The sequence below is a fragment of the Paenibacillus sp. D9 genome (assembly GCF_001188365.1).
GTDB lineage: Bacteria > Bacillota > Bacilli > Paenibacillales > Paenibacillaceae > Paenibacillus_O > Paenibacillus_O humicus.
The window spans coordinates 1495419-1553089 of the sequence record NZ_JZEJ01000001.1 but is presented as its reverse complement, the minus strand read 5'-3'; the positions used below and the strand labels follow the sequence as shown (position 1 = coordinate 1553089).

The 57671-nt window shown below is 53.1% G+C and carries 53 protein-coding genes and 3 tRNA genes (1 of these 56 only partly in view); 48 read left to right on the top strand and 8 right to left on the bottom strand.

Annotation, left to right across the window (positions count from 1 at the left end):
- The 17 genes from VE23_RS07260 to VE23_RS07180 all read left to right on the top strand — a co-directional run.
- On the top strand, positions 1-258 hold the end of the coding sequence (locus VE23_RS07260) for an RluA family pseudouridine synthase (RefSeq protein ID WP_021879789.1). The gene continues 720 nt to the left of window position 1, outside the view; only the last 258 of its 978 coding nucleotides appear in the window; its start codon lies beyond the left edge, outside the window; the stop codon is at positions 256-258.
- A 197-nt stretch (positions 259-455) separates the two neighbouring features.
- Positions 456-1691, top strand: coding sequence for an LL-diaminopimelate aminotransferase (locus VE23_RS07255; protein ID WP_049867664.1), 1236 nt, complete (start codon positions 456-458; stop codon positions 1689-1691).
- Positions 1692-2117: 426 nt separating this feature from the next.
- The gene (pyrR, locus tag VE23_RS07250; RefSeq protein ID WP_049869659.1) at positions 2118-2672 is read left to right on the top strand and encodes a bifunctional pyr operon transcriptional regulator/uracil phosphoribosyltransferase PyrR; all 555 of its coding nucleotides are present in this window, start codon (positions 2118-2120) and stop codon (positions 2670-2672) included.
- Positions 2673-2678: 6 nt separating this feature from the next.
- Positions 2679-3581, top strand: a complete 903-nt coding sequence (locus tag VE23_RS07245; RefSeq protein WP_049867663.1) for an aspartate carbamoyltransferase catalytic subunit — start codon at positions 2679-2681, stop codon at positions 3579-3581.
- Between the two features lie 31 nt (positions 3582-3612).
- A complete protein-coding gene (locus VE23_RS07240; RefSeq protein ID WP_049867662.1) occupies positions 3613-4911 on the top strand; it encodes a dihydroorotase in 1299 nt (432 codons plus the stop codon).
- 12 nt (positions 4912-4923) lie between these two features.
- Positions 4924-6069, top strand: coding sequence for a carbamoyl phosphate synthase small subunit (locus VE23_RS07235; protein ID WP_048748552.1), 1146 nt, complete (start codon positions 4924-4926; stop codon positions 6067-6069).
- The gene (gene carB, locus VE23_RS07230; RefSeq protein ID WP_049867661.1) at positions 6056-9268 is read left to right on the top strand and encodes a carbamoyl-phosphate synthase large subunit; all 3213 of its coding nucleotides are present in this window, start codon (positions 6056-6058) and stop codon (positions 9266-9268) included. The genes VE23_RS07235 and carB overlap by 14 nt, the downstream gene beginning before the upstream one ends.
- A gap of 121 nt (positions 9269-9389) precedes the next feature.
- On the top strand, positions 9390-10136 hold the full coding sequence (pyrF, locus tag VE23_RS07225) for an orotidine-5'-phosphate decarboxylase (RefSeq protein WP_049867660.1): 747 nt from the start codon (positions 9390-9392) through the stop codon (positions 10134-10136).
- Entirely contained in the window at positions 10133-10780 is a 648-nt protein-coding gene (gene pyrE / locus VE23_RS07220; protein WP_048749759.1) for an orotate phosphoribosyltransferase, read from the top strand. The genes pyrF and pyrE overlap by 4 nt, the downstream gene beginning before the upstream one ends.
- Positions 10781-10961: 181 nt before the next feature.
- The gene (locus VE23_RS07215; protein WP_049867659.1) at positions 10962-11777 is read left to right on the top strand and encodes a hypothetical protein; all 816 of its coding nucleotides are present in this window, start codon (positions 10962-10964) and stop codon (positions 11775-11777) included.
- Complete coding sequence (locus VE23_RS07210) at positions 11774-12379, top strand: hypothetical protein (protein WP_049867658.1); 606 nt, start codon at positions 11774-11776, stop codon at positions 12377-12379. Before VE23_RS07215 ends, VE23_RS07210 begins: the two co-directional genes overlap by 4 nt.
- The gene (locus tag VE23_RS07205) at positions 12376-12837 is read left to right on the top strand and encodes a GNAT family N-acetyltransferase (protein ID WP_049869658.1); all 462 of its coding nucleotides are present in this window, start codon (positions 12376-12378) and stop codon (positions 12835-12837) included. Before VE23_RS07210 ends, VE23_RS07205 begins: the two co-directional genes overlap by 4 nt.
- Positions 12838-12960: 123 nt before the next feature.
- On the top strand, positions 12961-14304 hold the full coding sequence (locus VE23_RS07200; protein ID WP_049867657.1) for a stalk domain-containing protein: 1344 nt from the start codon (positions 12961-12963) through the stop codon (positions 14302-14304).
- Between the two features lie 72 nt (positions 14305-14376).
- Entirely contained in the window at positions 14377-14874 is a 498-nt protein-coding gene (locus tag VE23_RS07195) for a tetratricopeptide repeat protein (RefSeq protein WP_048749762.1), read from the top strand.
- Between the two features lie 283 nt (positions 14875-15157).
- Entirely contained in the window at positions 15158-16207 is a 1050-nt protein-coding gene (locus tag VE23_RS07190; RefSeq protein WP_049867656.1) for an ABC transporter ATP-binding protein, read from the top strand.
- Positions 16204-17106 carry an ABC transporter permease gene (locus VE23_RS07185; protein ID WP_084781343.1) on the top strand — a complete coding sequence of 301 codons (903 nt, stop codon included), beginning with the start codon at positions 16204-16206 and terminating at the stop codon, positions 17104-17106. Before VE23_RS07190 ends, VE23_RS07185 begins: the two co-directional genes overlap by 4 nt.
- A 10-nt stretch (positions 17107-17116) precedes the next feature.
- Complete coding sequence (locus VE23_RS07180) at positions 17117-17905, top strand: ABC transporter permease (protein WP_232313346.1); 789 nt, start codon at positions 17117-17119, stop codon at positions 17903-17905.
- Positions 17906-18127: 222 nt separating this feature from the next.
- On the opposite strand, the gene VE23_RS07175 is transcribed toward VE23_RS07180, so the two are convergent.
- Positions 18128-19123 carry a glycosyltransferase gene (locus VE23_RS07175; RefSeq protein ID WP_049867655.1) on the bottom strand — a complete coding sequence of 332 codons (996 nt, stop codon included), beginning with the start codon at positions 19121-19123 and terminating at the stop codon, positions 18128-18130.
- Positions 19124-19226: 103 nt separating this feature from the next.
- Here VE23_RS07175 and VE23_RS07170 point away from each other — a divergent pair, with 103 nt between their 5' ends.
- The 15 genes from VE23_RS07170 to VE23_RS07100 all read left to right on the top strand — a co-directional run bounded on the left by VE23_RS07170 (position 19227) and on the right by VE23_RS07100 (position 34678).
- Complete coding sequence (locus tag VE23_RS07170; protein ID WP_049867654.1) at positions 19227-21518, top strand: preprotein translocase subunit SecA; 2292 nt, start codon at positions 19227-19229, stop codon at positions 21516-21518.
- 297 nt (positions 21519-21815) lie between these two features.
- Positions 21816-22820 carry a Gfo/Idh/MocA family protein gene (locus VE23_RS07165; RefSeq protein WP_048749767.1) on the top strand — a complete coding sequence of 335 codons (1005 nt, stop codon included), beginning with the start codon at positions 21816-21818 and terminating at the stop codon, positions 22818-22820.
- Positions 22821-23135: 315 nt separating this feature from the next.
- Complete coding sequence (locus tag VE23_RS07160; protein WP_084781341.1) at positions 23136-23912, top strand: ABC transporter ATP-binding protein; 777 nt, start codon at positions 23136-23138, stop codon at positions 23910-23912.
- Positions 23878-24966: an efflux RND transporter periplasmic adaptor subunit gene (locus tag VE23_RS07155; RefSeq protein ID WP_048749769.1), complete on the top strand. Its 1089-nt coding sequence runs from the start codon at positions 23878-23880 to the stop codon at positions 24964-24966. The genes VE23_RS07160 and VE23_RS07155 overlap by 35 nt, the downstream gene beginning before the upstream one ends.
- Positions 24967-24970: 4 nt before the next feature.
- Positions 24971-27874, top strand: a complete 2904-nt coding sequence (locus tag VE23_RS07150; RefSeq protein ID WP_049869656.1) for an ABC transporter permease — start codon at positions 24971-24973, stop codon at positions 27872-27874.
- 7 nt (positions 27875-27881) lie between these two features.
- Positions 27882-28766, top strand: a complete 885-nt coding sequence (locus tag VE23_RS07145; RefSeq protein WP_048744881.1) for an ABC transporter ATP-binding protein — start codon at positions 27882-27884, stop codon at positions 28764-28766.
- Positions 28763-30346 carry an extracellular solute-binding protein gene (locus VE23_RS07140; protein ID WP_232316824.1) on the top strand — a complete coding sequence of 528 codons (1584 nt, stop codon included), beginning with the start codon at positions 28763-28765 and terminating at the stop codon, positions 30344-30346. Before VE23_RS07145 ends, VE23_RS07140 begins: the two co-directional genes overlap by 4 nt.
- 150 nt (positions 30347-30496) lie before the next feature.
- Positions 30497-30661, top strand: coding sequence for a hypothetical protein (locus VE23_RS26960; RefSeq protein WP_164762992.1), 165 nt, complete (start codon positions 30497-30499; stop codon positions 30659-30661).
- A 75-nt stretch (positions 30662-30736) separates the two neighbouring features.
- A tRNA-Met gene (locus VE23_RS07135) sits at positions 30737-30810 on the top strand.
- Positions 30811-30853: 43 nt separating this feature from the next.
- A tRNA-Ile gene (locus VE23_RS07130) sits at positions 30854-30930 on the top strand.
- Positions 30931-31105: 175 nt separating this feature from the next.
- Positions 31106-31591, top strand: a complete 486-nt coding sequence (locus VE23_RS07125; protein WP_048744883.1) for a MarR family transcriptional regulator — start codon at positions 31106-31108, stop codon at positions 31589-31591.
- A 128-nt stretch (positions 31592-31719) separates the two neighbouring features.
- Positions 31720-32955, top strand: a complete 1236-nt coding sequence (locus VE23_RS07120) for an MFS transporter (RefSeq protein ID WP_049867652.1) — start codon at positions 31720-31722, stop codon at positions 32953-32955.
- Positions 32956-33065: 110 nt separating this feature from the next.
- Positions 33066-33151 (top strand) — tRNA-Leu (locus VE23_RS07115).
- A 174-nt stretch (positions 33152-33325) separates the two neighbouring features.
- Positions 33326-34270, top strand: a complete 945-nt coding sequence (locus tag VE23_RS07110) for a tyrosine-type recombinase/integrase (RefSeq protein WP_049869655.1) — start codon at positions 33326-33328, stop codon at positions 34268-34270.
- A gap of 222 nt (positions 34271-34492) precedes the next feature.
- Positions 34493-34678: a hypothetical protein gene (locus VE23_RS07100; protein ID WP_049867650.1), complete on the top strand. Its 186-nt coding sequence runs from the start codon at positions 34493-34495 to the stop codon at positions 34676-34678.
- A 1204-nt stretch (positions 34679-35882) separates the two neighbouring features.
- On the opposite strand, the gene VE23_RS07095 is transcribed toward VE23_RS07100, so the two are convergent.
- Positions 35883-36509: an excalibur calcium-binding domain-containing protein gene (locus VE23_RS07095; protein ID WP_049867649.1), complete on the bottom strand. Its 627-nt coding sequence runs from the start codon at positions 36507-36509 to the stop codon at positions 35883-35885.
- A 130-nt stretch (positions 36510-36639) separates the two neighbouring features.
- Between VE23_RS07095 and VE23_RS07090 the strand changes: the two genes are divergently transcribed.
- Positions 36640-37041 carry a hypothetical protein gene (locus tag VE23_RS07090; RefSeq protein ID WP_049867648.1) on the top strand — a complete coding sequence of 134 codons (402 nt, stop codon included), beginning with the start codon at positions 36640-36642 and terminating at the stop codon, positions 37039-37041.
- A 47-nt stretch (positions 37042-37088) separates the two neighbouring features.
- On the opposite strand, the gene VE23_RS07085 is transcribed toward VE23_RS07090, so the two are convergent.
- Positions 37089-37286 carry a hypothetical protein gene (locus VE23_RS07085; protein WP_049867647.1) on the bottom strand — a complete coding sequence of 66 codons (198 nt, stop codon included), beginning with the start codon at positions 37284-37286 and terminating at the stop codon, positions 37089-37091.
- A gap of 188 nt (positions 37287-37474) precedes the next feature.
- Between VE23_RS07085 and VE23_RS26410 the strand changes: the two genes are divergently transcribed.
- From VE23_RS26410 to VE23_RS07035, 11 genes are all read left to right on the top strand, one after another.
- Positions 37475-37735 (top strand): hypothetical protein, encoded by a 261-nt coding sequence (locus VE23_RS26410; protein ID WP_157053922.1) that lies wholly within the window; start codon positions 37475-37477, stop codon positions 37733-37735.
- A gap of 432 nt (positions 37736-38167) precedes the next feature.
- Entirely contained in the window at positions 38168-38356 is a 189-nt protein-coding gene (locus tag VE23_RS07080) for a hypothetical protein (RefSeq protein ID WP_049867646.1), read from the top strand.
- 2 nt (positions 38357-38358) lie between these two features.
- Complete coding sequence (locus VE23_RS07075; protein ID WP_049867645.1) at positions 38359-39654, top strand: DEAD/DEAH box helicase family protein; 1296 nt, start codon at positions 38359-38361, stop codon at positions 39652-39654.
- Positions 39655-40106: 452 nt separating this feature from the next.
- Entirely contained in the window at positions 40107-40757 is a 651-nt protein-coding gene (locus VE23_RS26405; RefSeq protein ID WP_157053921.1) for a hypothetical protein, read from the top strand.
- Between the two features lie 13 nt (positions 40758-40770).
- Positions 40771-41253 carry a hypothetical protein gene (locus tag VE23_RS07065; protein ID WP_049867643.1) on the top strand — a complete coding sequence of 161 codons (483 nt, stop codon included), beginning with the start codon at positions 40771-40773 and terminating at the stop codon, positions 41251-41253.
- 737 nt (positions 41254-41990) lie between these two features.
- Positions 41991-43151 carry a hypothetical protein gene (locus VE23_RS07060; protein ID WP_157053920.1) on the top strand — a complete coding sequence of 387 codons (1161 nt, stop codon included), beginning with the start codon at positions 41991-41993 and terminating at the stop codon, positions 43149-43151.
- Positions 43152-43165: 14 nt separating this feature from the next.
- A complete protein-coding gene (locus VE23_RS07055; RefSeq protein ID WP_049867641.1) occupies positions 43166-44725 on the top strand; it encodes an HNH endonuclease in 1560 nt (519 codons plus the stop codon).
- A 1064-nt stretch (positions 44726-45789) separates the two neighbouring features.
- The gene (locus tag VE23_RS07050) at positions 45790-46281 is read left to right on the top strand and encodes a hypothetical protein (protein ID WP_049867640.1); all 492 of its coding nucleotides are present in this window, start codon (positions 45790-45792) and stop codon (positions 46279-46281) included.
- A 15-nt stretch (positions 46282-46296) separates the two neighbouring features.
- Positions 46297-47694, top strand: coding sequence for a hypothetical protein (locus VE23_RS07045; protein ID WP_049867639.1), 1398 nt, complete (start codon positions 46297-46299; stop codon positions 47692-47694).
- On the top strand, positions 47678-48790 hold the full coding sequence (locus VE23_RS07040) for a hypothetical protein (protein WP_157053919.1): 1113 nt from the start codon (positions 47678-47680) through the stop codon (positions 48788-48790). Before VE23_RS07045 ends, VE23_RS07040 begins: the two co-directional genes overlap by 17 nt.
- Positions 48791-49572: 782 nt before the next feature.
- On the top strand, positions 49573-49830 hold the full coding sequence (locus VE23_RS07035) for a YuzF family protein (RefSeq protein WP_374725866.1): 258 nt from the start codon (positions 49573-49575) through the stop codon (positions 49828-49830).
- 253 nt (positions 49831-50083) lie between these two features.
- Here VE23_RS07035 and VE23_RS07030 read toward each other — a convergent pair whose 3' ends face one another.
- A complete protein-coding gene (locus VE23_RS07030; protein ID WP_198156144.1) occupies positions 50084-51055 on the bottom strand; it encodes a DMT family transporter in 972 nt (323 codons plus the stop codon).
- A gap of 119 nt (positions 51056-51174) precedes the next feature.
- Here VE23_RS07030 and pdxR point away from each other — a divergent pair, with 119 nt between their 5' ends.
- On the top strand, positions 51175-52611 hold the full coding sequence (gene pdxR, locus VE23_RS07025) for a MocR-like pyridoxine biosynthesis transcription factor PdxR (protein WP_049867637.1): 1437 nt from the start codon (positions 51175-51177) through the stop codon (positions 52609-52611).
- 70 nt (positions 52612-52681) lie between these two features.
- Here the strand turns inward: pdxR and VE23_RS07020 are convergent, their stop codons facing one another.
- Both VE23_RS07020 and VE23_RS07015 read right to left on the bottom strand, forming a co-directional pair.
- Entirely contained in the window at positions 52682-52939 is a 258-nt protein-coding gene (locus tag VE23_RS07020) for a hypothetical protein (protein ID WP_021877158.1), read from the bottom strand.
- 181 nt (positions 52940-53120) lie between these two features.
- Entirely contained in the window at positions 53121-53390 is a 270-nt protein-coding gene (locus VE23_RS07015) for a hypothetical protein (RefSeq protein ID WP_048743809.1), read from the bottom strand.
- A gap of 111 nt (positions 53391-53501) precedes the next feature.
- Between VE23_RS07015 and VE23_RS07010 the strand changes: the two genes are divergently transcribed.
- Entirely contained in the window at positions 53502-54287 is a 786-nt protein-coding gene (locus tag VE23_RS07010) for a uracil-DNA glycosylase (protein WP_069202436.1), read from the top strand.
- Positions 54277-55092 carry an SPL family radical SAM protein gene (locus VE23_RS07005; protein ID WP_049867636.1) on the top strand — a complete coding sequence of 272 codons (816 nt, stop codon included), beginning with the start codon at positions 54277-54279 and terminating at the stop codon, positions 55090-55092. Before VE23_RS07010 ends, VE23_RS07005 begins: the two co-directional genes overlap by 11 nt.
- On the opposite strand, the gene VE23_RS07000 is transcribed toward VE23_RS07005, so the two are convergent.
- Both VE23_RS07000 and VE23_RS06995 read right to left on the bottom strand, forming a co-directional pair.
- On the bottom strand, positions 55055-55981 hold the full coding sequence (locus VE23_RS07000; protein WP_198156143.1) for an S-layer homology domain-containing protein: 927 nt from the start codon (positions 55979-55981) through the stop codon (positions 55055-55057). The two genes, VE23_RS07005 and VE23_RS07000, sit on opposite strands and share 38 nt — an antisense overlap.
- Positions 55982-56221: 240 nt before the next feature.
- Positions 56222-56560: a L,D-transpeptidase gene (locus VE23_RS06995; protein WP_048743816.1), complete on the bottom strand. Its 339-nt coding sequence runs from the start codon at positions 56558-56560 to the stop codon at positions 56222-56224.
- Positions 56561-56809: 249 nt separating this feature from the next.
- On the opposite strand from VE23_RS06995, the gene VE23_RS06990 reads away from it, so the two are divergent.
- The coding region (locus tag VE23_RS06990) for a stalk domain-containing protein (RefSeq protein ID WP_442950535.1) at positions 56810-57671 on the top strand (862 nt) is incomplete at its 3' end.

The following is a 57671-nucleotide window of genomic DNA, read 5'->3' as shown; positions in this document are numbered from 1 at the left end:
CTCGGCGACTATACGCTGCTGGAGCTTCAGCTGGAGACCGGCCGCACGCATCAAATCCGCGTCCATCTCAAATATATCGGGCATCCGCTGGCGGGAGACCCGGTATACGGACGCGCCAAGACAGTCGCTCTGGCCGGCCAGGCGCTCCATGCCGCTGTGCTCGGATTCACGCATCCCCGTACGGGAGAGCGGCTGCAGTTCGAAGCGCCGATTCCCGACGATATGCAGCATGTGCTGCACAGCCTGAGAAACCGTTGATTTTTCCCTGCCGGGATGAAGTCAATTGCGCAGCAATCTGTGCCGGGCGAGAGGCAATTAATGCAAACATTTCTCGAAATGCTCTATTAAAACCACTTCCACGCTGAGCTATGCTGGATTGTAGCCGGCAGCCGGACGAGCGGCATCGCGACCTTCGACCGGGGCCTATCATACAGGACGAAAGGTGATTCCATTCCATGACTCAAATCAACTCCAACTTCCTCAATCTGCAGGGCAGCTACCTGTTCTCGGAAATTGCCAAGCGCCGCACAAAGTTCATCCAGGACAATCCGCAGGCGGAGATCATCAGCCTCGGCATCGGCGACGTGACCCGCGGGCTCCCGGAGGCCGTCACCAAGGCGATGCACGCTGCCGTCGACGAGCTGGCTGTTCCGGGCACCTTCCGCGGCTACGGCCCTGAGCAGGGCTATGATTTCCTCGTGAACGCCATCATCGAGAACGACTACAAGGCGCGCGGCGTGGATATCAAGTCCAATGAAGTATTCGTCAGCGACGGCTCCAAATGCGATGTCGGCAACATCCAGGAAATCTTCAGCACGGACAGCATCGTAGCCGTTCAGGATCCTGTGTACCCTGTGTACGTCGACACGAACGTCATGGCGGGCCGCTCCGGCCTGTTCGACAGCGGAATCGGCCGCTACGAGAACATCGTCTACCTGGACTGCACGGCGGAGAACGACTTCAAGCCTTCCCTGCCGGACCGCAAGGTGGACCTGATCTATCTGTGCTACCCGAACAACCCGACCGGCATGACGCTGACGAAGGACGAGCTCAAGGTATGGGTCGACTATGCGCGCGAGAACAACTGCCTCATCCTGTTCGACTCGGCGTACGAGGCTTTCATTACCGAAGCAGACGTTCCGCACAGCATCTATGAAGTCGAGGGCGCGCGCGAAGTCGCCATCGAGTTCCGCAGCTTCTCCAAAACGGCCGGCTTCACGGGAATCCGCTGCGCCTACACCGTCGTGCCGCGCGAGCTCAAGGGCTTTGACAAGGACGGCAGCGAAGTCGTCGTCAACGACCTGTGGAACCGCCGCCACACGACCAAATTCAACGGCGTCTCCTACGTGACCCAGCGCGGCGCGGAAGCGATCTACTCCGCTGAAGGCAAGGATCAGATCTCCGGCCTCGTCGATTATTACATGACGAATGCCCGCATCATCCGCGACGGTCTGGCCTCGCTCGGCCTTGAAGTGTTCGGCGGCGTCAACGCTCCGTACATCTGGCTGAAAACGCCTAAGGGCATGGATTCCTGGGCGTTCTTCGACAAGCTGCTGTCGGAAGCGAACATCGTCGGCACGCCGGGCGTCGGCTTCGGCCAGAGCGGTCAAGGCTACTTCCGCCTGACAGCGTTCGGCAGCCGCGAGAACACGGAAAAAGCGGTTGAGCGCATCCGCAATCTCAGCCTATAATATCCCAAAGACCGGAAACCCCCGTTGTATTTATACACAACGGGGTATTTTTATGCAAAAATATCGTTTTTAGCGGTTGACTTCCTCGCTGGCGCATGGGATAATCAGTACCGATAACGGCAGTACCTTTAACTCAGTCCAGAGAGGCTGGCAAGGTAGCGTGAACAGCAGCCGCTGTCAGGAAGAAGATCACATCGGCATCCGGCGCGAGCGGCCGGGACGAAGCGAGGTGCGTGGCCCTGCATGGCCATGCCCCTGGCTTGTCCTGCCGCGCGGCCGATCATGCCCTCTTCTCCCTGCGCGGCTTCTAAAACTCTCTCCTTGCTGATGTACCCGGCAAGGAGAGTTTTTTTTGTCCCGCTGACAGAGGATAAGCCTAACGAATCGGACCGGTCCCAACCGGCCGGAAGGAGCAGCAGCCCCATGATCCTGAACGAGAAACGAGCCATCATGGACGACACGGCCATCCGCCGTGGACTCACCCGGATTTCCCACGAAATCGTCGAAAAGAACAAGGGCATCGAGAACTGCGTGCTGATCGGCATCCGCACCCGCGGCGTCTACCTGGCGCGCAGGATCGCCGAACAGATCCGCGAAATCGAAGGCACGCCGGTCGCTTGCGGCGAGCTCGACATTACGGGATACCGGGATGACCGGCGCGTCGAAGGAGAGACGATCCGCTTCGCGACGACAGACGGAGCCGGCAACGCGCTTCTGATCCACGACAAGCGTGTCATCCTGTTCGATGACGTCCTGTACACCGGACGCACGATCCGCGCGGCGATGGACGCCTTGATGGATCAGGGCCGGCCGCAGTCGATCCAGCTTGCCGTGCTCGTGGACCGCGGACACCGGGAGCTGCCGATCCGTCCCGATTATGTAGGCAAGAACGTGCCAACCTCCAAGGAAGAGAACATCCGCGTAGCGCTGACTGAAGTGGACGGGGAAGACATCGTGACAATCATTCATCAAGGAGGATGAGCGGATATGACGGCAATACAGCTGATGCAGAGAAGCCTGCTCGGGCTGAAGGGGATGGGCCGGGAAGAGATCGAGTCCATCCTGTCGAGGGCGGCCTACTGGGAGCAGCAGAGCGTGAAGGTCGGCGATGCGCTGGCAGGGCGCTTCGTGGCGAATATGTTCTTCGAGAACAGCACCCGCACGCGATTCAGCTTTGAAGTGGCAGAGAAGCGCCTCGGCGCCGAGGTGCTGAACTTCTCCGCTGCGGTATCGAGCGTGCAGAAGGGCGAATCCATCTACGACACCGTAAGGACGCTGGAGTCGATGGGCATCGATGCGGGCGTCATCCGGCTGAAGCCGGCCGGCGTGCTGCAGGAGCTCGCGGAGCGGATCAAGGTGCCTCTCATCAATGCCGGCGACGGCAACAACGAGCATCCCACGCAAGCGCTGCTGGACATGTACACGATGCGCCAGCAGTTCGGCAGCCTGAGCGGACTGAGCGTTTCGATCATCGGGGACATCAAGCACAGCCGCGTCGCCAGATCGAACCTGATCGGCCTGCGGGAGATGGGCGCCAAGGTCAGCTTCTGCGCCCCCGGCAACATGAGGGCCGGCGAGCTGGACGCACCCTACATCGGCATCGAGGAAGCGATCCGGGCGGATGTCGTCATGATGCTGCGCGTGCAGCTGGAGCGGCATGAGGACGGGATGATCAAGTCGGCAGAGGAGTACCGGCAGCAGTACGGCCTGACGGTCGAGCGGGCGGCGCGGATCGCGCCTCACGCCATCATCATGCATCCGGCTCCGGTCAACCGGGACGTGGAGATCGACGGCGATCTGGTCGAGCATCCGCAGTCGAGGATTTTCCCCCAGATGCAGAACGGGGTTCCGGTGCGGATGGCGGTCATTGAACGGGCACTCAGAGGTTAACGGGACTCACGAGAGGAGATTGAACACATACATGGCATCCATCAAATGGGTAGTGAACGGCCTGATCTGGAACGACGCGGCCGGGGAGCTGGAGAAGAAGCATATCCGCATCGAGAACGGCGTCATCGCGGAGATCGTCGGAGGAGAAGCTCCGGCAGCCGCCTCGGACGAGGTGCTGGACGCTTCGGGCAAGCTGGTGTCGGCAGGCTTCATCGACATGCACGTCCATCTGCGCGACCCGGGCTTCACGCATAAGGAAGATATCGCCACGGGCACGCGCTCCGCGGCGGCGGGCGGCTTCACGACGATCGCCTGCATGCCGAACACGCGGCCTGCCATCGACACGCCGGAGACGGTCCGCTACGTGCTGGACAAGGCGCGCACGGAAGGCAACGGGGTCAAGGTGCTGCCTTACGCGGCGATCTCCAAAAACCAGCTGGGACGAGAGCTGACCGACTTCGCGGCGCTCAAGGAAGCCGGCGCGATCGGCTTCACGGACGACGGCGTCGGCGTGCAGCGCGCCGCGATGATGAAGGACGCGATGGCGCTGGCGGAGTCGATCGGCATGCCGATCATCGCGCATTGCGAGGATGACAGCCTCGTCGAAGGGCTGTACGTATCCGAGGGCAAATTCGCCCGCGACAACGGCATCAAGGGCATTCCGAACGAATCGGAAGCGATCCATGTCGGCCGCGACGTGCTGCTCGCCGAGGCGACCGGCGTCCACTACCATGTGTGTCATGTCAGCACGGAGCAGTCGGTCCGGCTGATCCGTCTGGCGAAGTCGGTCGGTGTCAAGGTGACGGCGGAAGTATGCCCGCATCATCTGGTGCTGAGCGACGAGGACATTCCGGGCATGGATTCCAACTGGAAGATGAACCCGCCGCTGCGGACGCCGCGCGACGTGGAGGCTGTGCTGCAAGGGCTGGAGGACGGCACGATCGACATGATCGTCACCGATCACGCTCCTCATGCCGAGGAGGAGAAAGCCCGCGGCATGCAGCTCGCGCCGTTCGGCATCGTCGGCTTCGAGACGGCCTTCCCGCTGCTGTACACGACCTTCGTCCGCACCGGCAAATGGACGCTCGGCTTCCTGCTCCGCCGCATGACCGAGATTCCGGCCTCCGTGTTCGGCCTCGACAGCGGCCGCCTGGAAGCGGGAGCGCCGGCCGACATCGCCGTTCTCGATCTGGAGAGCGAGCTTGCCGTCGAGCCCGAGAAATTCCATTCCAAATCCCATAACACGCCGTTCGGCGGCTGGAAGCTTCACGGTTGGCCTGTCGCCACCGTCGTGGGCGGCAGCGTCGTCTGGTCCAACCATACAGCTTAAGGAGTGATACGGATGCAAGCTAGACTGATACTTGAGGACGGAACCGTATTTGCGGGCCAGTCGTTCGGCGCCGAGACATCCAAACCCGGCGAGGTTGTTTTCAATACAGGCATCACAGGCTACCAGGAGGTTCTCTCCGATCCGTCCTATTGCGGCCAAATCGTCACGATGACGTACCCGCTCATCGGCAACTACGGCATCACCCGCGACGACTTCGAGACGGTCGCTCCGTTCATCCACGGCTTTGCGGTTCGCCGCCACGAGCCGGTGCCGAGCAACTGGCGCGCCCAGGTATCCCTCGACCGGCTGCTCAAGGAGCACGGCATCCCGGCGATCAGCGAGATCGACACCCGGATGCTCACCCGCAAGCTGCGCCACTTCGGCACGATGAAGGGCATGATCACGACGGGCAATGAGCGCGTCGAGGCGATCGTCGAGCAGCTGACCGGCGCATCCCTGATGACCGATCAGGTCGCCCGCACGTCGACGAAGCAGGTGTTCACGAGCCCCGGCTTCGGCGAGCGCATCGTGCTCATGGACTTTGGCGCCAAGAGCGGCATCCTGCGCGAGCTGACCAAGCGCGGCTGCGACGTCGTCGTCGTGCCGCATGACACGTCCGCGGAGACGATCCGCCGCCTGAATCCGGACGGCATCCAGCTGTCCAACGGCCCTGGGGATCCGCAGGACGTTCCTTACGCGGTGGAGACGGTGAAGCAGCTGCTCGGCGAGTACCCGATCTTCGGCATTTGCCTCGGCCATCAGCTGTTCGCCCTCGCCTGCGGCGCGGATACCGAGAAGCTGAAATTCGGCCATCGCGGCGGCAACCATCCCGTCAAGGAATTGGCCACCGGCCGCTGCTACATTACGAGCCAGAACCACGGCTACACCGTGCCCGAGGCGTCGATCGCCGGCACGCAGCTGACCGTGACCCATATCAACAACAACGACAAGACGATTGAAGGCCTGAAGCATAACGAATATCCGGCTTTCTCGGTCCAATACCATCCCGAGGCGGCTCCAGGGCCGTTCGATTCCAGCTATCTGTTCGACGAGTTCCTGGAGATGATCCGCACCCACCGCCGCAACAACCCGTCCAGACCGCGCCAAGCCCAGCTGTCGGATGCGTCCAAAGGAGAGCTGCTGTATGCCCAGAAATAATCTGCTCAAAAAAATCCTCGTCATCGGCTCCGGCCCGATCGTCATCGGCCAGGCCGCCGAGTTCGACTACGCCGGAACCCAGGCCTGCCAGGCGCTGAAGGAAGAAGGCTACGAGGTCGTGCTGATCAACAGCAACCCGGCCACGATCATGACCGACACGAACATGGCCGACAAGGTGTACATCGAGCCGATCACGCTGGACTTCGTGTCCCAGATCATCCGCCAGGAGCGTCCCGACGGACTGCTGCCGACGCTCGGCGGCCAGACCGGCCTCAACATGGCGGTCGAGCTCGCCCGCGCCGGCGTGCTGGAGCGCGAGAACGTCAAGCTGCTCGGCACGCAGCTGTCGGCCATCGAGAAGGCCGAGGACCGCGACCTGTTCCGCGACCTGATGCGCGAGCTGGAGCAGCCGGTGCCGGAGAGCGTCATCGTCACGACGGTCGAGGAGGCGGTCGACTTCGCGAACTCGATCGGCTATCCGATCATCGTGCGTCCGGCCTACACGCTCGGCGGCACGGGCGGCGGCATCTGCGCCACCGAAGAGGAGCTGCTCGAGACGGTATCGTCCGGCATCCGCTACAGCCCGATCGGCCAGTGCCTGATCGAGAAATCGATCGCCGGCATGAAGGAAGTCGAGTACGAGGTCATGCGCGACGCCAACGACAACTGCATCGTCGTCTGCAACATGGAGAACTTCGATCCGGTCGGCGTGCATACGGGCGATTCCATCGTCGTAGCGCCGAGCCAGACGCTGTCGGACCGCGAGTACCAGATGCTGCGCTCCGCGTCGCTCAAGATCATCCGCGCCCTGAACATCGAGGGCGGCTGCAACGTGCAGTTCGCGCTGGATCCGTTCAGCTTCCAATACTACGTCATCGAGGTCAACCCGCGCGTCAGCCGCTCCTCGGCGCTCGCCTCCAAGGCGACCGGCTATCCGATCGCCAAGATGGCGGCGAAGATCGCCGTCGGCTATACGCTGGACGAGATCGTCAACCCGGTAACGGGACAAACCTACGCCTGCTTCGAGCCGACGCTCGACTACATCGTGTCCAAAATTCCGCGCTGGCCGTTCGACAAGTTCACCGGCGCCAACCGGAAGCTCGGCACGCAGATGAAAGCGACCGGCGAAGTCATGGCGATCGGCCGCACGTTCGAGGAATCGATGCACAAGGCGATCCGCTCGCTTGAGATCGGCGCTCATCGCTTCCACCTGAAGGACGCGGCCGGCTTGTCCGACGAAGTGCTCCGCACCCGCCTGGCCAAACCCGACGACGAGCGCATGTTCCTCATCGCCGAAGCGTTCCGCCGCGGCTGGACGCTCTCCGACATCCAGGACATCACGAAGGTCGACTGGTGGTTCCTCGACAAGATCGAAGGCATCGTCGCCTTCGAGGACGAGCTTCGCCGCGCGCCCGGCCTGACCAAGGAGCTGCTGTACCAGGCGAAGCGCAAGGGCTTCTCCGACCGCTCGATCGCCGAGATCCGCCGCGAGGGCAGCCAGGCGACGATGACGACGGAAGCGGAAATCCGCTCCTTCCGCCACGAGCAGCAGCTGCGCCCGGTATACAAGATGGTCGATACCTGCGCCGCCGAGTTCGAAGCGACGACCCCGTACTACTACTCCACGTACGAGGTGGAGAACGAAGTGCTGGAGACGGACAAGGAGAAGGTGCTCGTGCTCGGCTCCGGCCCGATCCGCATCGGCCAGGGCATCGAGTTCGACTACTCCACCGTGCATGCGGTGTGGGCGATTCAAAAGGCCGGCTATGAAGCCGTCATCATCAACAACAACCCGGAGACGGTATCGACCGACTTCAGCACTTCGGACCGGCTGTATTTCGAGCCGCTGTTCTTCGAGGACGTCATGAACGTCATCGAGCAGGAGAAGCCGATCGGCGTCATCGTCCAGTTCGGCGGCCAGACGGCGATCAACCTGGCGGCTCCGCTGGCTGCGGCCGGCGTCCGGATTCTCGGCTCCAGCCTGGAGAGCATCGATACCGCGGAGGACCGCAAGAAGTTCGAAGCGCTACTCCGCAGCCTGGACATCGCACAGCCGGAAGGCAGCACGGTGACCAACCTCGAGGAGGCTGTCGTAACGGCTGGCCGCCTCGGCTATCCGGTGCTGGTCCGTCCTTCCTACGTGCTCGGCGGACGCGCGATGGAAATCGTCTACTCCGACGAGGAGCTGGTCGGCTATATGGCGGAAGCGGTGAAGATCAATCCGGAGCATCCGGTGCTGATCGACCGCTACATGCTCGGCAAGGAAGCCGAGGTCGACGCGATCTGCGACGGCGAGACGGTCGTCATTCCCGGCATCATGGAGCATGTGGAGCGCGCAGGCGTCCACTCCGGCGACTCCATCGCGGTCTATCCGCCGCAGTCGCTGTCCGCGGAGATCAAGCAGCAGATCGTCGACATTACGATCTCGATCGCCAAGGCGCTCAAAGTCGTCGGGCTGGTCAACATCCAGTTCGTCATCCATAACGACAAAGCCTATGTCATCGAAGTCAATCCGCGTTCCTCGCGCACGGTTCCGTTCCTCAGCAAGGTGACCAACCTGCCGATGGCGAATCTCGCGACGCGCGCCATTCTCGGCACGAAGCTGGCCGAGCTCGGCCATGTCGACGGCCTCTGGCCGGAGGACAGCTTCGTCTCCGTCAAGGTGCCGGTATTCAGCTTCGCCAAGCTGCGCCGCGTCGACCCGACGCTGACGCCGGAGATGAAGTCGACCGGCGAGGTCATGGGCCGCGACGAGCAGTATGCGAAGGCTCTGTACAAAGGCCTCATCGGCGCCGGCATGAAGATTCCGCTGCAAGGATCGATCATCGCCACCGTCGCCGACAAGGACAAGGAAGAAGCGATCGAGCTGCTGAAGGGCTTCTACGCCATCGGCTACAAGATCATCGCGACCGGCGGCACGGCCGAGTCTCTGGAGAAAGCGGGCATCATCGTCGAGCATGTGAACAAGCTGAGCGAGGGATCTCCGAACATCCTCGACCTCATCCGCAGCGGCAAGGCGCAGTTCGTCTTCAATACGCTCACCAAAGGCAAGACGCCGGAGCGCGACGGCTTCCGCATCCGCCGCGAGGCGGTCGAGAACGGCGTCGTCTGCATGACGTCGCTCGATACGGTCCGCGCGCTGCTGAAGATGCTGGAGACGATCAACTTCAGCTCCAATCCGATGCCGGTGCTGCAATAATTCCATGATGCACGGCCAGCCTCGCGGCTTGTCGCCGGAACGCCTCCTGCGGAGGATCCGGCGCCGATTCGCGGAGCATGGCCGTTCTCTATGCCCATAAATTACGTTGAGGAGGAGTACCATGAGCGTACAGACGTTGAGCCGCGAGCAGGCGGCGGGCAAGGTAATGGTCGCGCTGGATTATCCGGACGCGGCTTCGGCCGAGAAGCTGCTGGCGGCGCTTGAAGGCATTCCTTGTTATATGAAAGTAGGCATGCAGCTGTTCTATGCGGCGGGTCCGGGCTTCGTCCGCAGCCTGAAGCAGCGCGGGTATAAAGTGTTCCTGGACGTAAAAATGCATGACATTCCGAACACGGTCAAAGGCGGAGCGAACAGCGTCACCCGCCTCGGGGTCGACATGTTCAACGTCCATGCGGCCGGCGGCCGCGACATGATGGAGGCGGCGATGGACGGAGTGGACGAGGCGCTGGATGCCGACTCCACGCTGGCCCGCCCGACGGTCATCGCCGTGACGCAGCTGACCAGCACGAGCCTGGAGATGCTCAACGACGAGATCGGCATCCTCGGAACGATGGAGGAGGCGGTCAAGCGCTACGCGCTGCTGGCCATCGCTTCCGGCCTCGACGGAGTCGTCGCCTCGCCGCATGAAGTAACGCTGGTCAAGGACTTTTGCGGGCCGACATTCCAGACGGTGACGCCGGGCATCCGTCCGGCCGGCGCCGATATCGGCGACCAGAGCCGCGTCATGACTCCGTCTGAAGCGCTTCAAGCCGGAACCGATTATATGGTCATCGGACGTCCGATCACGAAGGCCGCAGATCCGCGCGCCGCCATCGAATCCATTATCGAGGAGCTGATCAAGCCATGAGCACGATCCAACTGGAAAGCCTTCCGCGGGAAATCGCCGCCAAGCTGCTGGAGATCGGAGCGGTCGCGCTTCGTCCCGAGGAGCCGTTCACCTGGACATCGGGACTGAAATCCCCGATCTACTGCGACAACCGCCTGACGATGTCCTATCCGGAGATTCGCGAGCTGATCGCCGAGGGCTTCGCCGCTGTCATCCGTCAGAACTACCCCGATGCGGACGCGATCGCAGGCACCGCAACGGCCGGCATCCCGCATGCGGCCTGGGTAGCGCAGAAGCTGAACCTGCCGATGTCCTACATCCGCGACAAGGCCAAGGGGCATGGCAAGCAGAATCTGATCGAAGGCCGGATCGCCGAGGGCCAGAAGGTCGTCGTCATCGAGGACCTGATCTCGACCGGCGGCAGCTCGCTCAAGGCCGCGCAAGCGGTTCGCGAAGCCGGAGCGGAAGTGCTGGCTGTCCTGGCCATCTTCACGTACCAGTTCAAGCAGGCATCCGATGCCTTCGCCGAGGCTTCCGTGCCGCTGGCGACGCTGAGCAGCTATTCGGCGCTCATCGACGTTGCCGCCGAACGCGGCGTCGTGGAGAGCGGGCAGATCGATTCGCTCAAGGCTTGGCGCGAGGACCCGCAAGGGTACGGGAAGTAAGAGCACATTTTGACGCCAACCAATCTGGCCGGCTCCGCGAACAAGCGGGGCCGGCTTTTTTATCCGTCGAGTTAAGCCTAAAGGGCTGGCCCCATCCAACTAAAGTCGGCATAAAAAATCCGAATAAGGAAGACATTCCCAGACGTCTCTGCTAAACTGCTGAAGGGGGTGGCAGAGCGAAATGAATACCAGAAACCGGCTTCTAGCCGGAATCATCGCGGTCCTGATCGCCGGAAGCTGGATCGGCAACGTCCTTTATTATCGGAGCGGCCAGCTGCGGGAGCCGCTGTTCATGAATCATGAAATCATGACGGCCACGCAGGGAAGCATAATCGATCTCTACTATTTGGAGAACAAGAGTACAGGCAAAAAAGTGACGGCCATCCAAATCGAAGCGCTGCCGTCGCTCCGGTTTGAATTGACCGAGTGGCAGAGCTTTTCCCATCAGAAATTCATGCATGCCTTCGGCTATGCCGAAAGCGATCTGCAACCCGGCAAGTATACAGAGGCGACCGTCTATTACAATGAAGGGCCTCCGAAGAAAGTGCCGATCGGCATCATCGAAGTAGAGGATGGGGAGGGAGACGGGAACGGGGCGCTGAATTTCTACTCTTCGGGCGGAGGCAGCGACGGCTCCGGATTCATAAGCGGACGCTTGAGAAGGGATAGCGTGGTTGAGGAGGTCTCGACCAGCATCGGCGACAACTACAAGCCGCTGCTGACCTATGAGCTGAAAGCGACGATGCCGGGCGCAGGCGAGCTCGTTCCGATCCAGCTGCCGGAGCGGGTCCCGCAAGGCGCATCGCTGCGAGTGGACTATCAGTGGCATGAGCAGGACCCGGCCGCCGGAATCCCGACCGTGTTCAGGCCGTGGATGACGATCCGGTCGCAAGCTTCGGACGGAACGGAGCGGATCGATAAGAACCTGATCCAGTTCAATCTGTATCTGACCGAAGCCCAGGTACGCGCCCTCGTTAAAAGGGAGGCGAATCCATGATCGACGCCAGATTGATGGCTCCGCTGCGCCGTCTCGGCTGGGGACTTACGCTCATCTTTATCGATATCCGGTTCGGAACCATTGATATTCTGCCTGACTTCATCGGCTGCCTGATGGCGGCTTCCGCGCTCGGGACTCTCGCTTCGAGCCATAAATCGTTCGGCAAAGCAAGGGCGGCAGCCTATATTCAGGCTCTCTTGTCGCTGCCGGATCTGGTCCTGAAATCGGATACGCTGACTGGCTTCGCTTCGGTACCGCTCGGCATGCATCTGTACGGCCAAGGCTTGACGCTGCTGCACACGCTTATGGCGTATTGGCTGTTCCAGGGCTTTCTGGCGCTGGCCAAGGAAGCCGGAGCTGTCGAGCTTGCGGGAACCATTGCCGGACGAGGCAAGCTTTATCTGGCTTGCAGCGCTCTGCAGCTCTTGGCATACCCGTATCTGCTGAACTTCAACGATAAGGGCTGGATTCTTTCATTCGGCGCTTTTGTCGTCTTTTTGCTCCTGCTGGAACTGCTGCTGCTGCGGATTCCGTTCCGGCTGGCCAAGCTGCCGCCTAGGGAAGAGGTAGAGAAAGGGAGGACCATCGATTGGAAAGCATGAGATCAATAAGACGCTTGATGCGGGGAGAGCCGCTTCCTCTGGAGCTGCTGCTGCTAGCCGATCCCGCACGGGATCTCGTCGAGGATTATGCCGAGCGCGGGGAATGCTGGGTGCTGGAAGATGAAGAAGCGCATGCCGCCATCGGGGTGTACGTCCTGATCCGTACCCGTCCGGCAACGGCGGAGCTCGTGAACGTGGCCGTCTCCGAGTCCCATCAGGGACGCGGCATCGGCAAGAAGCTCGTGCTTCATGCCGTCGAACGCGCTCGTGAGATCGGCATGGCGACGATCGAGGTGGGCACGGGCAGCACGGGCATTGGCCAGATCGCGCTGTACCAGAAATGCGGGTTCCGGATAACCGGGGTGGACCGCGATTTTTTCATCCGGCATTATGAGGAGGAAATCATCGAGAACGGAATGATTCTGCGCGACATGCTCCGGTTTTCGATGGATTTGTAGACCTTATTCGTGTCGAATAATGATTGTTTATATTTCAATAGACATTTCTCCTATCAGCGTCGATAATAGACGGGGAGTTTCTAGAGATAGAGGTACAATCGACCTAAGTTGGGGGATATGAACATGACAAACAAATTCAAACGAACGGCCGGGATATTGCTGGCATCCGCGGCGTTTGCGACCGGGGCAGCAGGCTTAGCGCCGGCAGCCTCGGCAGCGAAAGCTCCCATCAGCGTAACCTTGGACGGAGCTTTGCAGAAATACGATCAGTCGCCGATCCTGCTGGAAGGCTCCACGATGGTGCCTTTGAGAGGCATTTTCGAGGGGCTGGGAGCGAAGCTGTCGGTTTCGGGCAAAAAAATTACGGCGGTCAAGGGCCGCAAAACCGTCGTTCTGACAATCGGCGAAAAGACGGCGGTTATCAACGGCCAAAAAGTCACGCTGGCCCAGCGCTCCGTCGTGCTGAAGGGGCGGACGCTCGTTCCTCTGCGCTTCGTCGGCGAAGCGCTTGGAGCGCATGTCAGCTGGAACGCCTCCAAGTCGCTCGTGACGATCACGAGCCAGACGCCGGAGGAGCTTCAGCTCGAGCTGGACGGATACGCCAACGGCTACGTCTTCAAGCAGGATATCGCCGGTCTCAAGGGACTGATGGCGGACGGCTGGAAGATCGCGCAGAGCAAGGCGCCGCTGCTGAACAGCGTCGGATTCCGCAACGAGGAGATGATCCGCTTTTTCCTCGATCAGGGAGCATCGCTCCAGACCGCCGATCTGGACGAGAACGGCCAGAACGTGACGGTGTTCGATGTCGTTTCCTATCCGTACAAATTCACTGCAACGGGTTATGCGGAGACGACGGAAGAGGCCGATCTGGCGACCGTGAAGCTTCTGCTCAGCTATAAGCCGGATATTCCGGCCATTGAAAAAGCTTACGGCTCCGTTCTGTGGCATGCCATCCTTTCCGGCAGAGCCTCTATCGTGACGGAGCTTCTGAAGGCCGGCGCCGGCGTCAAGGCATACGATGCCGGAGACTATTTCCCGCCGCTCATCGCGGCTACGACGGCGGTGGACAAGGACGGCAAGCGCATGCCTTCGATGGTGGAGCTGCTCCTCAAGAGCGGCGCGGATGCCAACGATTGCAACTGCGATGCTTCCCAGGACTACACCCCGCTCGAAAATGCCAGCCGTACGATGTACGACGAGGATGAATACGGGGAGTCCGTAGCTTATGACCCCGATCCGGCCGTCGTGAAGCTGCTGCTGCAGTACGGAGCGGATCCGAAGCGCGACAATTCCCTCTACGAGGCTGTCGGCGCGGGCAGCCTGGAGATCGCCAAGCTGCTGCTTGCAGCCGGCGCCGATCCGAACAAAGTCTATCCAAGCGCGGAGGAAACGCCGCTGGAATATGCCAAGGCCATCGAGGATGCGGACATGATCGCTCTGCTCGAGGGAGCCGCCAAGCAAGCGTAAAGCGGCAGCTTTTCGAATTGCCCTTCAAAATGAAAAATGAACTCATCCTTGGATAGTCAGGAGGCTGCGGGCATGGAACTCAACCCTGCCGACAGACTGCAGGAAGCCGTATCCTTGCGAGCAGAGGGCGACGCCGAGAAGGCGCGCCTCCTGCTTGCGAAGCTGGCGGATGCGCATCCGGAGGACGCGCAGATATGGTATCAGCTCGCCTGGACCCATGATTCGCTCGGGCTGGAGAGGGAGGCGGTGCCGCTGTACGAGAAGGCGCTGTCGCTCGGCTTGCCCGAAAAGGATGACATTGGCGCGAGACTCGGCCTCGGCAGCACGCTGAGGACGCTTGGCTCATACGGGGACTCCGAGAAGCTGCTTCGCGAGGCTTTGGCCAAGTACCCGCAGCGGCGGGAATTCAACGTGTTCTTGGCCATGACCCTGCATAATCTAGGCCGCCATGCCGAGGCGATGGAGCTGCTCCTCGTGCAGCTGGCCGAGACGAGCTCCGACGAGGGGATCTCCTCGTACGGACGGGCTTTGAGCTTTTATTCCGACAAGTTGGATCGGGTTTGGAGTTGAAAAAAAGGCTTTACGTTCCGTTTTTTGCCATGTAATATGTACCATCAAACGGAAGGGTTTCTAGGGATCCGGGAAGCGGGCCGCCATGCGCCGCCCTCTCTTCGTCCGAACCGAGCGAAACCGCCGCGGCGCGATAGGCCGTGTACACCGTAGGGATAAAAGACCTTCGGAAAGTTCCGCCTGCTTGGTCAGGCCGGCTTTTCGAAGGTCTTTTTTTTGCTATCCATACCCGGACTGAAGGCCTGATTCCAGCGGAAATCATAGACAGAAGGGGGCGTCGGACATGAAGGTGCTTGAGACTAAAGGGCTGAAAAAAACGTTCATGGTCAAGCGCAAGCAGCCTGGACTCGGGGGAAGCTTCCGCTCGCTGTGGAAGCCGGAGTGGGGAGAGAAGGAAGCGGTGAAAGGAATCGATCTTGCGGTAGAGGAAGGAGAGACGATCGCGTTCCTCGGTCCGAACGGCGCAGGCAAATCCACGACGATCAAGATGCTCACCGGCATTCTGCATCCGACCTCGGGGGAGGCGAAGGTGCTTGGCTATACGCCCTGGCAGGAGCGCGGACGGCTGGCTTATCTCATCGGCACCGTATTCGGGCAGAAATCACAGCTGTGGTACCACCTGCCGCCGAGCGATACGTTTGAGCTGATGAGCCGCATCTACGAGCTGGACCGGGACGTCTACCTGAGACGGAAGGCTTCGCTCATCGAACGCTTCGATCTCGGTCCGTACCTGAACGTGCCGGTTCGGAAGCTGTCGCTCGGAGAGAGGATGCGCTGCGAGATCGCGGCCTCCTTCCTGCATGGACCGCGGCTGCTGTTCCTCGACGAGCCGACGATCGGGCTCGACGTCATCATCAAGGAGCGGATCCGCGAGCTCATCGCGGAGCTGAATCGGGAGGAAGGGACGACGGTCTTCCTGACCTCGCATGATGCGGGGGACATCGAGAAGCTGTGCCGCCGAGCGGTCGTCATCCATCACGGCGGCATCATGGTCGACGGGCCGGTGGAGGGGCTGAAGCGGGACATTCTGAGGTACAAGACCGTGACGGTCAGGCTGGCGGGGGAGGGGCGAGGCTCCGGAGCCGCGGTCCAAGGCTTGGCCGGGACGGAGCTGCTGGAGGCGGAGGAAGGCGTCCTGAAGCTTTCGGTCGATCTGACGAGCACCGACATCGAAACGGTGCTGTCCCGGCTCATGGGAAGCATCCGCATCGCGGATGTAACGATCGAGGACCCGCCGATGGAAGAGGTCATCAAGACGCTATTCTCCAGAAGCCGCGATCATGATTCGGCGGCCGGTGGTTCATTTGGCGGGGAAGGAGGGGGGCTGCCATGAAAACGGAAGTCCAGAATCTCGAAGGAACAGTACGAGGATACGATCCGCTCGGCGATCGCGGATGGGGACGGAGGAGGTACTCATCGCCAAAGGAAGCGGCGGTGCTGAAAGGGCGCAAATACGCCGCCGTCGGCACCATCACCTTCAAGCAGCAGACGGCGTACATGGCGGATTTTCTCATCCGCTCCGTCTTTCTCCTGCTGATCCTGTTCATCTTCATGCAGCTGTGGAGCGCCGCCTACAGCGGGCAGGGGGGAGCGGAGGCGAGCATCGGAGGCTTCGTCCTGAGGGACATCATCTGGTATCTCGTCCTGACGGAGGCGTTCACGATGGCCTGTCCCCAGCAATGCACGAGAATCGAGGAGGAGGTCAAAAGCGGAGGCGTCGCCGTCCGCCTGCTGACGCCGATATCCTATGTCGGTTATCAATATTTCTCCTATATGGGCGAGGCGCTGCTCCGCTTCGGCGTCAATCTCGCCGCAGGCATGCTGATCGGCTGGCTGATGGTCGGACCGCCGGATTTCGGCTTCGGCTGGGCGGGCATGGCGGCGCTCGGCCTCGGCTCCTTCACGATCGCTTACCTGCTCAACATGTCCATCGCGCTGTGCGCTTTCTGGGTCGAGGAGACCCGCGGCCTGGAGTTCGTCCTGCAGAAGCTGCAGTTCACGGTCGGCGGCATGCTCATTCCGCTCGATCTCATGCCGCACTGGCTGCAGCAGATCTGCGCATGGCTGCCGTTCCAGGCAGTGCTGTACTTCCCGGCGAAGACGGCCGTGGGCGGAACGGGCGCCTTGGGGGCATTTCTCGGCATCCAGATGATCTGGATCGTACTGCTCGGCGCGCTGGTCGCCTGGATCTACTCGAGGGGAGTGAGAAGGCTGAATGTCAACGGAGGCTAGAAAAGGAAGCTTGCGAAAGGGAACGCTGCCGTTCCTGCTTACCTGCTGGAAGCTCAATCTGGCGGGGGCGATGGAATTCCGGCTCAGCTTTTTCATGACGGCCGGCATGATGTTCCTGAACAATGTCATCTGGATCGTGTTCTGGGGCATTTTCTTCAGCCGCTTTCCGTCGGTCAACGGCTGGGAGCTGAGCGATGTCATGATGATGTGGGCCGTCGGCACGGGCGGCTTCGGCTGGGCGAGCATGCTGTTCGGCAATTTCAACCGCATCGCCTTCATCACCTCAAGGGGAGAGCTTGATGTGTATTTGACCCAGCCGAAGCCGGTGCTGCTCAATGTGCTGGCAAGCCGCATGTCCCTTACGGCCATCGGCGATTTTTTGTTCGGCTGGGCGATTTACGCGTACGCAGGCGATCATTCTCTCGGGGGCCTGCTGCGTTACCTGCTTGCTTTGCTGCTGGCCGGCCTGATCTTTCTGTTCTTCAATGTCGCGGCGGGCTCGCTCGCGTTCTTCATCGGCAACGCGGAGGGAATCGCGTTCCAGCTGTTCAACGGCCATCTGGCCTTTACGACGTATCCGACGGATATTTTCAAAGGGGCGGTGCGGCTCATCCTGTTCACGGTCATCCCGGCGGGTTTCATCAGCTACATGCCGATCGGGCTGCTGCGGGGCTGGCAGGGAGATTATCTGCTGCTCGCGACCGGTGCCGCGGCGCTGCTCGCCGCCGGCTCCATCGGCTTCTTCTACTGGGGGCTGAGGAGGTACAGTTCGGGCAATATGATGACGATGCGAAGCTGACGGGCTGGAGGCGCCGACGAGGCGTTGGATGCACGGCAAAAAAGCCTTCAGCCGCGGCTCGACTCCAGGTGAAACCGAATGCGGCAGGAGAGCCGGGCTGAAAGGGTTCCATTGTTTGGCTGACTGCGCATGTCTCGCCTGAAGCCGGATCGAGGCCGCCTTCAACCGGAGGGCGGCGCGCGGATGGCCCTTTATCCGGAACGGCCGCTATTCGTTGGCCGGCTACAGCCAGCCGGCGTAAAACCGCTCGTAGCCGTCTCTCATGACCTTATCCGAGAAGCGCTCGAAGGCATAGCCGCGGTTGTCGGATGAAACCTTGAGCGGGGATGCGGCCGCCATGTTCAGCAGCTCGAACCAGTTGCGCTCGTTGCCGGCGAACGTGTGCGTGGAGGAAATATGGCCGTAGCAAGGATGATCCGGCTTCACGACCAGCTTGCCCATCGCCATCGCTTCCGCCAGCGGCATGGAGAACGTATCGAAGACGCTGGAGCTCCAATATACTTTGGACGAGTTCATGAGCCCGAAGATGTCTTCTCGCGACAGCGCGAAGTGCAGCGTGACATTGGAAGGGATGTCGTAGCGCTTCATGCTTTCCCGGTAGCGCTGCCCGCCCATGACCATGACGACATCCTTGTCCGGATTGCGCCGGGCATATTCGATCGGCAGCTCCGGCCTGCGGTTGGGCTCGTCCCGGCCGATCCAGAGGATGCGGTTGCCGATGACGGCATCCGGATCGTAATGCTTGCGGGCGAGATCGCCCTCGAAGCCGATCGGGATGACGTCCACGTCGGTGACGCCGTAGTCGGTCTTGAACAGTCCCTTGAGATAGTCCGTATGGACGACGGCCTTGTCCACGATGGAATAGAAGGGCTTCATCATCTCGTACCCGGTCAAGTCCGGATGCGGGTAGGAGTGGGGAAACAGCACGCATTTGTCCACGAACATCTTGAGGTAGGTGAAGCCCGATACGGTATAGATGACCCGGTCGATCTTCTCCCGTTCCAGCTGCTCCAGCACGAGATCGTAATTGACGAGATCGCCCTTTTCGTATTCGTAGCCGGGAGCCTGGTCGTAATCGCTGACATGGCGCTCCGGCATGATATAGACGATTTCCACGCCCAGCTCACGGCTGAGCTCCTTCAGCCTTTCGGCGTAAATCCGCGGCCCTTGCGCCTCGGCGAACTGGATTTTTCTCATCACTAGCCCTACTTTGATCAATGGAAACCCTCCTGAATGTGTGCATCCTGCTGTCATTATAGAGCACTTTGGGAGAGAGGTTAAGCCGCCAAGCGCATTCCTGCCGAGGGGAGATCGAGTTTCTATGAATAGAGCCGTCAAATGGATGCAAACATTCTATGACCGCGATAACCGGACTAAGCTGAAAGTCTACCGGGACAAAGCGGAGCTCATCGGAAAACGGAATTTGAAAGCATGGGACGATCGACAGCTTCAGGCGGAATCCGTCCGGCTGCAAAAAGAAGCCAAGTCCGGCACGCCTTTGGACGAGCTGCTAGTCGATGCCTATGCGCTGGTCTGCGAGGCCGCGAAGAGAAAGCTGGGATTGCAGCCTTACGATGTCCAGATCATGGCTGCCATCGCCCTGCACGAGAGGTTTTTGATCGAGCAGCATACCGGCGAAGGGAAAACGCTCTCTGCGGTCATGCCTGCTTACCTGAACGCGCTGACCGGGAAAGGCGTTCATGTGCTGACGTTCAACGATTATTTGGCCCATCGGGATGCGGAGTGGATGGGTCCGGTCTATCGTTTCCTGGGGCTGACGGTCAGCTCGGTTCAAGCGGGCATGAGCCTGTCCGGGAAGCGGGAAGCGTACGCCAACGATATAACCTACGTTACGGCCAAAGAGGCGGGATTCGATTATTTGCGAGACACGATCGCGCTGAACGAAGCCGATATCGTGCATCGTCCGTTCCACTGCGTCATCGTCGACGAAGCGGATTCGCTGCTTCTCGACGAAGCGCGGGTGCCGTTGGTCATCGCCGGCGAGGCCGGCTCTTCCGGCAATGACGGCATCCGTTTCGCAGAGGCGGCCCGGCAGCTGCAGCAAGTCGAGCATTACGACTTCGACGAGTTCAAGCGGAACGTTTATTTGAATGAAGCCGGCTCGGCGAAAGCGGAGTCGCTGCTGGGCTGCGGCAATTTGTACACAAGCCATAACAGTCATTTGCTGACGTCATTAAACTGCGCGCTGCATGTGGAATTGTTATTGAAGAAGGACGTCGATTACATCGTCCGGGACGGGGAAATCGAGCTGATCGACGAATATACCGGCCGCGTGGCGGAGAACAGGCATTTGCCGGATGGGCTGCAAGCCGCGCTTGCGGCCAAAGAAGGGCTGCAGTCGAAAGGCGGCGGGGAAATTCTCGGGACGATTACCCTTCAGCACTTCCTCAGCCTGTATCCGAAAATCTGCGGAATGACGGCTACCGCGCACGCTTCCGCAACGGAATTCGAAGAAATCTATGCGCTGCAGGTTGTGCAAATACCGCCGCACCGGCCAAACATTCGGATTGACCATCCGTTCCGGATCCATACCCATAAAGAAGCCAAACTCAAGGCGCTTGTACACGAAATCTCGTCCATCCATGCGACGGGACGCCCCATTCTCATTGGGACGTCAAGCGTCGAGGAGTCTGACAGGCTGGCGGAGGCGCTGGCGGCTGCCGACGTAACCTGCCACGTTCTGAATGCGAAAAATGACGCAAAAGAATCCGAGATCATCGCCAAAGCGGGAGAAATCGGCGCCGTGACGGTATCGACGAATATGGCGGGACGCGGCGTCGACATCCGGCTCGGCGGCGGCAGCCCCGCGCAAGCCGAGGTTGTCGCCAAGCTGGGCGGACTGTACGTCATCGGCACGCATGTGAACGAAAGCGTGCGGATCGACGACCAGCTGCGCGGTCGCTCTGGCCGCCAGGGCGACCCGGGAGCTTCCGTATTTTTCGTAAGCCTGGAGGACGAGCTGCTGCTGCGGTTCGGCATCGATAAAGCGTATCGCAATCTCAGGCAGGATGAGGCTATCGACAAGCCGGTGCTCCGCAGCAAAATCGCGCATATTCAGCGCGTTGTTATGGGCCAGAACTTCCATATCCGCCAGGAACTGAACTGTTATTCGGATATGGTGGAGGAACAGAGGCGCATTCTATACGAGGAGCGGCTCGGAATTTTGAAAGGCGAGACGCCGATGAGCCCTTCGGAGCAGCGGGTACGGCTGTTTTATATCGACAAGCTCTGGGCTGACCATCTGGCTTACGTTTCTTCCCTTCGCGAAGGCATCCATTTGGAGAGCCTTGCCGAGCGCAATCCAATCGCCGAATTTCATGCGCAAATCATCCAAGCCTACGAGCAAATTCCAGCTGAGATAGATCGAGAGTCGGCGAATATGCTCCTAAGGCTCGGGGGGGCGAACGATCCGGCAAAGTGGGAACAGTTCGGGCTGAAGAGCCCCGCTTCCACTCGGACTTATATTATCAACGACCAATACATTCAGAACAATCGCAGCTCATGGACAGCAGAAACAATAATGGCTTATTATATTCGCAAGATAATGAAGCCGGTATTGGACCGGGCATTCGCCGCGCTGAACAAAGGCTGACGGCGTTGTCCCCGCGACCAAGCCGGCGAATCGCCGGGCTTGCGGTTTCGCGAGCTGGATGGGCTGCTGCTGAGGAGAACAATCCGGTCCGGCTCCCGGTGCTCCAGGATCTGCTTGCGGGGAGCAAGCGGCACCCTGAGAAGCTGGCCTTTCGAATCGACTCCAATGGATGACGATGATAGGGAGACGGCCAGCCGAAGCATGCGGGTTGCAATTTCCGTTGTTTTTTCCGATTGGATTCGCTGTGCTAGAATAAGAGGATCAGAGAATTACAGCGTTGTCAGGAGGAGAACAGTTATGGTCAGAATCGGAATCATCGGATCCAATTTCATTACAGAGACATTCATCGATGCGGCGAGGCGGGTGCCGGAGGCGGTCGTGGCGGCCCATTATTCCCGCTCCGCGGAGCGGGGCAAGGAATTCGCCGACAAGCATGATATTGCGCTGCGCTTCACCGAGCTGCAAGAGATGGCGGACAGCGACGCCATCGACGCGGTCTACATCGCCAGTCCGAATTCCCTCCATGCGCCGCAGGCGATCTACTTCATGCAGCGGGGCAAGCATGTGCTCTGCGAGAAGCCGATCGCGTCCAACGCGCGCGAGCTGCGGGAGATGATCGCCGCGGCCAAAGAGAACGGCGTGCTCCTGATGGAAGCGATGAAGTCGACCTTCGTGCCGAACTTCTCCGCGATCCGGGACAATCTCCCGAAGCTCGGCAGGATCCGGAACTACTTCGCCTCCTTCTGCCAGTACTCGTCCCGGTACGACCGCTACAAGGCGGGCGAGGTGCTGAACGCCTTCAAGCCGGAGCTGTCGAACGGCTCGCTCATGGATATCGGCACCTACTGCATCTATCCTCTCGTCGCTCTGTTCGGCAAGCCTTTGTCGGTGCAGGCAAGCGCCGTCATGCTGGATTCCGGGGTGGACGGCAAAGGCACGCTGACGCTTTCCTACGAAGGAATGGATGCCGTGCTCGTCCATTCGAAAATATCGGATTCCTCGCTCCCGGCGGAAATCCAGGGCGAAGACGGCGTCATGCTCGTCACCCGCATCAGCCAGCCGGACAGCGTCGTCATCCGTTACCGCGACGGCCGTCCCGAAGAGGATGTGACCCGGCCTCAGTCCGACAACACGATGCAGTACGAGATCGAGGAATTCACGCGCCTGATCCTTGGCGGCAAGCTGGAATCGGGCATCAATACGTTCGACAACTCTCTGGCGGTGCTGGAAATCATGGATGAAGCCAGGCGGCAGATCGGCCTGGAGTACCCCGCCGACAGGCGCGACGGAAGCATCGCTTGACGAATGGCGGCATGGATTTTTTTATGAAACCAATTGCGCTTGAATAAGGAAGGGGCTGTTCCGAGTCATATCCATGGCTTGGGACAGCCTCTTTTTCCGTGCATCCGCAATGAGGCCGGATGGCTCCGCCCACTAGCCCTGAATGTCGAAATTTGACCGAAAAACAGGCCGCCAGCAGCAAGCGGCATCACTTGACACCGGTACAATGGAACTCTTTTGCAAAAAAAAACGGTGAAAACCAAATTAAGGTGTAACCTTTAAGCATTTCCAATCGTCAGAACGAAAATGAGAAAGATGAGAAAAGGGAGAGGGTCTATGGTTTGGAAATTGAAACGCCCGGGGGAACAGCTGCCGGCAGAGACGGGCCAAGACGCCGCCGCCGAAGCTGCGGGCGAGGAGCTTCGCCAGCCGCAAGGCCGGGCAGAGCCGATCCTGCAGGTCATCGGCGTGCATCGCTCGTTCCATTCCTCGGGCGCCGACGTGCATGTGCTGAAGGGAATCGACATGAAGGTCGATCCGCTGCAGCTTGTCATGCTCAAAGGCCGGTCCGGCTCCGGCAAGACGACGCTGCTCAATCTGATCGGAGGTCTGGACACTCCTTCCGAAGGGAAGATATGGTTCGACGGTCTGCCCTTCCATGAGCTTGGAGACGATCGCCGGACCGTGGCGCGCAGAGAGCGAATGGGATTCATCTTCCAGGCGTTCGCCCTCATGCCGCTTCTTTCCGCCTGGGAAAATGTGGAGCTGTCGCTCCGGATGGCGGGAACGCCGCGCGGCGAGTGGAAAGAGCGGGTCGCGCACTGCCTGGAGCTGGTCGGGCTCGAGAAGCGGATGAAGCATCGTCCCTTCGAGATGTCCGGAGGCGAGCAGCAGCGGGTCGCCATCGCCAAGGCCATCGCCCATCGGCCGAGGCTGCTGCTGGCCGACGAGCCGACGGCGGAGCTGGATTCCCAGATGTCCGCCCAGATCATGAATGTATTCCGCACGATCATCAAATCCGAGCAGGTCACGATATGCATGACCACTCACGATCCTACGATTTTGGAGGTTGCCGATCATGTTTACGAAATGGTGGACGGTACGTTCATCTAAAAGCGCCGCGGCCGTGCTGCTGGGCTGTTCGCTGATTATGTCCGGGGGCTGCTCGCTGCTGCCCGCCGAGCAGTCGGAGGAGGTGCTCCCGTCGATCGCGCCGCCCCAGATCTCCAAGAAGCCCGAGTACGAGGTGACGACCGAAACGCTGACGACGACGGTGGACACGACGGGCAAATTGATTTCTTTGCGCGAGGAAACGCTCTATTACACGCTGGACGGCAAGCGGTTGAAGGACTTATACATAAAAGCAGGCCAGAAGGTCAAAGCGGGCGATCCCATCGCTTCGCTGGACGTGGAGGATCTGCAGAAGCAGGTGCGCGACCAGAAGCTTCAGTTCCGCAAGGACGAGGTGGGCATGAAGGAGACGCTCCGCAAGAAGGACGAGATGCCTCCCGTCGATTTCGAAGCGGCCGTCATCGCCTTCGAGGAGAAGAAGCAGGCGATAGCCGATCTGGAGCAGCAGATCGCCAAGGCGACGCTGACCGCGCCGTTCTCCGGCACGATCGTGCAGCTGACGCTGCAGAAGGGCGATGCCGTCAAAGCCTACGATCCCGTCTGCGTCATAGCGGACACCTCCCAGCTGGTTCCCGGCATTCAGCTCGATTCCAGCGATCTCGAGAAGGTGTCGGTCGGCATGAAGGCCGTCGTGGATATCAACAACGCCGGCACGATCAACGGCAAGGTCAAGACGCTCCCCGTCAAAGCCGCCGATGACGAATCGGGCGGAAACAACGGCAGCGGAAGCGGCAACGGCGGCGGCACCGGAACGAAGCCGGAGCGCCCCGAGGATTTCCTGACGGTACAGCTGGACAAAATGCCTGCCGGAGTTACCCGGGGCACGAGGCTTTCGGTCAGCATCATCGTGAAGAGCAAGCCGAACGCCGTCGTCATTCCGCCTTCCGCGCTCCGGAGCATCGGCTCGCGGACCTATGTGCAGGTTGCCGAGGGCGAGACGAAGCGGGAGGTGGATGTCGAGGTAGGCGAGCGCACCGCAACGGCGATTGAAATCCTCAAGGGCCTCGAGCCCGGGATGAAAGTGGTGGGCAAGTAAGGTGATGCTCATTCGATTCCTGTTCCGCAAAATGTGGAACACGCGCTGGCTGACGCTCAGTTCCCTGGCGGGCCTCGTGCTCGCCGTCGCGTTCGCGGTCAGCATACCCATGTATGCGGACGGCGCGCTGAAGCGCGTCGTCACCCAGTCGCTTCAGGAGAAGAGCGAGGGCCTTCCGGCCGGTTCCCTGCTGATGCGCTATTCCGCCTCGGGCGGTCCTACCGATCTCGGCTCGCTGAAGAACGTGGACGCCTATATCCGCGGGGAAGTCCCGGACATGATCGGCTTCCCGGTCGAGACCGCGGTGAAGAACTACGCGATCCGCAGCGCCGCGATTACGCCCGAGGATCCGACCAAGGTCGACGCCAGCATCATGAGGCAGTTCTCCCTGCAATCGCTGTCCGGCCTCGAGGCCCAAGCAGACCTGGCGCAGGGCCGCTGGTTCGCGGGAGGCAAAGGAGACGGCAGGACGGTAGAAGCCGTCGTTCTCGACGATGCCTTGTACCGGGCGGATATGCACGTGGGAGACGCATTCGATTATCCCGTCTACGCGAACGGCTCCAACCAATCGATCCGCGTCGTCGTCGTCGGCACCTTCAAGCCGAAGAAAAGCAGCGATCCGTACTGGTATCAAGGGCTCGAAGGGCTCATGAGCACCTTCCTGATCAGCGATGCCGCCATGGAGGATTCCCTCCTGACGGGGAACAAGATTCCGGTGCACAGCAGCAGCTGGTACTACTCGTTCGATCTCCGCAACATCCGCACGAGCGAGCTGTCTCCGCTCAGCCAGACGCTGGAGAGGCTCAACATCGACCTGTACCAGAAGCTTACCGACACGAAGGTCGAAATCAGCTTCGCTACGACCTTGCAGGAATTCCGCAAGATGAGCGTGCAGCTGCAGACGCTGCTGTTCACGCTGGCGGCGCCGATGATCGCGATGGTGTTCTACTTCATCGCCATGAACGCCCGCCAGGCGCTCGACAAGCAGCGCAGCGACATCGCGGTACTCCGCAGCCGCGGAGCCGGAACGAGGCAGATTGTCTGGCTGTACTTGCTGGAGAGCCTGCTGCTCGGAGGCGCGGCGCTCGTGCTCGGACCGATGCTCGGCTGGTTCATGGCCAAGAGCATCGGCTCGGCGAACGGCTTCCTGCAATTCGTCGACCGCAAGTCGATTCCGGTCGGCTTCACCACCGACGCCATCATCGCGGGATGCGCAGCGGTGCTGCTGGCCATGCTGGCGACGGTCATCCCGGCGGTCATCTACGCCCGCGCTTCGATCGTCGGCTACAAGCAGCAGCTGGCCCGCTCGGACCGGGCGCCCGTATGGCAGCGATGGTTTCTCGACATCCTGCTGCTCGGAGCGACCGGCTACGGCTGGTATCTGTTCAACCAGCGGCAGATGCTGACGTTCCAGACCGGCATGACGACGGATCAGCTCAACGTGCAGCCGTTCCTGTTCTTCGTGCCGGCGCTGGCGATTTTTTCGCTCGGACTGTTCTTCCTGCGGCTGTTCCCGTGGCTGCTGCGCCTGTTCAACTGGCTCGGCCGCAAGCTGCTGCCGGTTCCGCTGTACTTGACGCTGACGCAGCTGTCGCGCTCGTCCAAAGGTTATTACCCGCTTATGATTCTGCTTATCCTTACCTTGGGGCTGGGCGTGTACAACGCCTCCGCGGCCCGGACGATCGATCTCAACTCCACGGAACGGACGCTGTACCAATACGGCACCGACGTGGTCATGCAGACGGTATGGCCGGGATCGCCCGAGCTTCCTCCGACGCAGGGAGGCGGCAGCGGCAACGGCTCCGGAGGCAACGGCTCCGGCGGCAATGGCTCCGGGGGCGGAGCAGGCGGCGGAGGAGCGGGCGGAGGCCAAGGCGGCGGAGGCAATCCGGTGCCGGCTACGATCCGATACAGCGAGCCGCCCTTCGAGCTGTTCCGCACTCTGGAAGGGGTCGAGGCGGCGGCGCGGGTGCTCCAGACGAAAGGGAGCATCGTTGTGTCGGGACGCTCCATCGGCCAAGGCACGCTGATGGGGATCGACAATGTGGATTTTGCCAAAGTAGGCTGGTTCCGCAACGACCTGTATCCGGTCCATCCGTTCAACTACCTCAATAATCTGGGAATCTACGCGGAAGGCATGGGAGCGATCATTCCGACTTCGATGGCGGAGAAGTACCAGCTGAAGCTGGGAGATACCGTCTCGGTCGGACTGTCGGACGGCATGATCGATTTCTCCGTCGTCGGCATCCTTCCTTATTGGCCGTCCCAGTATCCGGATCAGTCGCCGTTCATCATCGCCAACCTGGATTACATCTACGATCAGGTGCCGATCATTCCTTATGATGTCTGGCTCAAGATGAAGCCCGGAGCGAAGGTCGCCCCGCTCATGAGCAAGCTGGCGGCGCAAGGCGTCGAGCTCGCATCCGTGAAGGACGTGCGCACCGAGCTCGTGACGCAGAGCAAGCTGCCGACTCGCGGCGGGGTGTTCGGCATCCTCAGCCTCGGCTTCCTCGTCTCCGTCATCGTGACGCTGACCGGCTATATTCTGTACTGGTTCTTCAACCTGTCGGGACGCGTCGTCCAGTTCGGCGTGCTGAGGGCGATGGGACTCTCGCGAGGACAGCTGACGGGCATGCTGCTTCTGGAGCAGCTGTTCACGGCCGGCCTCAGCATCGGCCTGGGCGTGCTCATCGGCAAGATCGCGAGCATCCTGTTCCTGCCCTTCCTGGAGACGACGGACGGCTCCAGCGGCAACGTGCCGCCGTTCCGCGTCGTGTTCAACAGCCAGGATACGGCGCAGCTGTACGGAGTCGTCGGCTTCATGATGCTGACGGGAGCTCTGCTGCTGCTGCTTCATATCCGCAGGCTGCGGGTCCATCAGGCGGTCAAGATGGGAGAGGAGCGGTGATGGCATCATGATCGAATGCGAAGGCTTGGTCAAAATCTACAAAACGGACGATCTGGAGGTCGTCGCCCTGCAGGGCTTGAACTTGAGCGTTCAGGACGGCGAGCTGATGGCGATCATCGGCAACAGCGGCAGCGGCAAGTCGACCCTGCTCAACATTCTGGGCGGACTCGACCGCCCTTCGGCGGGCAGCGTCAAGGTCGGGCCTTGGGATTTGCTCCAGGTGACGGACGACCAGCTCGTCAAATACAAGCGGGATACGGTCGGCTTCATCTGGCAGAACAATGCCCGCAACCTGCTGCCGTATCTGTCCGCTCTGGAAAATGTCGAGATGCCGATGATGCTCTCCGGCAAGGTCGACCGGCCCTATGCCAAGCAGCTGCTGGATTGGGTCGGGCTGAAGGAGCGGATGCACAACAAGCTGCATCAGCTCTCGGGAGGCGAGCAGCAGCGGGTGGCGATCGCCATCTCGCTGTCCAACCGGCCGCAGATGCTGCTCGCCGACGAGCCGACGGGCTCCGTGGACAGCCGCACCTCCGACCTCATCATGGACATTTTCCGGCGGCTCAACCGCGAGCTGGGCCTGACCATCGTCATCGTCACCCATGACCTGTCGCTGGCCGGGAAGGTGGACCGGGTCGTCGCGATCCGGGACGGACTGACGAGTACGGAGTTCCTTCGCCGCAACCCGAATCTCGACGATGAGTCCGCATTCGGCGCGGGAGGCCTGCAGGAGGTTCACGAAGCTTACGCGGTCGTCGACCGCGCGGGCAGGCTGCAGGTGCCCAAGGAATATTTGTCCGCGCTCGGCATCAGCAACAAGGCTTCCATGGAGTTCGACGGGGAGCGCATCATCATTACGAAACCAAAGCCTTTAGAGGGGGAACAAGCATGAGTATGGAATCGGGTCAATCAACAAAGAAAGAGGCCGGACGCAAAGTCCGCCGCACGGCAGCCATCGGCTTGTCGCTCGTCATGGCATCGGCCGTGCTCAGCGCATGCAGCGGGGGAACGGCGGATAAGCCGGAGAACCGCGTGCTGCGGATCGGCATGATGTACGGCTCGCCGGATCAGGAGCAGTGGATCCGCCAGCAGTACACGGACACGTATGAATTCACGCATCAGAACATCGAGCTGCAGTTCGAGTACGCGATCAACTACAACGACATGCGCGGCCAGAACGGCGAGCAGCAGCCGGATCCGTACGAGAAGTTCAAGGAGCTGCTGACGGGCAAGAACCCCGTCGACGTCGTCATCGCCGATTACAGCAATCTGCCGCGCATGACGCAGGACGGCCTGCTCAAGGAACTCGATCCGTTGATTACGAAGGACAAATTCGATATCAGCGACTACGTGCCGACTGTGATCGACGGCATCAAAGCGGTCGGAGACAACAAGATCTACGTCCTGTCTCCCACATTCTCCTGCTCGGCGCTCTTCTACAACAAGAAGATCTTCCAGAAGGCCGGCGTGCAGCCGCCGACGGACAATATGACCTGGCAGCAGGTGTTCGATCTGGCCCGCAAAGTCAGCGGCGGCGAAGGCGCGGACCAAGTGTACGGCATGACGATCAACCGCTGGGGCGGATCGGATCTGTACAGCGACGTCTCGACGTACGTACAGCCGCTTCAGCTGAAAATTTTCGACGACAAAGCCGAAAAGATGCTCGTGGACAGCGGCACGTCATGGTCCAACGCGATCAAGACGATTCTTGATCTGTACAAGGTCAAGGCCATCCCGAATCAGGAAGGCTACCAGAAGCTCAGCGAAGCGCTGAACAAGAAATACGAAAAGGCCAGCAAGGAAGGCGCCAACAACTACAATCCGTTCCAAGGCGATCTGTTCGGCAGCGGCAACATTGCGATGACCGTTGCGGACTACGGCTACATCTCCCAAATGAAGAGCAACAACAATTACGCTTCGCAAAACAAGGACTTTACGCCTGTGGACTGGGATGTCGTGACGGCGCCGGTATTCGAGGAGAAACCCGGCATCGGCGGAAACTCCTACCTCAGCCAGCCGCTCGGCATCAACAACAAGGCGCAGAATGCGGATGACGCCTGGGACTTCATCAAGTTCCTGAACAGCAAGGAATGGGCGAAGCTGAAGTCCCGCAGCACCTATGAAATTCCGGCTCGTGCGGAGTTCATCAAGCCGATCGACGGCATGCAGTACAACATCAAAGCGTTCTACACGCTGAAGCCGATTCCGCCGGATACGAGCAACATGCAGGATATCTACACGAAATATCCGGGACTGAACGAAATGTATTCCATCAGCCAGCAGCTGTTCCAGGAAGCGGCGACCGGCAAGAAGACGCCGGAGGAAGTCGTCAAGGAATGGGCCGTCAAGGGCAATGCCTTGCTCAAGAAAGTCAAAGCCAATCCGAAGGGAACGGATCAGGGCGGGGCGACGACGGAAGGCGGAACAGCGACAGAAAAGGAAAAAGTAGACGCGGCGGCCGGAAACGGCTAAGCATCCAGCGATCAAGAGCGGTCTTTCGGGACCGCTTTTTTCTATTCGGCTTCAAGCTGCAAGGCCTCCCGCATTTTTGCCGCGACGCTGGAATGTTTTCCTAGTCCGCTGGGGTAAACTAGGAGCAGAGAGAAAGGAAGGGGCTTGCTGATGAACTGGATTTATTGGGGAAGGCTGTATGAGAGCAAATTCCAGGCCGGCTGCCTGGTCAAGCGGATGGAGAACGACTGGTGGATCTACGGATATGAATGCCCGCGCGAGATCGAAGTGTTCCAGTCGAGGAAGGGAAAATACGGCGTCAGATATTTGCCATAGGAAGTTGACTTTCGGGAAGCTTTTATTGTATATTTATCCTTGTGTTCCAAACGGAACCTTTCTTTTTTTGGACGACGCGGGGTGGAGCAGTCCGGTAGCTCGTCGGGCTCATAACCCGAAGGCCGCAGGTTCAAATCCTGCCCCCGCAACTTACTTAGTCCTGATCAGCATCTTACCTTTTTGACACAAAAAGGGCCCTTAGCTCAGTTGGTTAGAGCGGTCGGCTCATAACCGATTGGTCGCAGGTTCGAGTCCTGCAGGGCCCACCAATGTAAGTTGAATCCTTGCGGAGCAAGGCTTTTTTTATTTATAGGCCATAAGGAAGCCGGCCGGCGGATGATCAGCCCATGCTCCTTCCATATATCCCGCAGCCGATCTGTCGGATAGAGGCCATTTGCTGTAGTCCAAATATCGTTGATGCGGCGACGGGCGGGAGGGCAGTCCATGAACAAACAAGAGCAGGTCATTATGGGGTTCAGGGACTTGCTGAACAAAATGATTTTGATCAATAAGGATAAAATGGAAGACAGCCTGAAGGGGTTTAAGCCGTCTGAAGTCCATTGCATCGAATACATCGAAAAAAATGAAGACTCCAACGTGACTAAGCTTGCGGAATCCTTTTATATGACTCGCGGCGCCATAAGCAAAATGACGAAAAAGCTCCTGAAAAGAGGCCTTATCGAAAGCTACCGGAAGTCGGACAACAAAAAAGAAATTTATTTCAGGCTTACGGAGCAAGGGAAAGTCATTTACAATATCCATGAGGACCTGCACAAAGAATTTCAAGAGCGGGATAAAGCCGTATTCGAGCAGGTAACCGAGGAGCAGCTGGACAGCATGATCAGCTTTGTGGACAAGTATAGAAAGCATTTGGATGCCGAAATAAAGAAACAGGATCTGGATATCAAGCTGGATAAAAGGGAATCATGAAACGAAAGCAGCCTGGCTCTTTGGAGAACAGGCTGCTTTTTTATGGGCTTTATTTTGTTGACTAGGAAACAAAGATTTGATATGATCATTTCGTTTCCAAGGAATCAAAATTCGAAGGGAGAAATCAAGTGTTCAAATCCAGATCACATCCAAAACCGAACACCGAACATACGATAGATAAGCATGCCTTGTTATTCGGTCTCATCTCTGTGTTTCTTTGCGGACTCGGCTTCAGCATCATCACACCTGTCATGCCGTTTTTAGTGCAGCCGTACACAAGCAGTCCGGGAGAGCAAGCTGTCGTTGTCACGCTTTTGTCCTCTGTTTATGCGTTCTGCGTATTTTTTGCGGCTCCCGCACTTGGAGCGTTGAGCGACAGATACGGCCGTCGTCCACTGCTTCTGGCGTGCCTTCTAGGTTCGGCAATCGGGTACTTTATTTTCGGTCTGGGAGGAGCTTTATGGATCCTGTTTGCGGGGCGCATAATTGAAGGCATAACAGGCGGGAGCATCAGCACGATCTTCGCCTATTTTGCCGACATCATTCCTTCTGAGCAGAGAACCAAGTACTTTGGATGGGTGAGTGCGGTCGTAGGGGCGGGAACCGTCATCGGGCCGACACTGGGCGGATTGCTTGCCAAGTTCGGGTATTCGGTGCCCATGTACTTTGGAGCCCTGATTACGGCAGTGAACGTCGGGTACGGATTCTTTTTCATGCCCGAGAGCCTTGGCAAGAAAAATAGGCTGAAAAAGATTGCCTTGACAAGGCTGAATCCATTCACGCAGCTTGCAAGCCTGCTTTCCATGAAAAACTTGAACAGGCTGCTGATTTCCGCGTTTTTGCTATGGATACCCAACGGATCCTTGCAGGCTGTTTTTTCCCAGTTCACGATGGATACGTTCAGCTGGAAGCCTGTATGGATCGGACTTATGTTTTCCATCCTGGGAGTCCAGGATATTCTTTCGCAAGGGTTCATCATGCCGAAGCTTTTGGTGAAATACAGCGATAAGCAGATAGCGGCTCTGGGGATGGTCTCGGAGATAATCGGTTATGGTCTTATTGCGGCATCGGCTTTGTTCTCGTTCTATCCCCTTTTAATCGCCGGCATGTTTATCTTTGGCTTTGGCGATTCGATCTTCGGGCCTTCCTTCAATGGGATGTTATCCAAGTCTGTCGATTCCAGCGAACAAGGAAGGATCCAAGGAGGCAGCCAATCGATCCAAGCTTTAGCCAGAATGATCGGGCCTATCCTTGGAGGTTGGATCTATGTATCGCTTGGCCATGCCGCACCCGCTATTATGGGCATGATCCTTATCGCTGCGGCAATACCGGTTTTGTATAAGAGAACGCATGCAAGCGTGTAGATGCTTGTCTGACATCGATGGTCCATCTGTAGATTATTTTATTGACGTTCGCTGGCTAAATATGTTATGCTACGCTTCGTCAATGTTTGAAACAGGCATTGCCCCAACAAGCCGAGGTGGCGGAACTGGCAGACGCACAGGACTTAAAATCCTGCGGTAGGTGACTACCATACGGGTTCGATCCCCGTCCTCGGCACTTCTTGATGAAACCTTGATATATAAGGGTTTCTGAGGATACTTACTTGTATTAAAAAATGATAGTCCTGTGTGTTTAAATTAAGTACACAGGATTTATTGAAAGCCAATAATACCTCCTTTGCAGTATCTGACTAAAATCAGATGCAGTCGAAGGAGGTTTTTTTCGTTGGCAATGCGATTGAATAAGGTGAAGAAAACAGCACCAGCAACGATGGAAGAAGCATTCATGCAGTTTATCAATTGGAAGAAAGCGAACAACCTGAGTGAACAAACAATTCTTGATTACACTACTCACTTTAATTTGTTCTTCAAACGGTTTCCCAATGCAACGGAGTCTTATGAACAATTGGAAAAATCGTTATTTGAACACTTGGGGCAAGAGAACATCAAACCAGCAACGTATAACAACCGCTTAGTTTATTTACGTACCTTTTTAAAATGGTGTGTTGAGCAAGGGGTGCTGTCTGATAATCCATTAGATGGTTTTAAAAAGCGTAAGGATGAAGGAAAGATCGTTCATATTGATGAGAACGTACTTATTGATCTGCTTCAGCTACCTGACCAAAGTACATATGCTGGGTTGCGCGATTACGCTCTGCTACTAGTCTTTTTAGATAGCGGCATACGCCCTAAAGAAGCTTTCAGTTTGATGGAGTCTGATTACAATGGCCGTGCATGTGAACTTACAGTGGATGCTGAGAAGGCTAAGACAAGAATGTCACGCACACTTCATATCTCACCACAAACGGCAAAAGCAATTGATGAATTGTTGTCTGTACGACCTGATGAATGGAAAAACAATGCACCGCTCTTTTGTACAAACGAAGGTAAGCCGCTAAGTCGCCACACTTGGGGAGACAGAATCGAAAAGTATTGTAAGAAGCTTGGGACTCGCTTTCATCCTTATGCTTTACGACATGCATTTTCTATTATGTTTCTGCGCGGCAAAGGAAATGCTTTTGCACTTCAAATGATGTTAGGGCATGTAGATATGACAATGACCAAACGATACGTAAGGTTAATGAACAGCGATGTTAAAGAGCAACATTTGATGGCTTCTCCTGTTAATAGGATACTTCCTCAGAAGAAACGATTACGGAAAATTGAGAGGAAGTGAGGTTTAACCAATGATAACGAGGAAAAGTGTTTGGTTGGCTATGGAGGATAACGCTACAGCCCAGAGGTTATTAGAACTCGCGAGGAAGCATTCTAAGCTTGCTCTGGAACATATCGGTAAATGTACTCGTCCAGAGCGTAGAGAAGCTATAAGAGCCGAAATTGAGTGTTTGAGAGTGGAAAGGGAATTGTTGTTGGCTTCATTTGAGTTGGAGGTCGTAAAATGAGTAAAGAGTTTGCTAAGTACGAACAGCTTGTTCGGGAAGAGGAAGTTTTGGAATCGACTTGGGGAAAACCAAGCAAGATTAACAAAACAACTACCAAGTATGGTGTTCATGAACAGTGGGTTTATTACGGCGGTAGATATGTGTATTTAGAGGATGGAGTTGTTACGTTGATACAAGAATAAGTTTCATACAACAATTAGCCATGACAGTTGTCATGGTATTTTTTTAATCGTGTGTTTTTCGATTAGTTCACCATAACTATTAAGGGATGATCGAATTGCAGTATAACGATTCTGATACTTACTCTCTATTATTAGTAATTAGATTTTCGCGATACGAAAGATTAACACATCAATATTTGAAACCGTACAAAAAAAATTCGTGTTGCTTATGCAAAGATTGAAAGTGTTGACAAAATACTTAGTAGCGGAATGAAGTTTTCCACTTTCCCCATAATCACAATTATGGAAAAAGCAGCCGTTGAGGGGGGTGGTTTACAGCTGGAAATCAAAGGGTTATCCATTACAGCGCGGTAACACATACTCTCAGATTTACAACCTCGATATACGAGCGATAGCCCTTAGTTCTTCCTAGATCGTCTTCGTAGCCACGATAAGACACTGTCGTGAATATGTAGCTATTTACGATAGCACTCTCACAATAAGCGGGATTATGTGCTGCTGAATGTAAAATCCAAAACTACACCCAGCGGCTTGAAACTATGAATCGTTGGAAAGTAAAAGGAGAGTGCTCGGTAACAAGTTTCTCGACAAGGTGTATACGATTAAGGGAGTCCATGATTAGAGGTCATGGACTCCTTAATTTGGGTCTGAGACGAGCAGAAAGGGGTCACTACGAGGTTACGCATTGACAGGTGATTAGTTGTCCCATCGAGACACAAATTTGATCTTGAAAGCCATTAGGTATTGTAAGATGAAAAGACGGTACTTTATTTGTCTTTTACGTTCTTTTTCCTAAAAGTATCATTTTTTTCCGCACCTATATAAATAGAATAATAATATATATAGTTTTATATAAAACAGTATATTATATAGTGATTAACTCTATTTATATCTGATCGGAAAAAAATGATACTTTTAGGATTTTCACCAATGAAGGGTCATAATGCTGTAATGTTTCTACCACTAGACGTATATAAGTTAGCAGAAAGTATTTTAACCTCGTTGAAAGGTTTAAAACCTTTGTAAGCTTTCAAAGAATTTTATCGTGGTTAAAACACTTTAAAAGGTAGAGCCGAGACTGCATCGGCAAAGGCCCGGATCGCAGGCGCCCGCGACGAGCGTCACAATAATCGTCGCACTTTGAACCGAGCTGCCGAACTGATCGGCAGTTTGGCTGAGGGTAAAAGAAAAAGCCCCGAAGGGCTCATTCACATGCAACGCCATCTTTGTCTCGGTCAAGCTTGGTGCTGTATCCAGGATCTCCGACGTAAAGAGGCGCTTTGCCGGCTGCTCGAACCGCTGTGCAGTTTTTGTAATAGACGTTTGTTGGCGCGGCGGTCGCTTTCGGTTTAGGGGTTGCTGTCGCTTTAGGCTTTGCTGTTGCCGTGCTCGTCTTGGTGCTGCTCTTAGGGGCAGGGACAACGAACAGGACGCGCTTGCCGTCCTTAACGTCGTGGAGCTTGTTGCCGACCCAGGAGCCGGCCCCGCGATTGTCGGAGGACTTCACGTATGCGACGTGCGCACCCTTGCCGCCTTCTTTACACATCGCCATCGGCCATTCGTCGCGGTCGTATCCCTTCTTTGTTGCGATGTTCGCGAGGGACAGTTCGCGGTTGGCCGCAGCGCCATCTCGATTTATCGTGCAGACAGCTGACTTGCCGGCTGCGATTGCCTTGCGGATATGCGCTGCTGTCTCCGGGTACTTGTCGGACGGAAATGTGATCGTCAGGTCATACTTGGGCTTTGCAGTGGTTCCGGCGGCAGTAACTGGCGACACGACGAAGGAAAGGATGAGGACGATGGACAACAATGTCGTGACAATTTTCTTCATGTAATGCTCCCCTATTAAGTAATATGTACACTGGTAATTATAGGTATCGAGCACTAGATCAAGCAACAAAAATTTCTAATGGATTAAGAACGCATGTTCGTCATATAATACTCTCCATGAGGTGAGTCAAATGGGGACTGCAAAACCATGGCCAGACGAAGGCCGGCTTAAACCAGATGAAGAAGAGGCTGTAAAGCGGGTGGTCGCGTTGCAGCTGATGCGGCCAGTCATCAACGAGAGCAGAGAGAACCTGCTGGATTACAAAGGTGTTTTGCAGCGAGTCAGCCATATGGCATTAGAGGTCGTGTCCAAGCGGATGAATGAGGAGCTCCTGAGTGAGCGTCGGAGGCTCTCAAACGAGCGCATCCATGTCAGGCAGATCGTGCCGCGGCGGGGGATGATCGTGGTAAGCTACACATGCCGCTCGTTTCCTGGGGAACTAGAGCTGACGCATCAAGAGGCAGAGTTCATGCGCCAGCAACTCGTTGACGATTACATTCACAAGCTGTTCGGCGACCGCAAGACTATATGAACGCTTAGTCGTATGAGCAAGAGCCCGGGGAGAGATCCCACGGGCTCTTATCGTATCCGGAATTCGCAGACATCGCGTAAGTAGTACATGTCATCGATTTTCACGCGGACCGGATCGACCATCTGGATGATGCCGCCGTAGTCCAGCAACTCGCCGTGCATCCAGACGGATACAGGCGTCTGCGACAACATCGCAACGAAGAAGTGCTTGTTTTGTCTGAGTATCTTGTTCTTTGGGGCGTTCAAGTTGATCCCTCCTGCAGACATTCATTCTACAGGATACATCGGTTCACTGCACTAATTTGTACAGAAAAAAGAGCGGGGGATGCTTCCCTCGGCTCTTCGACGCATGCTTTGCGATTTCCCTCATCATAGCAGATATTGCAGGAATTTGGAAGATACTGCATACTGCTAGGGAGAGGGGAGGTGGAAATTTGAAATTAACACCTGATGAATATAATGCTAGATTGAACCAGCGAAAGAAAACCCTGCTTGCGGTGTACCGGACGCACGAAAGAGGACAGCGAATCAAGTCAGTTGATTTAAGTGGATTAAGTGGTCCGGGGTACCTGGACTATATTTGGCTGATTGATAACGGATATTTAACACTGCTAAGACAATCAACGGCCGAACTGGAATTAAAGATTACTGGAAAAGGTATAAATGAGATTGAGAATAATTATGTTGAAAAATGATTAAAACGGCACCCACGCAGGGTGCTCTTTTTTATGCCCAAAAACGGAAGGATGAAGCAACTAGCCGAACGTGTAAGGCATTTGGAAAAGGAAAAGTAAAAAGTGCAAACATCATCTTATATTATATCATTACAAAAAAAGAAAATAGAGCAAACTATAACAGGGAAATTGGAGAAAAAAATAGACTTCCAAAGTTCCTGATTTATCCTTATTATTTAGAGATTTAATGTAGTTCAAACGTTGCAAAGCTTATAAACCTTTCAAACCTTTAATGCGCCTTAAAACCTTTGAAATAGCGATATGCCGAAACAGTAGAAACACTCCCTGTATTATCATTATTAGTAATGAAAACCTCCGAGAAGATATCTCGGAGGTTTTATTTTTGCTGATTACATCACAAGTTCACTAATTCACAAAGGAGAGATTTTAAAGATGAATGACAAGGAATTACGCCAAGCATTATTCAAGGTACAGAAGAGGTTCGGAACGCCCACTATTTTCATTGCTACTGAGTGTGGAGTATCGAGAGAACATTTGAGTAGATGGCTTCATAATGAATCATATGTGATCTCAGATGAGCTAAAGACAAAACTTAAACAATTTGTGAAAGGAGAAATGTGAAAATGACAACTGTTAACGTCATAGATGCGCCTTGCGGTTATGGGAAAACTTCTTGGGCTATTCAATATATGAACTCTGTTCCGTTAGATGAATACAAGTTTATTTATGTAACCCCATATCTTGAAGAGGTTTCAAGAGTGAAAGAAGCAGTAACAAGTAGAATTTTTTATGAACCGCATAATGAGCTTGGCGATACTAAGTTGGATGATTTACACAGATTACTTAGAGAAGGCAAGAATATTTGTACTACACACAATCTGTTTATGAGAGCAGATGTGTATACAAGAAAGCTACTCCAAGCTAATAACTACTTTCTCATACTTGACGAGGTTTTGAATGTTATTAAGCAAGTTGAATTAAAGAAAAATGACTTGGAGCTGTTAAAGAATGCAGGAGCAATTAGTATTGAAGAGGGAGATAATGGACTTGAATACATTCAGTGGAATGAGGATATAAGTCATGATAGTAGATTCAATGATATAAAAAGGATGGCTCTTTCCAATTCATTACTCCATTATCAAAATTCAGCTTTAATATGGTCTTTTCCTGTAGAAATTTTTAATTTATTTGAACAAGTTTATATACTAACTTATCTCTTTAAGGGTCAACTTCAAAGATACTATTTTGATTTGTACCAAATTCGATATAAGTACTTATCTGTTGTATTTTCTGGTGGAGATTACGAACTTGTACCTTATGAATACAGAGAGAAATTAAATAAGACCATATTGGCAGATAATATAACAATATATGAAGGAAATTTAAATGATATTGGGAATAAAAGCAGTACTTTATCGTATAGCTGGTTTGGAAATGCTAAAAATAAAAAAGAATTTGAAAAGTTGAAGAACAATGCTTATAACTTTCTAACAAATAAAAATAAGGCAAACAACACCAATGCACTTTGGACAACATTTAAAGGTGGTAGTAAAGAGAAATTTAAGAAGCGTGTTGCGCCAAGATCATATGCAGATTCTTATATATCAGTTACTGCAAGGGCGACTAATGCCTTTAGAGAGAAATACAATCTTGTATATTTAGCAAATAGGTATATGCGACCGATAGAAGCAGGGTTCTTTAGACAAATGGGCATTACAATAGATACAGAAGCTTGGGCTTTATCAGAACTTATACAATGGATTTGGAGAAGTCGCATTCGTGATGGTGAACCAATAAATATCTATATCCCAAGTAGTAGAATGCGTGGGTTACTACAAAGATATTTATCTAGTGAGGATTTTGAAGAAGCTCCAATGGGTGCGATCATTAATCAGCCACCCAATGACTGGCACCTATAAATCCAGGCAACCACACTGCCTAAGTACCACGAAAAGAGCCAGTAAAACAAAGGTTATTCTTTCAAATTCCTTAAAAGAAGAAGTTGAAAAATAATTCTAATAGGGTGAAGAAAAAAATGATACTATTTGCCGCCGCACAACTTCGTTGTGCAGCGTCTTAATAGTATCATTTTATTTCCCCACCTTTTTAAATAGATGGTAAGTATGTAACATGTGATTGAAGTGAAAATATAGCTCTTTCTCATACTGTGACCCAAACGATTCGAAAAGCGAAGCGTTCGAATCGTGACAAGGACAAAAGCGGAGCGTTGTCCGCGTCAGGCACTTCATATCAAAATTAAATAGTACTTTATTTGGCATTTTATCAAGATAAAGTTAACTTATCTTTTGTCTTATGCTATCCTTTTACTTAACATGTTCAAATACATCATAGAAGAAGGCGAAACAACAAGATGAATCATGATAATGAGGATGAAAAACATAAGTATCCACGTAAATTAAGAGAAAAACGCATGAAAGCAATAGCCAATACTTTAAGGTCATGGCAGAGAGAAAAAGTTCTTTGTACATTCAATCGTAGTTGCGCTTTAACGGGAAAAGCTTCTGATGTGCAACTGGATCACTTTATTCCGATATTCTGGGGAACGATTGTAACAAAATATGGCATTGGTGGAACCACAAATGCAAACACAATTCCATTTCACCGTTCAATAAACGCTTCAAAAGGTGCAATGAATCCATTTATTTGGTATGAGCGTTACGGTGCTAGGCACGGGATATCGGAAGATAAGTGGAAAGGCATTGTAGACTATATCGCCGAGAAGCATAGAATGACTACTGCTGAATATATCAATAGAGTTAATGCCTGTTACAGTGAGTATCTGGCTATAAGATGGATAAGCGATATTGACCACTTATTAGAATCAAGAGACGAGGTTCATATGGCATTTATTGATCGTGCTTTAAGGCTGGGGCTTGCTATACATGTTGTTATTGAACTTTTCGGGAGTCTGAAGATTAAGGAATATTTCGTGAATAATCAAACTATTGAATTGGTAGCTGAAAGGAAGGGAGTGTTTGCGGCGAGATTAAGGACTCAATAGAAGATCAGTTTTATTGACTTTTAAGGAGCGGGAAAATGAAAAAAACCCAGACAATGATAATGTCCCTGATTCTCTCCAAGGCAAAAGTTTAGAGGAGTTATGGGAACTTCTTCTTGGAAAAGATGAGCTTATACAAGAAAAGGCAAAATATGAAGCGCGGAAGTTAAAGCCTGATTATCAGGAAGGCGCACCGAACCTATTGGAGTGCGTAATGTGTGGCTGTGATGAAGTAAAGAATGTCGAACTTGATGTTCCATTGAAATCAAATAAGGTATTGTTGAGCGTGAGAGTTAAGTATGGCGCACAATGTTCTAATCCTAATTGCTTGGAGAAATACTATGATTCAAATGCTCTTGATGCTATTAAGAATATCGAGTACTGGTTGAAGATGCGGAAGCATCATCCTCGAATATTGCCTTTTCATCTTCTTGGAAAGGAAGCTCGCGAGGAAACTGTACGTGTCATGCGTGGCGAAGAGAATGACGATGTAGAATAAGTAATAAATAACGAAAGCCTACAAGCAACTTAAATGCTTATAGGCTTATTTTATTTCAAGGAGTGATAATATTGAGCACTGCTTTAGATTACAATATCGTGAATGTTACACTTAAACATAAGAAGCGAACGACTCTTTGATTGTTGAGAGTACTCGCTCCTTTAGCATTTAATAAGCAATTGGAGCATCAAGCATAACAGCATTTCGTTTTCCGCATGGTTTACTGTATTCGGTGAATTATACGAACTTGAAAGAGAGAATATCAAACAATGTCAAGCAGAAGGCATCGAGGTTGCTCAAAACGACCTAAGAGGGAAATCACAAAAGAGTTCATAGCAGTTTATGATAAATGGAAGAATGGAGCAATTACAGCGGTAGAAGCAATGAAGAAGGTTGGTATGAAGCCGAATACTTTTGTAGAAGGTTCAATGAATATTAGATGGCAAACAAAGTATCCAGCTAGGCTAGGATGCTTTGTTTCTTTATGGGGGGAAAAACATGGCTGAATAATGATTCATAATGTTAAACTGTTTCCAAGGTGATGTAAGAATACCTCTAGTTGCGATGGGGGGATTATTTTGGGGTACTTACAGTTTGACCCGCGAGATATGATTTCAGGTCCATACATAACTTGTCCAAAATGCAACGGGGAAACATTCGGGATATTATCTATTTATGAGAACTCTTACACTAGAAGATGTAGGAGCTGTTTGTACCCAAAAGGTAATGAACGATCTGTGTCTTCCGTGCTTCCAAAAATAAACAAGAAAGTCATCTATTTAGATCAGTTTGTAATTAGCAATATGATGAAAGTATTAAATCCTAATACTAAAGCAAATAAAAAGGGAATCGATGATTTTTGGCTACGTTTGTTTGAAAGATTAGATAGTTTGTCTAAGTTACAGCTAGTAGTCTGTCCCGATTCTGAATACCATGATAATGAATCCCAAGTTACAGCATTCTATAAAGAGTTAAAGAGAATGTATGAGTTATTAAGCCATGGAAAAACATTCTATGATAAAGAAACAATCAAGAATTTTCAATTACACGAACACTTCACTAACTGGCTGGTTGGTAAAAACTCTAATGCTCTTAATCTTGATATAGATGATATTGTACACGGAAGCATAAATTCCTGGACGAGTAGGTTTATTATTTCAGTAAATCGTGAGATAAATATGGAAGCCATTGAAGCCCTGCTAAAGCATAGAAATCAGTCCTATTCTGCAATAGAGGGCGTATTTCGGTTGTGGAGTGAATCGAAGAATACGGACTTCAATTATTGGTACAAGAATGAAGTTGAAGCGTTTGGTAAAGGCACCCTTAATATGTATTTTAAGCATCAGCTAAAGTTGTACGAAGTATGGAATAATTCCGAACTTGATGATTTTGAAGACTATGAAGCACTTCTTCCTTCTTCATCCGTTAGGCATGTCAACATGATGTTGAAGGTATTGGGTGAACATGGCGTGGAAGATGAACTATTGAAATTGTCAAAAATCGTAGAGTATTTCAAAACAGCCAATTTCGATAACTTGCCTTTTTTACATTTGTCAGCTTCATTGTTTGCATCGATTGCACGTAAAGCCGCGGCAGGTAGAAAGCAACCGCCTAATAGGGGGACGGTAAACGATATTGAAATGATTTCAACATTTCTTCCTTATTGTGATGCAATGTTCATTGATAACGAGTGTGCAAGTTACTTAAACGAAAAGCCTTTGGTTGATAGAATTGGGTTCCCTACAAAAATATTCTCTCAATCGAAAAGAGAAGAATTTATACAATTCTTAGATGAAATTGAACAAAGTGCTTCCCAAGAACATATCGAGCTTGTAACAAAGGTTTATGGTGATTCGTGGAAAACGCCGTATGTAACCCTATATAAGCCTACCAAGTAAAGAGGGGGTTCAGCATGGATGAACGTAAGTATAAAGAAAGTCTTGCAAACAAGGAGTATGTGAAGGGAAGAGGTGAAGAGACTGAATACTATATTATTACTGCAAAGTACTGGGTTGATAACTACAAACTCACATTGCTCAGAAAAAATAAAGTTATCTTCGAGGACGTTTACGAAGGTTTAACCAAGGCGAAATATGGTGCATTTGAGTGGCTTCTTTCCTACGACCCTTCAATATTTAAGAGAAACGTTGTAACAATGGTCCATTATAAAGATGATAGAAAAAGTGGAGACCCATGGGTAAAGGATACAAATATAGAGTTACATAACAACTTAGAAAAATATTTGGCAACACAAGGTCAATTTGAAAAACTGGAACGAGCCCGCAGAAATACATGGGTTTTTCAAGGCAACCCTAGTCGTTTTAAAGTAGATGATTACTTGCGAGAAAATCAAGATATTGTTTGGTCGATCAGACAGGAACATTATGTGAACGACATACAAATCGGGGATACGGTTTATATATGGCGTTCTGATGCGGGGAAAAGGGGCTATGGCGGTGTAGTAGCTAAAGCGACAGTTACAGGCTTGCCTGTATCCAGAAAAGATGTAACTTCTGAATTTTGGATAACACCAAGTGATGCCAATGAAATCCTGCCAAGAGTTCCACTGCACATAGAGGAATTGGCACTTGAAGGTGACCATCTTAGTAGGGAACTTTTGAAGAGTAATCCTGTATTATCTAATCTGTTAATTCTCAAAATGAGCAATAATACTAACTACTTGCTATCAGCCATACAAGCAGAGGAACTATTAAAGCAATGGAATAATAATCTCCCTAGAGTTTCCGATATTAAAAGAGAAATCCCGCTTCCAGAACCAGTATCACGCGATAGAGAGTTCTTATCCTATAGCGATCAACTGAGAAGCAAAGTGGTGTATGAGTACCTTTTCAATGGTAATACTCACCGATGGATTGATGAGCATACCCTAAAACTTGATCCAGAATGGAGTCGGGGTTATCAGGCCATGGGTATCCTTCATCATTTAGGCTTGAAGAAGGCTTTTAAGGGTTTGTTTAAGGGACTTTCAGTTGCTGAGGCGATTGATCTGATGGAACAGGAATGTGATGACCATCCAGCTGATCGTAATCTAAATGAGCCAGTTATTTTAGCATTGAATGGCATTACAAAAAATGAACAACAGGACGAGAAAACAGGTAGTGATGTTCAAGCTGATGAGGGGAAAGAGTATCCAGAAGGGAAAATCGCATTTGTGCTTCATAAGAAGCGTGAAAGGAATCCCAAGCTAATCAAGGAAGCCAAGCGGTTGTTTATTAAAAAGCATGGTCGCTTATTCTGTGAAGCTTGCAAGTTTGATTTTCAACAGGTATATGGGGTTAGAGGTGTTGATTTCATTGAAGTGCATCATAAGAAGTTGATCTCTGAAATGAGGGAAGGTGAAACGACAAAAGTCGAAGATATTGCGATGCTGTGTAGTAACTGTCATAGAATGATACATAGAAAGCCCATGATTACAGTGGAGAGATTAGCAGAGAGTATAAAAGCTAAATGAGCATATTCGAAATCGCTAGTGAAGGGATAATATGTATATACTTTATCTCGATTGGAAGACAATTGTGAATAGTCCAATAGATTCGAAAGCATATCTATAGTGCAAATTAGTATTTAAATAGAGTTTCAAAAAACCGCCGCTCTAACTGGTGGTTTTTTCTTTTTGATTAAAGTGGATATGTACGTACTTGAGCTAAAAGTCCCATAACATAAATTAAAGTTGGATGATTATGGATATTATAGACGAATTATTTAGGGAACAGTTCGAAAAGAGCTGAGTATAATTGTCTGACCCATTGATTAGACAAAAAGAGTCATTATTAGCTACAGTGGCATGATTATTTGCATATGAAGGCAAAGCAAAAGAGGTTGCTGTATTTGGTAAATTCGACAGCTGAAATTGTTCAATCAGACTATGACAATTGGGATGGTGGCACTTATATTTATACTTTATTTATCAGGCTCAAATTCAATGTATATGTGCAAGTGATAAATTAGAAGAAAGAATTAGAAAGCTATTCTTAAAAAAGTGGCATTCATTGCTAACAGAGAACCTATTTTTTAGAAATGTAGTTATTAATCCTGAACTAACTAGTGGTGATAGTTGGAGAGAAAAAGCGAATGCTTGGTTGAATGGGGCTAATGTAAATAATCAAGGAAAGTACGATCAGCTAATATAGCTTCTAGAAGTTGTGAAGGTCTTTTGTTTAGGTCTAACCCAGAAATCAAATTTTTATAAAGCATTAAAACGTTGGAGTGTCTTTTGCACCTTTACCTGTGTTTATTAAGGGAGGAAAAAAGTACCAGCGAAATGCAACGGATTTTGTTATAATAAAGATGGATTGTTATGGTAGTTGAGGTGGATGGAGAAACTGTTCTTCAGGAAACGCCAGCAGAGCACATCTAAGAACTACTATACTCATCCATGAAGGCGTGAATTTTGAAAGGATTTCATCAAGCGAATGTGCTACAAAATAACTAGCACTTAGAAAGTGCGAAAAGTATCCTTAATATACTTAAAAAGTTGAAAGATAACTCAAGATAAGATTATTGGGGGAATAAGAGATGGAGAATAAAGAAAAACAAGAACTAATAGAGGATACTCAAATTAAAACTAGTGAAGATGAATTGGAAGCGATCGAAGCAACTGAAGAAGAAATTGAGGATACATTAATTAGCTTATTATATGGAAACAGACTGAGAGATTTAGTTAAAAGAGTTGCAAAAAATGATACAGTAACTGTACAAATTGGAAAACGTGGAGTAGATGGATTGCAAAATGCAATGAAGTTTTTGGCAGTAATGATGATTTATGAAACTCTTGATGTTTTAAAAATTAAAAACAAAGTTCAAATAACTCCATTAATTATTAGTCAAGCATTATCCAATCTGGTTGGGAAATCAGACTCATTAAATATTGCTACACTTGAGCTAGAAACATTAATTATGAAGCTCCAAGCAAATAATAGTAATACTTCAGTGATTAGAGCCACAGAATTTGTGAACTTATTTGAAAAAGAAGAGACTATTGATACGACTGATGATAAATCTCAGTAAGAGAGGAATTTCTCTATGAGTATGAAAGAAAGAAAACTATTTTTCACAAGAAATGGTCAGTTTTCATTTTGGGAAAAACTTAATGCTTTGAAATTTGAAATGCTTGAAGAATTATATTATTTTGTGGTTGAAAAAAAATGGACTAGTCTATATCCACGAAATAATGATGAGTTTCCTTCATTCATCTATAAAATTTATGAAGTTGGTGGTAATCAACAAGCTTCATTAGAAACAAAAGTGGACGAGTTATTCTCACTAGTTGAATTACCCAAAAGCGATTTCAATGCATATGTATATCACTACCCAGGACAATCGCTTGATTTAGTATCAGCTGAAATTAATTTAAACAAATTAAAAGACTCTGTATTAGATTTTAAAATTGAGGGACTTGAAATTGATATTTTTCCCTATGAAATCATGAATAACCACAAAAACGTTATTGATATTAGATTTACAAGCGGTAGAAGTTTATACTTTAAACAAAATGAAAATATTCAGTTTCTAAATACAGAGATAAGATTCTATTTGGAAAAGCGAATGGCTGTCGTAACAAATTTCTCTCAATATACTCATAATGACGCTGACAAAGCGTTATTTATTAATAAATCAATTCAACAAGTTTCATCTTATCGTGGTGCAAACTTAAGTCCAATCCTATTAAGTGACCAATCTTTAAGGGAGTTATTACTTTTAGAAGATACTCAACTTCCCACAAAACTGAAATTCGAAGTAGAGGGACGATTAAAAGTCAAGATTGACGTTAGTGATAAATCTAATTTTAATGATTTAGTACTCCAGGATGAAGTGAAGTATTTTTATGATAAATTTCCTTTGACTAATATAAGAGTGAATCTCTCTGAAGTAGGGGAAAAATGGTTGTCCGTAGATGGTGCAGAAGGCAAATTAATGACAAGAGCGCAAAACATTGAAGTTTGTGAGATAGACAGTTTTGTGGAAAAGTTAAGTATTTTGATTGAATATGATTATTTAAATAGAAACTATTTAGAAGATATTCAAAATAGAGCCAATCATAAGTTAATTACAACACAATCAACAAAAAATATGATTATTAAATCTTGTTATCACGATGTAGAAATTAAAATCTCAGATTATCAAAAAGATTTTACTGGTGTTTTTATAAAATTACTTCAAAATGCATTTTTCTATTGTATTAATACTAGATTATATTTAAAGCCTAAGGCGACGGAAAAGACTTATTATGCATTAGATGTAAAAACTATTGGATACCTTGCTAGAATAAATGATGTAAAACCAGAAGCCATCACCAATATTCTATTGTCTTTATTGGAATTGTACAGTGAACATAAAGATAATATTAAAGACTTAATGGTTGCCATTGATGATTTAATCCAAAGTTGTTCGGGGATGATTGATAATGCTTCTGGTTTATGAGCATGAACTACTTAATAAAATTGCTGAAACATATACTAGACAAAAGGCTACAGGTAATTTTCTTTTTTCAGTTAGTGACTATAAGCAGAAGTTTCCTGAAGATTCAACTTTATCAAGTATAAATAAACTTGTTATATCAGGGTTATTAATGGAGAAAAATGGAATGTTTATTTTAGACTCAACAATTTGGGTTGAAGCTTTTATGGACGAAATAACTAGGAAAATCAAAGATTTTGGTGTTATTTTGAGGTGTATTTTCGATATTAATAAAAGCAAAATTGATTTTTTTATTAAAGATGAAAAAATAAAATCATACGATGTGAATTTTGAATGTAACAAAGAAAGTGTTGCTGATGATGTTATCAATTTTGTTAGATTGCCACGATTCGATTTTTATATTTTCTGGTATGACTTGTTAAATGAAAATTCATTATTAGAGCTTTTTATTGGTCAAATAAAAGGGGAAATAACAAAAATACGATATACTAAAAGAGAAAAGTTTAGTTTTCTTGATGGAATAGATAAAACCGATTTAAGTGAAATTTTTGAGATAAGCATAAAAAAATACTTTGAATCTAATAAAAAGACAATTAATGGAGTTAGCCAAGAAGTTGGGTTAATGATTAAGAAGCAACTTTTAACAGATAATTTTGAGGCGTATTCAGTTGATTTTGATGATTTTGATTTATTGGTAATTAAAGAAGAAAAGTATGTTTCTTTTTTCTGCATTATGGACGAAGAATTTATTGAATATCCAGTTTCAAATACTGAACTTAGTATATTAAGGCGAGAGTTAATAAAAAAATTTGAATTGTATAATAAGCTTAATAGATTTAATAAAAATAAAATAACTGATAACATTTCAAAAACAATTCAAATCGCCTCACTAATTTTAACGCCAATAAATCTATTTTTATTATATTGTATTTCGAAAAAAATTGAATGGGTTGTACAAATTGTTGATAATAGATACATATATTATGCCCTCGGTGGAATTTTAGCTTTTATTAGTATTGGGGTTGTTGTATGGGTAATCATACCAGCTATATATCTTGCAAGATTTAATTGGAAAATAAAAAGAAAAAAGCTCTTATAAATTTTTTTTGTTTGGATTAGAATTGTTATCGGTAAATTGAGTGGAAGTAAGTGGAGTTTTTTTATTTAATTGTGAAAGGAAAGGTTAATATTGAAATACGTCGCAACAGATGCAGATTTCAGTGAGTGCATCTTATCTGAGACAACAGTGGAGGTATTTTTTGATGGTGAGAAAGAAGACAAGGGAAAAATTGAATTTTATACAGAAGAAAGTTTTAAAATTAACGGATTCTATTATATTAGAGAGTGCTGTACAGTATTTGTCAAAGAATCAATTACTCATTAGACTTATTTGTACAAAGTGGATTGAATCTATAAAGATTATTGTGGTAAAATAGAGGTGCTTAACTTACAGGTTTTTTATTATTGCATTTTAGAAAAATGCAAAATTCTGTTGAGTTAAAAAGAGTCAGAGACTGTAAAGTACTGATATTATAGGCTTTTTACTTGGTACAAGTACGCACAGGACTTAAAATCCTGCGGTAGGTGACTACCATACGGGTTCGATCCCCGTCCTCGGCACTTCTTATCGGCTGAGATTCGGTCTTGTTGCCGAACTAGCGGATCAGCGATTAAATGTCCTGCTTTGCGTGCAACTCATTAAAAACGCAAACCTCGTTGAAAACCTCCTTTCACTCTGTGAAAGGAGGTTTTTGTTGCACAGGTACCTTTCGGTACGAGCAGGATAGAGAGCTGCTCCCGAGCAGCCCAAAAGGCAATTTTGGCAAAATCCATTAACCTCCGATAGGCTGCTGCATATACTGCCGTATCAACCTAATGGGAGTGAAGAGTTTGTATTATCAAATGCCTCAGCAGGTATCCCCTCAAGCCACAAGCCCTATGCACACGGTTTTTCCCGTCAATCCATATGTCGTGGAAACGCTTATGTCCGTCAAAGGAAAATGCGTCATCATTGAAACGACCAGGGGCCGTATCGAAGGGACAGTCGCAGGCGTCAAGCCCGATCATGTCATCCTGCAGCTCCATGAAAAAACCGCTTTTATCCGGATTGCCGAAATCGTCTGGATCATGCCGGAATAAGGATCAGGCTCGGGAGCTGCGCATCGCAGCTCTTTTTATGTTGGACAAGGCTTGTTTTTTCAAGTCTTGAATGGCTTTCAATCCGAATCGAATCGATAAGAAGAGGACTGGCGTCTCATTTGCCGATAGAACGTCCCGAACGTACGGGCGGCAGCGTAACGGAACCGCCGCGCGTGAGCTGGCAGCCGGCTTGCGATGTGAACACAAATGGAACTTTACCCTTGAAGCAGGCAGGGAGTTTGCCCAGGGTGGTTTACAGGCTAGTAGTTTTTTCGGTCTGCCCTACGGTCGAATTTTTGATATCTGCGGCTTGAGCAGTCCTGCTGCCGATCAGCAGCATGCCTCCGATGACGAGCGCTCCGCCCAGCCACTGGACGACCGGCGGCTTCTCTCCCAATAGGAGCATGGACAGGAGCAGGGACGTCAAAGGCATCCAGCCGGCATAAGCGGCGGTGGTGTATACGTCGCAGCGCTTGATGCCCGCATAGAAGCAGCCGTAGGACAAGGCGGTTATCGCCAGTCCATACCAGGCGAGCGCCAGCCATTCTCGAGGCCCGATATTGCCAAGCGACGGCACCGGATGCTCCAGCATGGCGGGGACCGCACACAAGGCCAGCGCGGCGGCGCCTACCAGCAGCGTCTGAACCATGGGATGGGCGTCTGCCATCGCTCCGGACGAGCCTTCATTCGAACGGGAATTGCGGGACAGCACATTGAAGATGGCTTCGCAGGAGACGGCGCAGAGGATGAGCAGGTTGCCGGCCAAATGGTCCAAGGGAAAGCCGTTGCCTCCTAAGCTCATTCCCTGCAGCAGCGCGATTCCTGCCGCTGTGCAGCCGACTCCAAGTCCGGCCTTGGCCGTCAGCGGCTCCCGGAGGACGAAATAAGCGAGGCAAGCAGTGAGAGCCGGAGCGGCGCCGGTCAATATCCCCGCTTCGCCGGCGCTTGTCATCGTCAGCCCCAGCAGAAGGAAGGTGCGGAACCCGAAAATGCCGAAAACCGCCTGGAGCCAGACAGCCTTCCAATCTTGCCTATGCATGGATCGGATGGTCCGCACGGCCCGCGAGGCATAAATAGGAGCCAATCCTAAGAGCAAAATGGCCAGGCTCACCGAAGAGATGGTGAACATGCCGAGCGAAGCCGACAGCAGCCGGGCGGTGACGACCGAAGTGCCCGCCAAGGCAAAAGCGAAAAACAAATACATTTTACCGATTTGAATGCCCACGCTTCACGATCCTTTCCTGTCAATGTCGATTGCCATGAAATCAAGTATAAGAGTAAACTGGACTTATGGAAGATCCAGTTCAAGGGCAATGATAGAGATCCAGTTGGAGGCGATTATCGATGTGGGGAATCCGGCTGCAGCCGGGTCAAGAGGTGCCGATGTCCAGGCAGCTGTTTCTGGCGCTCAAGGACATAATTCTGAGTGGAGAGATCGCGCAAGGGGAGGAGCTGCCCTCGACGAGGGAAATGGCGAAGCTTCTCGGCGTATCCCGCAACACCGTCACCGAAGGGTATGATATGCTTCTCACCGAAGGATTTGTCGTGAGCCGTCCCGGCGCCGCCACTCGAGTGGCGGACGGGCTGCGGCTGAGCCCGTCCGCTGCCGATTCCGGCGATGGGCAGGCACAGAGGGGCGGGCTCCAGTCCCTGGCCCCGCCGCTCCTGGCCGACTTCAAAACCGGCCAGCCGGATCTGTCTCGGTTTCCTTGGACGGCGTGGAACCAGCTGCTCCGGCAGGCCGCCGAAGGCATGACACCGGAGCTGCTCGGCTACAGCGGGCCCAAGGGGCATGAGCCGCTCTGTACGGAGATTGCCGCCTGGATGCTCCGCAGCAGGGGAGTGAAGGTGGATCCTCGTCATATTTTCATCACCGCGGGAACGACTCAAGCGCTTCACATTCTGGCGGATCTGCTTCATAAGGACGGCTTCAGCTTCGTTGTGGAGAATCCGTCCCATCCATCCACCTCGACGATTATGATGGATAAGGGATATTCTTGCCGCTGGCTGAAGGCGGACGGGGCGGGAGCGGATGTCGACTCTCTGGATGGAGAGCGGGTATCGGCCGTCTGCGTGACTCCTTCGCATCAGTTTCCGCTGGGAGGCATCCTGCCGGCCAGCCGCAGAGCCGCTCTGATCCGCATGGCCGAGGAGCATGGCTTCTACATTGTCGAAGACGACTACGACAGCGAGTTCCGGTATTCGGGAGCTCCTGTGAGCCCGATCTATTCCATGGACAGTTCGAGGACGATTTATGCGGGCACATTCAGCAAAACGCTGTTTCCCGCCCTGCGGATCGGCTTCGTCATCCTGCCGGAGCCTCTTCATGAGGAGTGGAGCAGGAGGCGCACGTTCGCCGGCGTCCAGAATCCGATGCTCGAGCAAGCCGCGCTGGCCGAGTTCCTGCGCAGCAGAAGGATGGACAAGCATATGCGTCTGATGCGGCGGGAGTACGGCGAGAAGCGCCGTCTTCTTTTAAGCGCGATCGACAGGGTTTTCGGCAGCGGCGCAAGCTGTCAGGGCGACGCCTCGGGCCTGCATCTCGTTCTGGAGGTTGCGGGATTGCAATGCGGGAAGACGTTTGCGGCGGAGAGCCTGGAGGCAGGCGTGCGTGCGTATCCTTTGATCGAGTATTGCCATGACGGGGAGGATGGAGAGAACGGCTTCCGGAGCAAGCTGCTGCTCGGGTACGGCCATCTGGATCCCGCGCGGATCGAGGAGCAGGTACGTATTTTGCATGCTTTTCTGGCTCGGTGGATGAGCGGGCAGGCGAGGATTTAAGCAGGGCTTCCCGTTGAAAAAAAGCCCACGGCCGTTTTCCTCCAAAGGAAAACGTTCATGGGCTCCACTATCATTTGCTGCCGTCCTTCACCGGAACGGCGCTGCCGGGCACGGCTTGCTCCGCTTGGGCGCGTATGGCCTTGGCCTGCACTTTCTGTGCCGGATTGCCTCCGGAAGAGGCGGATAAGAGAGTGGCTGCGAGCACAGCCAGAAGCACGGCCGTCCAAAGGCCGCCCCAAGCTTTTGCCGACCCGGGAAGTTTCCTCCACAGCGCCGGCAGCATGAGAAATGGAGCCACGATCCAGCCCGCAACCATCATCGCGCGCATTTTCCGCTCTCCTTTCGTTCCCTTTTTTCCTATATCGGCAAGTTTTTAATGGAATTAAACCATTTCCCGAAATTGGAAACGATGTTTTCGAGGAGCCGCCTTCGGGGTAAGCTTTCCATGCCGCTTGCCGCAATAGGAATGGAGAAAAAAAGAGAAAGAAAAAAGAGCCTCCGAGGGGCTCTTACTTGGATGCCGGCTGAGCGGCCTTCAGTTCTTCCAGGTCGACCTGACCGGAGATCTCTTCAACGAAGTTGTCCATGCAGCTGCAGTAGTAATCCCTGCGGCACACCGGACACGGGGTCGTTTGCAGACGGTTGATTTTGGTTCCCAGCGGACTGTAGAACAGACGGCATTCGCCCCCGTCTTTGAGCTTCACGACAACCTGGTACAGCCCCGTGGAGTCATTGCGCTCCGCAAGCTTGCTGCCGGTAACGATCGGACGGTAACTCAAGGTACAATCACCTGCTTCTTTCTTTCATATATACGCTTGATTTATCTTACTTTCTACAGCTATCATTGTCAAATTACAGCGGGTCGATCCCGTCATGGAGGAGGGGCTTGCATGGCCGCATATTTCAGCAACGATTGGGACGGACTGCTGCAGGAGGAGATGACTCTTCCCTATTATAAAGAGCTTCGCAGCAAGCTTGCAGAGGAATACCGCACCGAGACCGTCTATCCAGGCATGCACGATATTTTCAACGCTCTTCATTATACGTCTCTGGCGGACGTCAAGGTGGTGATTCTCGGTCAGGATCCGTATCACGGTCCCGGACAGGCTCACGGCCTCAGCTTCTCGGTCCAGCCGGGTGTCCGCATTCCGCCTTCCCTGAAAAACATCTACAAGGAGCTGAAGGAGGATGTCGGCTGTGCCGAGCCGGAATCCGGCGATCTCCGGGGCTGGGCGAGCCAGGGAGTGCTGCTGCTGAACAACGTATTGACCGTCCGGCGCGGACAAGCGGCCTCGCATCAGGGACTTGGCTGGGAGAGGTTCACCGACCGCATCGTCCGCCTGATCGGAGAGAGGGAGCGTCCGGCTGTCTTCATTCTCTGGGGCAGGCATGCCCAGGAGAAAGCTTCCTTCCTCGACGGAAGCCGGCATCTGCTGATCGCTTCCCCGCATCCGAGCCCGTTTTCGGCGCACAGAGGGTTCCTGGGCAGCCGGCCTTTCTCGAGGGCGAACGATTTCCTGCTTCAAAACGGCATGACGCCGATCGACTGGTGCCGGACATCTTCCCTGGATGCGGACGGCCTCGGCGACGGGAAGCGCTCGGCAACGCTCGGCGCCTCCGGATCGGAGCGGAAGGCAGAGGCCTCAGCGCGGGGGAGGGCGCAGGATGGCCGTTAGTCAGGGACGCAAGCCCTCGCGCTGGCTGAATCCCGCAGGCGGCTACCTCGCCGGCTACAGCCATACCTTGAATCCGTACAGCGGCTGCAGCTTCGCATGCAGCTACTGTTATGTCCGCCGCATGCCGGTCGGGCTGTTCCGGGGCGAGCCGTGGGGCAGCTGGGTGGACGTCAAGCAGCTGGACGAAGCGGCGTTCCGCCGGGAGTGGGCAAGAGAGTCCGCCAAAGGAGCGGTCAGCGTCTTTTTCGGCTCGGCGACAGATCCCTATCAGCCCGCGGAGGCCGAGCACAAGCTCACCGGGCGGCTTCTTGAGCTGATGCTTGAGCGGCCGCCCGGGTTCGTGCTGCTGCAGACCCGGAGCCCTCTTGTGACGAGAGATGCCGCTCTGTTCGCTGAATTCGGCGATAGGATTCGAGTCAGCCTGACGATTGAAACGGATGACGAGACGATGCGGAGGCGCTTCTCGCCCTCGGCTCCGCCGCTTGCCGCGAGGTGGAAGGCGCTGCATGCCCTGCGTGAAGCCGGCGTGCCTGTACAGGCGGCTGTGTCTCCGCTGCTGCCGCATACGTCCGAATTCGCGCGCAGGCTGGCCGAATCCGGCGCCAGAATCGTCGTCGACGATTTTCACCGCGGGGACGGCAGCGGCGGCCGGCGCTCGGAGCAGCTCGGCATGCGGGAGCTGTACCGCAGCCTGGGGCTGGAATCCGATTATGCGCCGGCCGCCGCGGACCGGTTCTATGAAGGGTTAATCAGCCGATATCCCGGCGTCAACGCGCATTTTTCCCAGGAAGGATTCCTCCCTTGAACGGACGGGCCGTTATACCGCTTTCGTCCTGCGTCTGCCGAAGCTCTGGCGTATAGGAGGAACCGATGTACGTAACGGCCGATACCTCGGTAATGACTTGCGGGTTCATCTGCCCCGGCTTCGGCGGGACGACCTCCACGGAGAGGATGGCTTTGGTGCCGGAAAATTCGATGCCGGTAATGACGAGGCCGTAACCCGGATTGGGCGCCTGCGCCGTGACCTTCACCTCCTGCACCTTGTCGCTGAGCTTGCTGGCCGTCAAGGCCAGCTCCTGCAGCGGCGATACCGAAGGAGCAGGGTTTTGCACGCTTCCATTGTCTTCATTCATTTTGTCCACAAAAGTCACCCCTCCATTGATCCATGCGGCCGCCTCGCTTCGAGTTGCGGCCGTTTTCGGCTTGAATTCCTTCCCATCATCCAGCTTGGCGATGCCGAGCTTGAGAAGCATCTGCACGCTTGCCCGGTAAGGCTCGGCTACGGCGCTCTCGTCCTTGAACACAACCGCTTGCTGGGTGAAGGAGTAGTCGCCAGAATGATGGATGCCCTGGGCGACCAGATCGGCGAACTGCTCGCGCGTTACGGATGCTCCCGGACTCATGTCCTTGGGGAACTGCACGCCGTTCGCGGCTGCGGCCAGAAACGGGGAGGCGTACCAGGCCTTATCGTTCATGCCGGGGAAATACTGGCTGGCCAGCGGCTCGCGGATGAAGCGCAGCCTGTCCAGATTGAATCCGAAAGCCTTGACGACGAGCGACACGGCTTCGGCGTAGCTGAGCTTCTCCTGCGGCTTGAACTGCCCGCTGCCGGATCCTCCGACAATGCCGGATTGCTCCAGCTGCCGGATCGCCGCCGCATGGGGATCATGGTCGATATCTGTGAATGCCGACACCACAGGCACGCATCCAAGCAGCAAGGCGCAGGCAAGGGCGCCGGCCAAAAGCGGCCTTTTTCGCATCCGCAGGCTTTTTTCATGATCATGGCCTCTATCTTTTACGGAATCTGCATTCGCCGGATGAGCCGGCGAAGCCGGTTTGCGGTGTTCTTTCAATTCCATCGCCTCCATAAGGGAAGTATTCCCACGCTCACCCATACAGACGCAGAAATCAGAGTGGATGTTGCGTTCTTCCGCTCAGGAACGGATCGTCACGCGCGTCCCGACAGGCGCCATCGCGGAGAGGGCGAGCACATCCTCGTTGTACATCCGGATGCAGCCGTGCGAGACGGCTTTTCCGATGGAGGAGGGATCGTTCGTGCCGTGGATGCCGTAATGCGGCCGGGACAGCCCCATCCAGAGCACCCCGAACGGGCCGCCCGGATTTTCCTGCTTGTTGATGATCCGGTATTCTCCCTCGGGAGTGGAGGTGAGCACCTTGCCGACGGCGATGGGGTATTGGCGGACAACGGTATCCCCGTCGAGCAGATACAAGGCCCGGTCGGACAGGTCCACGATGATGCGGTAGCTGGCCATGGCATTCACTCCTTTGGAACCAGTATATTCCGCTCCGGCAAGTCTCTGTACGGAGTTTTCTTTACAATAGATCCACATTGCCAAAATATTCCCTAAACAATCCGTTGTTAGGATGAGGTTGTACAGGACATTAGTCATACATACGGCTTCAACAGCCAGAGGTGTGACAGGCCCGAACAACAAGCCGACTGGGCCGTCGGTCATACATTACAGGCGACAATCGTCGCGAAGAAGGGTGAGCATCGAACTATGTCCACGGGATCCAAGTTAGCCGCAGTCGTACTTACCGCTGTGCTCGGCACAGCATCCGCAGGAGCCGTTCAAGCTGCCGCATCGCAACCAAGCACGGGAAAGCTTCAATGGACCGTCAACGGCCAATCCTCCGAAATCCGCACGCTCGTTCTGAACGGGCAGCAGCTCGTCTCGGTATCGGACGCAGCCAAGGCGCTCGGCGCCGAAGTGGAAATCATGCCGGAAGGTGCGGGAATCCGCATTACGCTTGGCGAGCATTCCGTTCTGGTCAAAGCCGGTTCCAAGCCTCTGAATGAAGACGGAACGGCTTTCGGTCAAGTGGTGCAGTCGTGGAAGCAAGCGAACTACGTCGACGGAGCCTCGTATGTGCAAGCTCTCGGCGGAAGCTATTCGCTGCTCGACGGCAGCGGCATCAGCATCCAGACGCTGCAGCTGCTTGAAGGCGCGGAAACGGCTCAATGGGCCGGCGACGGCCGCCTGATCGTCTCCGTATCGGACGAAAGCGGACGCACCGACTACTTGGTCGATGCCACCACGGGCGCATACAGCCAGCTGCTGAGCTCGAGCGGCGCTTCGGATCTCGTCGTGTCCCCGGACGGCGGAAAAGTCGCTTTCTCCGAAACGGACGGCACGCTCCGCACGGTCGACCTGAGCACCCTCCGCATGGCCAAGATCGGCACGGACACTTCGATCAAGAGCAATCTGCAATGGTCTGCTGACGGCAAGTCGATCTACTTCCTGCAAGGCGACAAGACGAATGTCATCGCGGCAGCCGACGTAGCGACGGGAGCCGTCAGCAAAGTGCTGGACGACAAAGTCGAGTACAAAGGCGATCTGTCCGTAACGGCCGGGGGGCCGG

What these genes read in the sequence shown, in the direction of transcription:
- VE23_RS26405 (WP_157053921.1), top strand. Translation starts at nt 40,107, where the DNA reads ATGAATCATGATAATGAGGATGAAAAACATAAGTATCCACGTAAATTA.
- pyrF (WP_049867660.1), top strand. Translation starts at nt 9,390, where the DNA reads ATGAGCGTACAGACGTTGAGCCGCGAGCAGGCGGCGGGCAAGGTAATG.
- VE23_RS07215 (WP_049867659.1), top strand. Translation starts at nt 10,962, where the DNA reads ATGAATACCAGAAACCGGCTTCTAGCCGGAATCATCGCGGTCCTGATC.
- VE23_RS07190 (WP_049867656.1), top strand. Translation starts at nt 15,158, where the DNA reads ATGAAGGTGCTTGAGACTAAAGGGCTGAAAAAAACGTTCATGGTCAAG.
- VE23_RS07210 (WP_049867658.1), top strand. Translation starts at nt 11,774, where the DNA reads ATGATCGACGCCAGATTGATGGCTCCGCTGCGCCGTCTCGGCTGGGGA.
- VE23_RS07125 (WP_048744883.1), top strand. Translation starts at nt 31,106, where the DNA reads ATGAACAAACAAGAGCAGGTCATTATGGGGTTCAGGGACTTGCTGAAC.
- VE23_RS07055 (WP_049867641.1), top strand. Translation starts at nt 43,166, where the DNA reads ATGGATGAACGTAAGTATAAAGAAAGTCTTGCAAACAAGGAGTATGTG.
- VE23_RS07140 (WP_232316824.1), top strand. Translation starts at nt 28,763, where the DNA reads ATGAGTATGGAATCGGGTCAATCAACAAAGAAAGAGGCCGGACGCAAA.
- VE23_RS07185 (WP_084781343.1), top strand. Translation starts at nt 16,204, where the DNA reads ATGAAAACGGAAGTCCAGAATCTCGAAGGAACAGTACGAGGATACGAT.
- VE23_RS07150 (WP_049869656.1), top strand. Translation starts at nt 24,971, where the DNA reads ATGCTCATTCGATTCCTGTTCCGCAAAATGTGGAACACGCGCTGGCTG.
- VE23_RS07155 (WP_048749769.1), top strand. Translation starts at nt 23,878, where the DNA reads ATGTTTACGAAATGGTGGACGGTACGTTCATCTAAAAGCGCCGCGGCC.
- VE23_RS07205 (WP_049869658.1), top strand. Translation starts at nt 12,376, where the DNA reads ATGAGATCAATAAGACGCTTGATGCGGGGAGAGCCGCTTCCTCTGGAG.
- VE23_RS07050 (WP_049867640.1), top strand. Translation starts at nt 45,790, where the DNA reads ATGGAGAATAAAGAAAAACAAGAACTAATAGAGGATACTCAAATTAAA.
- VE23_RS07095 (WP_049867649.1), bottom strand. Translation starts at nt 36,509, where the DNA reads ATGAAGAAAATTGTCACGACATTGTTGTCCATCGTCCTCATCCTTTCC.
- VE23_RS07045 (WP_049867639.1), top strand. Translation starts at nt 46,297, where the DNA reads ATGAGTATGAAAGAAAGAAAACTATTTTTCACAAGAAATGGTCAGTTT.
- VE23_RS07240 (WP_049867662.1), top strand. Translation starts at nt 3,613, where the DNA reads ATGGCATCCATCAAATGGGTAGTGAACGGCCTGATCTGGAACGACGCG.
- VE23_RS07200 (WP_049867657.1), top strand. Translation starts at nt 12,961, where the DNA reads ATGACAAACAAATTCAAACGAACGGCCGGGATATTGCTGGCATCCGCG.
- pyrE (WP_048749759.1), top strand. Translation starts at nt 10,133, where the DNA reads ATGAGCACGATCCAACTGGAAAGCCTTCCGCGGGAAATCGCCGCCAAG.
- VE23_RS07075 (WP_049867645.1), top strand. Translation starts at nt 38,359, where the DNA reads ATGACAACTGTTAACGTCATAGATGCGCCTTGCGGTTATGGGAAAACT.
- VE23_RS07100 (WP_049867650.1), top strand. Translation starts at nt 34,493, where the DNA reads ATGAGTAAAGAGTTTGCTAAGTACGAACAGCTTGTTCGGGAAGAGGAA.
- VE23_RS07090 (WP_049867648.1), top strand. Translation starts at nt 36,640, where the DNA reads ATGGGGACTGCAAAACCATGGCCAGACGAAGGCCGGCTTAAACCAGAT.
- VE23_RS07010 (WP_069202436.1), top strand. Translation starts at nt 53,502, where the DNA reads ATGGCCGCATATTTCAGCAACGATTGGGACGGACTGCTGCAGGAGGAG.
- VE23_RS07160 (WP_084781341.1), top strand. Translation starts at nt 23,136, where the DNA reads ATGGTTTGGAAATTGAAACGCCCGGGGGAACAGCTGCCGGCAGAGACG.
- VE23_RS26960 (WP_164762992.1), top strand. Translation starts at nt 30,497, where the DNA reads ATGAACTGGATTTATTGGGGAAGGCTGTATGAGAGCAAATTCCAGGCC.
- VE23_RS07245 (WP_049867663.1), top strand. Translation starts at nt 2,679, where the DNA reads ATGACGGCAATACAGCTGATGCAGAGAAGCCTGCTCGGGCTGAAGGGG.
- VE23_RS07195 (WP_048749762.1), top strand. Translation starts at nt 14,377, where the DNA reads ATGGAACTCAACCCTGCCGACAGACTGCAGGAAGCCGTATCCTTGCGA.
- VE23_RS07255 (WP_049867664.1), top strand. Translation starts at nt 456, where the DNA reads ATGACTCAAATCAACTCCAACTTCCTCAATCTGCAGGGCAGCTACCTG.
- VE23_RS07170 (WP_049867654.1), top strand. Translation starts at nt 19,227, where the DNA reads ATGAATAGAGCCGTCAAATGGATGCAAACATTCTATGACCGCGATAAC.
- VE23_RS07145 (WP_048744881.1), top strand. Translation starts at nt 27,882, where the DNA reads ATGATCGAATGCGAAGGCTTGGTCAAAATCTACAAAACGGACGATCTG.
- VE23_RS06995 (WP_048743816.1), bottom strand. Translation starts at nt 56,560, where the DNA reads ATGGCCAGCTACCGCATCATCGTGGACCTGTCCGACCGGGCCTTGTAT.
- VE23_RS07040 (WP_157053919.1), top strand. Translation starts at nt 47,678, where the DNA reads ATGCTTCTGGTTTATGAGCATGAACTACTTAATAAAATTGCTGAAACA.
- VE23_RS07020 (WP_021877158.1), bottom strand. Translation starts at nt 52,939, where the DNA reads ATGCGCGCGATGATGGTTGCGGGCTGGATCGTGGCTCCATTTCTCATG.
- pdxR (WP_049867637.1), top strand. Translation starts at nt 51,175, where the DNA reads ATGTGGGGAATCCGGCTGCAGCCGGGTCAAGAGGTGCCGATGTCCAGG.
- VE23_RS07080 (WP_049867646.1), top strand. Translation starts at nt 38,168, where the DNA reads ATGAATGACAAGGAATTACGCCAAGCATTATTCAAGGTACAGAAGAGG.
- carB (WP_049867661.1), top strand. Translation starts at nt 6,056, where the DNA reads ATGCCCAGAAATAATCTGCTCAAAAAAATCCTCGTCATCGGCTCCGGC.
- VE23_RS07110 (WP_049869655.1), top strand. Translation starts at nt 33,326, where the DNA reads ATGCGATTGAATAAGGTGAAGAAAACAGCACCAGCAACGATGGAAGAA.
- VE23_RS07005 (WP_049867636.1), top strand. Translation starts at nt 54,277, where the DNA reads ATGGCCGTTAGTCAGGGACGCAAGCCCTCGCGCTGGCTGAATCCCGCA.
- VE23_RS07165 (WP_048749767.1), top strand. Translation starts at nt 21,816, where the DNA reads ATGGTCAGAATCGGAATCATCGGATCCAATTTCATTACAGAGACATTC.
- VE23_RS07235 (WP_048748552.1), top strand. Translation starts at nt 4,924, where the DNA reads ATGCAAGCTAGACTGATACTTGAGGACGGAACCGTATTTGCGGGCCAG.